Origin of the sequence: Aeromonas sp. 1805 (assembly GCF_013085525.1) — a bacterium.
In the GTDB taxonomy this organism is placed as follows: Bacteria; Pseudomonadota; Gammaproteobacteria; order Enterobacterales; family Aeromonadaceae; genus Aeromonas; species Aeromonas hydrophila.
In genome coordinates this window covers 1,127,501-1,185,171 of record NZ_CP038515.1, presented here as the reverse complement: position 1 = coordinate 1,185,171, position 57,671 = coordinate 1,127,501, and the positions used below count along the sequence as shown (strand labels likewise).

At 56.3% G+C, this 57,671-nt stretch carries 47 protein-coding genes and 1 pseudogene (1 of these 48 cut by a window edge); 25 read left to right on the top strand and 23 right to left on the bottom strand.

Features of this window, described 5'->3' with window-relative positions; genetic code table 11:
* Positions 1-443 precede the first annotated feature (443 nt).
* Positions 444-1,358: a LysR family transcriptional regulator gene (locus E5E96_RS05655; RefSeq protein WP_011707662.1), complete on the bottom strand. Its 915-nt coding sequence runs from the start codon at positions 1,356-1,358 to the stop codon at positions 444-446.
* Between the two features lie 257 nt (positions 1,359-1,615).
* Here E5E96_RS05655 and E5E96_RS05650 point away from each other — a divergent pair, with 257 nt between their 5' ends.
* The 8 genes from E5E96_RS05650 (at position 1,616) to E5E96_RS05615 (ending at position 14,198) form a co-directional block, all read left to right on the top strand.
* Positions 1,616-1,948: a hypothetical protein gene (locus E5E96_RS05650; RefSeq protein ID WP_171281709.1), complete on the top strand. Its 333-nt coding sequence runs from the start codon at positions 1,616-1,618 to the stop codon at positions 1,946-1,948.
* Positions 1,949-1,978: 30 nt separating this feature from the next.
* Entirely contained in the window at positions 1,979-2,665 is a 687-nt protein-coding gene (locus E5E96_RS05645) for a pirin family protein (protein WP_016352232.1), read from the top strand.
* A 40-nt stretch (positions 2,666-2,705) separates the two neighbouring features.
* Positions 2,706-3,098, top strand: a complete 393-nt coding sequence (locus tag E5E96_RS05640) for a DoxX family protein (protein ID WP_016352231.1) — start codon at positions 2,706-2,708, stop codon at positions 3,096-3,098.
* Between the two features lie 226 nt (positions 3,099-3,324).
* On the top strand, positions 3,325-6,675 hold the full coding sequence (recC, locus tag E5E96_RS05635) for an exodeoxyribonuclease V subunit gamma (RefSeq protein ID WP_171281708.1): 3,351 nt from the start codon (positions 3,325-3,327) through the stop codon (positions 6,673-6,675).
* The gene (gene recB / locus E5E96_RS05630; protein ID WP_171281707.1) at positions 6,675-10,292 is read left to right on the top strand and encodes an exodeoxyribonuclease V subunit beta; all 3,618 of its coding nucleotides are present in this window, start codon (positions 6,675-6,677) and stop codon (positions 10,290-10,292) included. The genes recC and recB overlap by 1 nt, the downstream gene beginning before the upstream one ends.
* Positions 10,289-12,343, top strand: coding sequence for an exodeoxyribonuclease V subunit alpha (gene recD / locus E5E96_RS05625; protein ID WP_171281706.1), 2,055 nt, complete (start codon positions 10,289-10,291; stop codon positions 12,341-12,343). Before recB ends, recD begins: the two co-directional genes overlap by 4 nt.
* Positions 12,344-12,450: 107 nt before the next feature.
* Positions 12,451-13,125 (top strand): hypothetical protein, encoded by a 675-nt coding sequence (locus E5E96_RS05620; protein ID WP_171281705.1) that lies wholly within the window; start codon positions 12,451-12,453, stop codon positions 13,123-13,125.
* Between the two features lie 422 nt (positions 13,126-13,547).
* Entirely contained in the window at positions 13,548-14,198 is a 651-nt protein-coding gene (locus tag E5E96_RS05615; protein ID WP_171281704.1) for a hypothetical protein, read from the top strand.
* Between the two features lie 95 nt (positions 14,199-14,293).
* Here the strand turns inward: E5E96_RS05615 and E5E96_RS05610 are convergent, their stop codons facing one another.
* Complete coding sequence (locus E5E96_RS05610; RefSeq protein ID WP_158196525.1) at positions 14,294-14,692, bottom strand: VOC family protein; 399 nt, start codon at positions 14,690-14,692, stop codon at positions 14,294-14,296.
* Between the two features lie 75 nt (positions 14,693-14,767).
* Between E5E96_RS05610 and E5E96_RS05605 the strand changes: the two genes are divergently transcribed.
* The 3 genes from E5E96_RS05605 (at position 14,768) to E5E96_RS05595 (ending at position 17,456) form a co-directional block, all read left to right on the top strand.
* Positions 14,768-15,688 carry an AraC family transcriptional regulator gene (locus E5E96_RS05605; protein WP_171281703.1) on the top strand — a complete coding sequence of 307 codons (921 nt, stop codon included), beginning with the start codon at positions 14,768-14,770 and terminating at the stop codon, positions 15,686-15,688.
* Between the two features lie 188 nt (positions 15,689-15,876).
* Positions 15,877-16,878, top strand: coding sequence for a sensor domain-containing diguanylate cyclase (locus E5E96_RS05600; RefSeq protein WP_171281702.1), 1,002 nt, complete (start codon positions 15,877-15,879; stop codon positions 16,876-16,878).
* Positions 16,879-17,036: 158 nt separating this feature from the next.
* On the top strand, positions 17,037-17,456 hold the full coding sequence (locus E5E96_RS05595) for a hypothetical protein (RefSeq protein WP_011707651.1): 420 nt from the start codon (positions 17,037-17,039) through the stop codon (positions 17,454-17,456).
* Between the two features lie 58 nt (positions 17,457-17,514).
* Here E5E96_RS05595 and E5E96_RS05590 read toward each other — a convergent pair whose 3' ends face one another.
* The 3 genes from E5E96_RS05590 to E5E96_RS05580 form a co-directional block, all read right to left on the bottom strand.
* On the bottom strand, positions 17,515-17,865 hold the full coding sequence (locus E5E96_RS05590; RefSeq protein WP_130631524.1) for a hypothetical protein: 351 nt from the start codon (positions 17,863-17,865) through the stop codon (positions 17,515-17,517).
* A 219-nt stretch (positions 17,866-18,084) separates the two neighbouring features.
* Positions 18,085-18,411: a hypothetical protein gene (locus E5E96_RS05585; protein ID WP_011707649.1), complete on the bottom strand. Its 327-nt coding sequence runs from the start codon at positions 18,409-18,411 to the stop codon at positions 18,085-18,087.
* Positions 18,412-18,493: 82 nt separating this feature from the next.
* Entirely contained in the window at positions 18,494-18,673 is a 180-nt protein-coding gene (locus E5E96_RS05580) for a hypothetical protein (protein WP_171281266.1), read from the bottom strand.
* Between the two features lie 180 nt (positions 18,674-18,853).
* Between E5E96_RS05580 and E5E96_RS05575 the strand changes: the two genes are divergently transcribed.
* From E5E96_RS05575 to E5E96_RS05565, 3 genes are all read left to right on the top strand, one after another.
* Positions 18,854-19,576: a response regulator gene (locus E5E96_RS05575; RefSeq protein WP_011707648.1), complete on the top strand. Its 723-nt coding sequence runs from the start codon at positions 18,854-18,856 to the stop codon at positions 19,574-19,576.
* Positions 19,577-19,580: 4 nt separating this feature from the next.
* Positions 19,581-20,972 carry an ATP-binding protein gene (locus tag E5E96_RS05570; RefSeq protein WP_024946365.1) on the top strand — a complete coding sequence of 464 codons (1,392 nt, stop codon included), beginning with the start codon at positions 19,581-19,583 and terminating at the stop codon, positions 20,970-20,972.
* Between the two features lie 103 nt (positions 20,973-21,075).
* Positions 21,076-22,563, top strand: coding sequence for a transporter substrate-binding domain-containing protein (locus tag E5E96_RS05565; RefSeq protein ID WP_103828009.1), 1,488 nt, complete (start codon positions 21,076-21,078; stop codon positions 22,561-22,563).
* A gap of 34 nt (positions 22,564-22,597) precedes the next feature.
* On the opposite strand, the gene E5E96_RS05560 is transcribed toward E5E96_RS05565, so the two are convergent.
* The 4 genes and pseudogenes from E5E96_RS05560 to E5E96_RS05545 all read right to left on the bottom strand — a co-directional run bounded on the left by E5E96_RS05560 (position 22,598) and on the right by E5E96_RS05545 (position 26,874).
* Entirely contained in the window at positions 22,598-24,544 is a 1,947-nt protein-coding gene (locus E5E96_RS05560; protein ID WP_171283208.1) for a ligand-gated channel protein, read from the bottom strand.
* A gap of 406 nt (positions 24,545-24,950) precedes the next feature.
* Complete coding sequence (gene cspA, locus E5E96_RS05555; protein WP_011707644.1) at positions 24,951-25,163, bottom strand: RNA chaperone/antiterminator CspA; 213 nt, start codon at positions 25,161-25,163, stop codon at positions 24,951-24,953.
* 399 nt (positions 25,164-25,562) lie between these two features.
* Entirely contained in the window at positions 25,563-25,847 is a 285-nt protein-coding gene (locus E5E96_RS05550; protein ID WP_024946369.1) for a DUF3811 domain-containing protein, read from the bottom strand.
* Positions 25,848-25,996: 149 nt separating this feature from the next.
* Positions 25,997-26,874 (bottom strand): annotated as a pseudogene (locus E5E96_RS05545) (cation diffusion facilitator family transporter).
* Between the two features lie 453 nt (positions 26,875-27,327).
* On the opposite strand from E5E96_RS05545, the gene E5E96_RS22735 reads away from it, so the two are divergent.
* The gene (locus E5E96_RS22735; protein ID WP_011707641.1) at positions 27,328-27,450 is read left to right on the top strand and encodes a hypothetical protein; all 123 of its coding nucleotides are present in this window, start codon (positions 27,328-27,330) and stop codon (positions 27,448-27,450) included.
* Positions 27,451-27,530: 80 nt separating this feature from the next.
* Here the strand turns inward: E5E96_RS22735 and E5E96_RS05540 are convergent, their stop codons facing one another.
* A complete protein-coding gene (locus E5E96_RS05540; protein WP_024944985.1) occupies positions 27,531-28,289 on the bottom strand; it encodes an ABC transporter substrate-binding protein in 759 nt (252 codons plus the stop codon).
* A 650-nt stretch (positions 28,290-28,939) separates the two neighbouring features.
* Between E5E96_RS05540 and E5E96_RS05535 the strand changes: the two genes are divergently transcribed.
* Positions 28,940-29,191, top strand: coding sequence for a plasmid stabilization protein (locus tag E5E96_RS05535; RefSeq protein ID WP_171281701.1), 252 nt, complete (start codon positions 28,940-28,942; stop codon positions 29,189-29,191).
* Positions 29,192-29,480: 289 nt separating this feature from the next.
* Here E5E96_RS05535 and E5E96_RS05530 read toward each other — a convergent pair whose 3' ends face one another.
* Positions 29,481-29,897, bottom strand: coding sequence for a type II toxin-antitoxin system HigA family antitoxin (locus tag E5E96_RS05530; protein WP_171281700.1), 417 nt, complete (start codon positions 29,895-29,897; stop codon positions 29,481-29,483).
* Positions 29,898-30,901: 1,004 nt separating this feature from the next.
* Between E5E96_RS05530 and E5E96_RS05525 the strand changes: the two genes are divergently transcribed.
* Positions 30,902-31,354 carry an antitoxin Xre/MbcA/ParS toxin-binding domain-containing protein gene (locus tag E5E96_RS05525; RefSeq protein WP_171281699.1) on the top strand — a complete coding sequence of 151 codons (453 nt, stop codon included), beginning with the start codon at positions 30,902-30,904 and terminating at the stop codon, positions 31,352-31,354.
* A gap of 123 nt (positions 31,355-31,477) precedes the next feature.
* Here the strand turns inward: E5E96_RS05525 and E5E96_RS05520 are convergent, their stop codons facing one another.
* The 8 genes from E5E96_RS05520 to E5E96_RS05485 all read right to left on the bottom strand — a co-directional run bounded on the left by E5E96_RS05520 (position 31,478) and on the right by E5E96_RS05485 (position 41,616).
* A complete protein-coding gene (locus E5E96_RS05520; protein ID WP_171281698.1) occupies positions 31,478-34,279 on the bottom strand; it encodes a hypothetical protein in 2,802 nt (933 codons plus the stop codon).
* Positions 34,269-35,198 carry an SIR2 family protein gene (locus tag E5E96_RS05515; protein WP_171281697.1) on the bottom strand — a complete coding sequence of 310 codons (930 nt, stop codon included), beginning with the start codon at positions 35,196-35,198 and terminating at the stop codon, positions 34,269-34,271. The genes E5E96_RS05520 and E5E96_RS05515 overlap by 11 nt, the downstream gene beginning before the upstream one ends.
* A gap of 189 nt (positions 35,199-35,387) precedes the next feature.
* Complete coding sequence (locus E5E96_RS05510; protein ID WP_171281696.1) at positions 35,388-35,807, bottom strand: hypothetical protein; 420 nt, start codon at positions 35,805-35,807, stop codon at positions 35,388-35,390.
* The gene (locus E5E96_RS05505) at positions 35,800-36,384 is read right to left on the bottom strand and encodes a hypothetical protein (RefSeq protein WP_171281695.1); all 585 of its coding nucleotides are present in this window, start codon (positions 36,382-36,384) and stop codon (positions 35,800-35,802) included. The genes E5E96_RS05510 and E5E96_RS05505 overlap by 8 nt, the downstream gene beginning before the upstream one ends.
* A gap of 71 nt (positions 36,385-36,455) precedes the next feature.
* Positions 36,456-37,997, bottom strand: coding sequence for a hypothetical protein (locus E5E96_RS05500; protein ID WP_171281694.1), 1,542 nt, complete (start codon positions 37,995-37,997; stop codon positions 36,456-36,458).
* Entirely contained in the window at positions 37,997-39,592 is a 1,596-nt protein-coding gene (locus tag E5E96_RS05495) for a tyrosine-type recombinase/integrase (protein WP_216368104.1), read from the bottom strand. The genes E5E96_RS05500 and E5E96_RS05495 overlap by 1 nt, the downstream gene beginning before the upstream one ends.
* Before the next feature lie 38 nt (positions 39,593-39,630).
* Positions 39,631-40,710 carry a site-specific integrase gene (locus tag E5E96_RS05490; RefSeq protein WP_216368103.1) on the bottom strand — a complete coding sequence of 360 codons (1,080 nt, stop codon included), beginning with the start codon at positions 40,708-40,710 and terminating at the stop codon, positions 39,631-39,633.
* Positions 40,711-41,037: 327 nt separating this feature from the next.
* Positions 41,038-41,616: a single-stranded DNA-binding protein gene (locus E5E96_RS05485; RefSeq protein WP_011707639.1), complete on the bottom strand. Its 579-nt coding sequence runs from the start codon at positions 41,614-41,616 to the stop codon at positions 41,038-41,040.
* A gap of 523 nt (positions 41,617-42,139) precedes the next feature.
* Here E5E96_RS05485 and E5E96_RS05480 point away from each other — a divergent pair.
* From E5E96_RS05480 to E5E96_RS05455, 6 genes are all read left to right on the top strand, one after another.
* Positions 42,140-42,799 carry a LuxR C-terminal-related transcriptional regulator gene (locus E5E96_RS05480; protein ID WP_011707638.1) on the top strand — a complete coding sequence of 220 codons (660 nt, stop codon included), beginning with the start codon at positions 42,140-42,142 and terminating at the stop codon, positions 42,797-42,799.
* A gap of 95 nt (positions 42,800-42,894) precedes the next feature.
* Positions 42,895-45,723 carry an excinuclease ABC subunit UvrA gene (gene uvrA / locus E5E96_RS05475; protein ID WP_171281693.1) on the top strand — a complete coding sequence of 943 codons (2,829 nt, stop codon included), beginning with the start codon at positions 42,895-42,897 and terminating at the stop codon, positions 45,721-45,723.
* 140 nt (positions 45,724-45,863) lie between these two features.
* Complete coding sequence (locus E5E96_RS05470) at positions 45,864-47,549, top strand: diguanylate cyclase (protein ID WP_171281692.1); 1,686 nt, start codon at positions 45,864-45,866, stop codon at positions 47,547-47,549.
* A gap of 446 nt (positions 47,550-47,995) precedes the next feature.
* Positions 47,996-48,589, top strand: a complete 594-nt coding sequence (locus E5E96_RS05465) for an OmpW family outer membrane protein (RefSeq protein ID WP_139388009.1) — start codon at positions 47,996-47,998, stop codon at positions 48,587-48,589.
* Positions 48,590-48,808: 219 nt separating this feature from the next.
* Positions 48,809-50,788, top strand: coding sequence for a methyl-accepting chemotaxis protein (locus tag E5E96_RS05460; RefSeq protein ID WP_171281691.1), 1,980 nt, complete (start codon positions 48,809-48,811; stop codon positions 50,786-50,788).
* Positions 50,789-50,796: 8 nt separating this feature from the next.
* Positions 50,797-52,260: an ABC transporter substrate-binding protein gene (locus E5E96_RS05455; protein WP_171281690.1), complete on the top strand. Its 1,464-nt coding sequence runs from the start codon at positions 50,797-50,799 to the stop codon at positions 52,258-52,260.
* A 63-nt stretch (positions 52,261-52,323) separates the two neighbouring features.
* Here E5E96_RS05455 and E5E96_RS05450 read toward each other — a convergent pair whose 3' ends face one another.
* Positions 52,324-53,115 (bottom strand): GNAT family N-acetyltransferase, encoded by a 792-nt coding sequence (locus tag E5E96_RS05450; protein ID WP_171281689.1) that lies wholly within the window; start codon positions 53,113-53,115, stop codon positions 52,324-52,326.
* 328 nt (positions 53,116-53,443) lie between these two features.
* On the opposite strand from E5E96_RS05450, the gene metF reads away from it, so the two are divergent.
* Complete coding sequence (gene metF / locus E5E96_RS05445; RefSeq protein WP_065475304.1) at positions 53,444-54,340, top strand: methylenetetrahydrofolate reductase; 897 nt, start codon at positions 53,444-53,446, stop codon at positions 54,338-54,340.
* Positions 54,341-54,402: 62 nt separating this feature from the next.
* Here the strand turns inward: metF and E5E96_RS05440 are convergent, their stop codons facing one another.
* Together E5E96_RS05440 and E5E96_RS05435 are read right to left on the bottom strand one after the other, a co-directional pair.
* The gene (locus E5E96_RS05440; protein WP_158196534.1) at positions 54,403-55,467 is read right to left on the bottom strand and encodes a DUF3103 family protein; all 1,065 of its coding nucleotides are present in this window, start codon (positions 55,465-55,467) and stop codon (positions 54,403-54,405) included.
* Positions 55,468-55,616: 149 nt separating this feature from the next.
* Complete coding sequence (locus tag E5E96_RS05435; RefSeq protein WP_024944992.1) at positions 55,617-56,768, bottom strand: benzoate/H(+) symporter BenE family transporter; 1,152 nt, start codon at positions 56,766-56,768, stop codon at positions 55,617-55,619.
* A gap of 122 nt (positions 56,769-56,890) precedes the next feature.
* On the opposite strand from E5E96_RS05435, the gene E5E96_RS05430 reads away from it, so the two are divergent.
* Positions 56,891-57,460 (top strand): helix-turn-helix domain-containing protein, encoded by a 570-nt coding sequence (locus E5E96_RS05430; RefSeq protein WP_041217095.1) that lies wholly within the window; start codon positions 56,891-56,893, stop codon positions 57,458-57,460.
* 8 nt (positions 57,461-57,468) lie between these two features.
* Here E5E96_RS05430 and E5E96_RS05425 read toward each other — a convergent pair whose 3' ends face one another.
* On the bottom strand, positions 57,469-57,671 hold the end of the coding sequence (locus E5E96_RS05425) for an NnrS family protein (protein WP_171281688.1). Its footprint extends 994 nt past the window's final position; 203 of the gene's 1,197 nt are visible here — the last part of the coding sequence; the start codon falls outside the window, past its right edge — the gene reads right to left on this strand; the stop codon is at positions 57,469-57,471.

Here is a 57,671-nt window from a genome sequence, read left to right as displayed (position 1 = left end):
TCCTTTATCTGCATCTTTATGTTGTGTCAGAAACTGAGTTCTTTTGTCGTTATGGGCTCAGATACTGACACTTAAAAAAACCAGAGGAAACAAACCCGGCGTAATCGATGGAAATGGCCAGACCAGTCTGAGTGGAAGGTTGCAGATAGTGATACTCTGCGGTGCATATCCTTCAACCATTCAACATTTTGCTGGTGGCGCATAAAACATCGCGCATAATTCAACACGAATCGGATTCAAGACCTTCCTGGTTGAGAAATCGATTGTTTGCTTCCAATTTAAGGGTTTTTTAAACCGCAAGGTTTTTATTCTTTCCTGGCATTGAGCGGAACTCGCAAGAGGGCCGCTTTTTTCTTTTCTCCGAATTTGCGCCCGCCGTCAAGCGGTTGGGCACCGGCAGTTCGCTGTCGCTGCTTGCGCCCCCTCTTATGTTGCCGCCCGCTTTATTCCCCCTTGCAGGGGAACAGCTTGGGGATCTCCCGAATAAGCCAGCTCTTGGCCTTGCCCATGGTGTCGCGCCGCCAGGCCAGCACGACCTGGATCTGGTGGCGATACTCGGGGCTGATCACCTTGAGCCGTCCGGCCCTGATGTCCTCTTCAATCCAGCTCAGCGGCATGGTGCCGACCCCGATCCCCGCCAGCAGGGCGTCGCGCTTCTCGCCCATGGTGCTGACGGTCAGGCGCGGTTGCTTGTCGAGCAGGCGATAGGTGAGCACCGGCTTGCGCAGCGCCGTGTCGGCCACCGCGATGGCCCGGTAGCGGCGCAGGGTATCGTCCGCCAGGGGCTCGGGCTCCTGATGCAGGGGGTGATCCGGGTGGGCGACGTAGAGCATCACCTCCTCCTGCAGCGGCTGGTGCTTGATGCCGGTCATCATGATGTCGGGATTGAGGGAGGAGATGAGCAGGTCGGCCCGGCCATCCTCCAGACACTCCCAGCTGCCCGCCAGCACTTCGGCCCGCAGCCTGAGCCGGGTATCGGTCAGCTCGGCCAGCCGCTCCACTAGGGGATAGAGCGCCTGCAGCGGCACCAGGGCATCGACGGCGATGGTGATGTCGGTCTCCCAGCCACGGGCCAGTGCCCGGGTCTCGCCCACCAAGTGCTCGGCCGCTTCCAGCAGAACCCGACCCCGCTCCAGCAGCATGCGACCCGCCGGGGTGAACTTGGTTCTGTGGCCGCTGCGGTCGAACAGCATGGCGTCCAGCTCGTCCTCCAGCTTCTGCACCGTGTAGCTCAGCGCCGAGGGCACCTTGCCCAGTTCGTCGGCCGCCGCCGCGAAGCTGCCACGGCGGTCGATGGCATCCAGCACCCGGATGGCTTCCAGGGTCAGCGCCCGTTCCTTGTTCAGTTCCTTGGCCATAAATTGCCTTCAATTTTTTTGAACATGTTTGCCAGTTTATCTCGCTAACAAGTTAGGCCAAGTGTCTTTAATATTCAATCAACGCTTAGGCAGGAACGCCAAGCAGCCAAATAAACGGGTAGTTCCAGACTGTGACTCCATCAATCAGGGAGTCTGACTTCGGTGAAAGAACAACACACTATTTGAATGACCTCTTGCATGGATGCATTGATTCTGGCCACAGCGGCCTTGGCAATGACATAAAACCAAGAGAGTGAATGAACATGAAAAACGTAATCAAGATGCTGGCCGTTGCAGGCCTGATGACCGCAGGTTTCGCCCAGGCTTCCGTCCCGGCTGACCTCAACGCCGCCCCGGGCGTGCTGTTTGTGAACTGGCACGCCACCGCTGCGGTGGAAGGCAAGGGCAACCCCATGCTGGAAGTGCGTGACGAGTCTGGCGACCTGGTTGCCTCCGTCCATGCCAACCTGATGGGCAGCCAGCAGGTACAGATCCCGAGCCGCACCCAGGGCAACCTGACCGTGAGCCTGGGTGAGCAGAGCAGCAACTACCGCATTCCGTTCGGCATCGGTAGCGGCAAGCAGCGTTAATCAACCGTATCGGTACGTGAGGAGCACACCATGATGAAATTGAGAGCCGCAGAAGCGCGCGGCAAGGCCAACTTCGGCTGGCTGGATGCGCGCCACAGCTTTTCCTTCGGGCACTACTACGACCCGGACTGGATGGGGCATTCAGTGCTGCGGGTCATCAATCAGGATCTGGTGGCGCCGGGTGGCGGTTTCGCGACCCACCCTCACGCCAACATGGAAATCCTGACCTGCGTGCTGCAAGGCACCATAGAGCACAAGGACAGCCTCGGCCATGCCGAGCAGATCCCGGCGGGGGATTTCCAGCTGATGAGCGCGGGGTCCGGCATCCGGCACAGCGAGTACAACCCCTCGCAGACCGAGCCGCTCTCCCTGCTGCAAATCTGGATCGAGCCGAACGAACACGGCACGACACCCGGCTATCAGCAGAAGAAGATTGAAGCCAATCCGGGCATGACGCTGGTGGCGTCACCGGACGGCGAAGCAGGATCCTTCAGGATCCGCCAGCAGGCCCGCGTCTGGCGGTTGCAGCTTGAACCGGGTGAGAGCCTCACCTGGGAGCTGGCCGGCCGACACGGCTACCTGCAGATGATTTCAGGGGAGCTGACCGCCAACGGTCTGGCTGCCCGACCCGGCGACGGGGTTCTCAGTCGTGATGAGCCCAAATGGGATCTGGTGGCCGCGAGTGCCAGCCAAGCCCTGTTATTTGACCTACCCTGAAGCAGTCAGCGGTGATGTGACGCAAAACGAGGATATTGAAATGGACAAGATGAAAGATTTGGCACTGCTGGTGGGTCGCGTTCTGCTGGCTCTGATGTTTGTGATTGCGGGCTGGGGCAAGATCGGCGGTTACGCCGGTACCCAGGGGTATATGGAAGCCATGGGCGTGCCCGGTTTCATCCTGCCGCTGGTGATCCTGCTGGAGCTGGGCGGTGGCCTCGCCATCATGCTGGGCCTGTTTACCCGCAGCCTCTCCGTGCTGATGGCCGGTTTCACCCTGATGGCCGCTTTTATTTTCCACTATCAGCCTGCCGACCAGATGCAGATGCTGATGTTCATGAAGAACGTCTCCGTGGCCGGTGGTTTCCTGGCCCTGGCGGCGGCCGGTGCAGGGGCCTTCAGCCTGGATGCCCGCTTCGGCAAGAACTGGTAAACCCCGCAGGTTCGAGTTTTCCAACGCCTTTTGGCCGGTGCAATCGCACCGGCTTTTTTATGCCCGTCACATTTGCCTGCGGCAGATGACGGCGACGTGATCGGCGACAACAAGCGCCTTTTGCATCTTCCCCCCCGATCCCCGACAATCCCGATACCTGTGAAGTGACGGGGATCCTTGAGGTTTTCCCGCGCTGACTCCTCTTTTGCTCTGGCGGGAATTGCCCATGTTTACCCTCTACCACTCCAATCAGCTGGATCTGCTCAAAGAGCTGCTGGTGAGCCGCATCCGGCAGGCCCCTCTCTCTCACCCTTTCGAGCGCGAGCAAATTCTGGTGCAGAGCCCGGGCATGGCCCAGTGGCTCAAGCTGGAGCTGGCCAAGGCCTTCGGCATTGCCGCCAATATCGACTTTCCGCTGCCCGCCAGCTTTATCTGGGAGATGTTCACCCAGGTGCTGGCGGACGTGCCGCGCCAGAGCCCCTACAACAAGGGCGCCATGAGCTGGCAGCTGATGACCATTCTGCCCGCCCTGCTCGATCGTCCCGCTTTTGCGCCACTGGCCGCCTATCTGGGCGGGGAGGACGCGGATCCTGCCAAGGATCCCGAGCAGGTGCGGCTGTGGCAGCTCTGCCAGAAGGTGGCGGATCTGTTCGACCAGTATCTGGTCTACCGGCCGGACTGGATCGCCCGCTGGGAACAGGGGGAAGGGTTGAGCCAGGAGCTGGCCGGGGTGAGCGGTCAGGATTGGCAGCCCGAGCTGTGGCGCGAGCTGGTGGCCCGCACGTTGGCGCTTTCTCCAAGCGGCTACCACCGTGCCAACCTCTACGAGGAGTTCATCCACGAGCTGCAGCGTACCGCCACGCTGCCGGGCAAGCTGCCGCAGCGGGTCTTCGTGTTCGGCATCTCGGCGCTGCCGCCGCGCTATGTGGAGGCGCTGCTGGCCCTCGGCAGCCGGCCGGAGGTGGAGGTGCACCTGTTCGTCACCAACCCTTGCCGCTACTACTGGGGTGACCTGCTCGATCGCAAGACCCTGGCACGGTTGGAGAACAAGCTCAAGCCCGGCACCGATATCGAGACCCTGCAGGGACCCGCCAACCCGCTGCTTGCCTCCATGGGCAAGCTGGGGCGCGACTACCTGCATCAGCTGATGGAATTGGAGGTGCCGCAAATCGAGGCCTTCGTCGATATCGACGAGCTGGATGGCAAGGGCAATATCAAGCTGCTGCACGCCATCCAGAAGGATGTGCTGGAGCTGGCCGAACGGGGCGCCGGCCAGTTCGATCTCGACGCCAGCCACCACAAGAGCCCACTCGATCCGGCGGATGGATCCCTGCAGATCCACGCCTGCCACGGCCCGATGCGCGAGCTCGAGGTGCTGCACGACCGGCTGCTGGCGCTGTTCGAGCAGGACACCTCCCTCACCCCGAAAGACGTGGTGGTGATGATGCCGGACGTGAACAGCTACGGCCCCTACATTCAGGCGGTGTTTGGCGCACGCGGCCAGATCCCCTTCGCGGTATCGGATCGGGCGGCCAGTCAGGAGAGCCCGCTGCTGCAGAGCTTCCTCGCCCTGCTCAGGCTGCCCAACGCCCGCTTTGGGGCGGGGGAGCTGCTCGCCATTCTCGAGGTGCCTGCCGTGCTGCGCCGCTTCGAGCTGGATGACGAGGAGTTCAACCAGCTGCGGGTCTGGGTGCAGGAGACCGGCATCCGCTGGGGGCTGGATGACGGCTACCCCGAGCGCTTCGATCTGCCGCGCCTCTCTGGCAACAGCTGGCTGTTCGGCCTGCGCCGCATGCTGCTCGGCTTTGCCATGGGTGATGGCGAACCGGTGGCCGGCATTCTGCCCTATGCAGACATTGAAGGTCAGCAGGGGTTGGCGCTCGGCAAGCTCGCCTGGTTCGTCGATTCGCTGGCCGAATTTTTACCCCGCCTGCAACAGGCGCAGCCGCTGGGGGAGTGGGTCGCCTGCCTCAACGCGCTGCTGGAGCGCTTCTATCTGGCCGACGAGGATGAAGAGCGCCAGCTGCAACTGATCCGCAGCCAGCTGGCCGACTGGCTCGCCCAGCTCGGCGAGACCCGCTTCGAGCAGCCCATCAGTGCGGACTTGTTGCAGGACTACCTCGGCAGCGTGCTGGGGGAGTCCCGCTCCAGCCAGCGCTTCCTCGCCGGTCAGGTCAACTTCTGCACCCTGATGCCGATGCGCTCCATCCCCTTCAAGCAGGTCTGCCTGCTCGGCATGAACGACGGCGTTTACCCGCGCACCCTGCCGCCCATGGGGTTTGACCTGATGGCGGTGGCGGGCCGGCGGGGGGATCGCTCCCGTCGCGATGACGACCGCTACCTGTTTCTCGAGGCGCTGCTCAGCGCCCAGCAGGGGCTCTACATCAGCTATCAGGGTTTCAGCGCCCAGGACAACAGCGACAAGGTGCCCTCGGTGCTGCTGGCCGAACTCATCGACTATGTGCGACAGGGCTTCGTGCTGGCGGGGGATGAGCACCTCGATGACGAGAGCTCCGGCAAGCGGCTGCTGGCGCACCTGATCACCCAGCATCCGCTCACCCCCTACAGCCACGCCTACTTCTATCCGGCCGCAGGCTCCGGCCTGTTTACCTATGCTGCCGACTGGCTGCCGGCCCTCCATCCGCAGCGCGGGGCGGCCAACTTCCAGAGCGGCGAGCTGCCGCTCCCCCCCGAATGGGGCAAGGAGCAGGGGCTGGAGCTGGCGGAGCTGCTGCGCTTCTATCGCCAGCCAGCCCGCTACTTCCTCAACCGCCGTCTCAAGGTGTGGTTTGAACTGAACGAAGCCAACATCGAGGAGAGCGAACCGTTCGAGCTGGACGGTCTGCAAAATTACCAGCTGAAAGACCTGCTGCTCGCTGCTCACCTAGCACAGGGGGACAGTGCCATGCGCCGCGAGCGGCTGCAGCTTACCGGCTTGCTGCCGCAAGGGTGGTTCGGCAGCCTGCTGCTGGAGGATCTGGACGATCAGATGGGCAAGCTGGCGGATCGGCTGCGGCCCTGGGTGGCGGCCAATGAGGCGGAGAAACAGGCGGTGGAGGTCGATATCGCGCTGGCTCAGGGTCAGCTGCAAGGGTGGATCGACACCCAGAAGGGGCGCTTGCTGGTGATCAAGCCCGGCAGCTTCAACGGCAAGGATCTGCTGCTGGGCTGGATCCAGCACCTCTGCCTCGCCCTGAGCGATGCCCCCGGCGACACCCTGCTGTTCGACGCCAAGCAGAGTCTGCGGCTGGCCAGGCTCCCGGCTGACGAGGCGCGGCCCAAGCTGGCGGCGCTGGTGGCGCTCTGGATGCAGGGGATGAAGCGGCCGCTGCCCTTCTTCCCGAGCACCGCCTGGGACTGGCTCAAGGCGATCGAGAAGGATCCGGAGAAACCGGAGGTGGCCGACAAGGCGGCCCTCACCCGCTTCAACGGCGGCTACATGGCCAAGGGGGAGGGGGAAGACGCTTATGTCGCCCGCTGTTTCCCGGAACTCGACGAGGCCGTGCTGGCCCAGTTGCAGGCGCTGGCCCGTGAACACCTGACCCCGCTGCTCAAGAGCCTGGAGGAGTTGCAATAATGGCCAACCCGCTCAATACCCTGCGTTTTCCCCTCTATGGCGAGCGGCTGATCGAGGCCTCCGCCGGTACCGGCAAGACCTACACCATCGCCGGTCTCTACCTGCGCCTGCTGCTGGGCCACGGCCCGCTCATTGAAGAAGGCGCCGATGCCGGTCAACCCAGCGCCCACGAGCGGCCGCTCTCGGTGACCGAGATCCTGGTGGTGACCTTTACCGAGGCGGCTACCGCCGAGCTGCGTGGCCGGATCCGCGCCCGCATCCACGAGGCACGCCTCGCCTTCATGCGCGGTGAGAGCAAGGACGCCCTGCTGAGCCAGCTGCTGGCGGAGGTGGAGGATCACGAGCTGGCGGCCCGCCGCCTGCTGGCTGCCGAGCGGCAGATGGACGAGGCGGCGGTCTTCACCATCCACGGCTTCTGCCAGCGGATGCTGAAACAGAACGCCTTCGAGTCGGGCGCTCTCTTTGAAACCGAATTTCTCACCGACGACAGCCAGCTCAGGCTGCAGGCGGTGAGCGACTACTGGCGATCCGAGTTCTATCCGGTGGACAAGCCGCTCGCCAGCGCCGTGCGTGCGCTCTGGCCGAGCCCCGCCGCCCTGCTGCGGGAGATGGGCAGCTGGCTCGACAACAGCGAGTTGGAGATGCGCCCGCCGGCGGGGGACGAGACCCTCGCCGCCCGCCATCAGGCGGCCATGGCCCGCATTGAGGCGGTGAAGCGTGAATGGCTGGCGCAAGGGGACGAGATCCGCCGCCAGACGGATGGGCAAGTAAGCCGCTACACCGGCAAGAACTACGAAGGCTGGCTCGCCAAGATAGCCGACTGGGCGCAGGACGAGCACAGCGGCTACGCCATTCCCAAGGAGCTGGAGCGCTTCGGCCAGACGGTGCTGGAGGAGAACCTCAAGAAGGGGGGCGCAGTGCCGACTCTGCCGCTGTTCAGCCAGATCGATGCGTTGCTGGCGAGTCGCCCCGGCATTCGGGATCTCATCCTGCAACGGGCGGCCAAGGTGGTGCGCAGCCGGATGCAGGCCAGCAAGCGGCAGGCCCATCAGCTCTCGTTCGATGACCTGCTCAAAGACCTCGACGGCGCGCTCGGCTCCGGCCTTGGCGAGCGGCTGTGCGAGCGCATTCGCGCCACCTACCGGGTGGCGATGATCGACGAATTTCAGGATACCGACCCCCAGCAGTACCGCATCTTCCACCGTCTTTACGGCGGCCACACAGACACGGCGCTGCTGATGATCGGTGACCCCAAGCAGGCCATCTACGGCTTTCGCGGCGCCGACATTTTTACCTACATTCAGGCGCGGCGAAATGTGAGCGCCCACTACACCCTCGGGCGCAACTGGCGCTCCAGCCGCGCGCTGGTGGCGGCGGTCAACGGCCTGTTCGAGCGGGCCAAGGATCCCTTTATCTACGAGGCGGATATCCCCTTCCTGCCGGTGGAGGCGCAGGGCAAGAGCAAGGCGCTGCAGCTGGATGGTGACGCCGCTCCCGTGCTCCACTGCTGGCAGCTGAGCGGCCAGCCCACCTTCAACAAGGGGGATTACCAGAGCAAGATGGCCCGCGCCACGGCGGTGGAGATCCACCGCCTGCTGACCCAGGCCAGCGCGGGCAAGGCGCAGATCGGCGATCAGCCGGTGAAAGCGGGCGATATCGCCGTGCTGGTGCGCACCGGCGCCGAGGGCAAGCTGGTGCAGCAGGAGCTGGCGCGGCTCGCCATCGCCTCCGTCTACCTGTCGAATCGCGAGAGCGTGCTGGCGCAGGTGGAGGCGCGGGAAATTTTGCTCATTCTGCACGCCTGTCAGAACCCGGGTGAGGAGCGCAGCCTTAGGGCGGCGCTCGCCACCGGGCTGTTCGATCTGGACGCCAAGGCGCTCGACGAGCTCGCCAGTGACGAGCGGGCGTGGGAGAGCGCGGTGCAGGAGTTTATGGAGTACCGCAAGATCTGGCACAAGCGCGGCGTGCTGGCCATGCTGCGCGCCCTGCTGCACCGGCGCAATCTCGCCTCCTCCCTGCTGGCGAGCCCGAACGGCGAGCGGCGGCTGACCAACTTCCTCCACCTCGGCGAGCTGCTGCAACAGGTGAGCTGCGAGCTGGACGGCGAATATGCCCTGCTGCGCTGGCTGGGGGAGGCGGCGAGTCGCCCCGATGGCCAGGATGCGGAGCAGGTACTGCGCCTCGAATCCGAGCGCAAGCTGGTGCAGATCGTCACCATCCACAAATCCAAGGGGCTGGAGTACCCGCTGGTGTTCCTGCCCTTTATCTGCAGCCACCGCGCTGCCGATACCCCGCTGTTCCACGAAGCGGACGGGGCGGGCAATCGCACCGTGCTCGATCTCACCGGCGCCGAGGCGTCCCTGGCCGAGGCCGACCGCGAGCGGCTTGCCGAAGATTTGCGGCTGCTCTACGTGGCGCTGACCCGGGGCGTCTACGCCACCTGGCTGGGGCTGGCGCCGGTGCGCTCCGGCAATGGCAAGTCGGAGCAGACCGACCTGCACCAGACCGCCATCGGCTACCTGCTGCAAAAGGGCGAGGAGGGGGATGCGCAGACGCTGGCGACTGCCCTGACCGAGCTGGCGCAGGCGCTGCCCGGGGTGGCCGTCGGTGAGCCCTCGCTCACTCGCCCGGCCCCCATGACGGCGGAGGAGGAGCAACTGGGCGAGCCGCAGGTGCGCCACTTTACCGGCACCCTTGAGCGGGACTGGTGGATCAGTTCCTACTCCGGGCTGGCGGCGCAGGGGCACGGTCACAGCAAGGGCGTGCTGGCCAACCCCGGCTTCGATGACGAGGTCGTCACCGAGGCGGCCGCATTGGCTGCCGACCTGTCTACAGCACAACAGGAAGAGGCACCCCAGCCTTCCATCTTTACCTTCCCGAAAGGGGCGCGCCCCGGCACCCTGCTGCACAGCCTGTTCGAGACCATCGATTTTCAAAGCGCCGGCGGCGAGCCGCTGGCGCAGCACATTGCCACCCTGTTGGCGCAGGATGGCTTCGACGAGAGCTGGGCCCAAGTGCTGCAACAGCAGGTGGAGACGGTGCTCGATACTCCGTTGGAGACAGGCTTTGGCGAGCCGGTGCGGCTGCGGGATCTGGCCCCCGAGCGCAAACAGGTGGAGCTGGAGTTCTTCCTGCCCATGGGGCGGGTGACGGCACCGGCGTTGACCGCGCTCTGTCAGCAGCACGACCCGTTGTCGCGGGGCAACAAGCCACTCAGCTTTGCCACCGTGCAGGGGATGCTCAAGGGCTTTATCGATCTGGTGTTCGAGTGGCAGGGGCGCTGGTATCTGCTCGACTACAAATCCAACCACCTCGGCATGAGCCCCGCCGATTACAGCCGTCCGGCGCTGGAGCGGGCGATGGCGGAGCACCGCTACGACCTGCAATACCAGCTCTACTCGCTGGCGCTGCACCGGCTGCTCACCTTGCGCCTGCCGGGTTACGACTTCGAGCAGCACTTTGGCGGCGTTTTCTATCTGTTCCTGCGCGGCATGCCGCAGGGGGGCATTTTCCATACCCGCCCCAGTCGTGAACTGGTGCTGGGGCTGGATCGGTTGTTTGGCGAGGGGGCGGCGCCCGCCCTCGCCGGGGTATCGGATAACGGGGTAGAAGTATGAACGGCACCATGATGATTGAACGGCTCAAGGCCCTGGCGCTGGCCGGCCGCATTCGCCAGCTGGATCTGCAATTTGCCAGGCTGGTGGCCGATCTGGGCGGCAGCCCTGAGCTGGTGCTGGGGGCGGCGCTCGCCTGCTTCGAGCTGGGGCGCGGCCATGTCTGTCTGCCGCTGGAAATGCTGGCACATTCCGGTAACGAAAAGGGATCCTTGCGCCCGTTCGGGCTGGATCCGGATCAGAGTCGGGATCTGCTGGCCGATCTGGCGGATCCTGCCCGCTGGCCCGCCCTGTTTGCAGAGAGTCCACTGGTTGGCACCGAGCAGGATGACGGGGTCGCCCCGCGCTGGCCGCTGCGGCTGTGGCACGGGCGCCTCTACCTCACCCGCTACCACGACTTTGAGCTGGGGGTGGCCAGCCATCTGCGCGCTTTGAGTGAACGCGCCGAATGGCCGGAGATCGCCGCGGCCCTGTCGCGGCTGTTTGCCCGCGACTACGGCCTGGTGTTCGCGGCGCTGCTCAAGGCCCGCCTCGCCCCTGACTTCTCGGCCCGCCACTTTACCCTGAAGTATCTGGATCTGGTGTTCCCGAGCGAGGTGGATTGGCCCGCTATCGAAGGGCTGCTGGCCAGCGCCCAGGCGGCGAGCGACCTTGGCAAGCTGGATGCGCTGGTGCCCGAGGCGCTCTGCTGCAACGGCCAGAAGCTGGCGGCGGCCACCGCGGCGGCGCGCCCCTTTGCGGTCATCTCCGGCGGCCCCGGCACCGGCAAGACCACCACGGTGGCCAAGCTCTTGGCCATTCTGGTGGAGACCGGCCTGCAGGCAGGCAAGGCCCCGGCGATCCGGCTGGTGGCTCCCACTGGCAAGGCGGCGGCGCGCCTCACCGAGAGTATCGGCTCTGCCCTGCAGGCCCTGGATCTGCCCCCCGAGTGGGTCGAGGCAATTCCCACCGAGGCGGGTACCCTGCACCGGCTGCTCGGGGTCATTCCGGGGCGCAGCCAGTTCCGCCACCACGCGGGTAACCCGCTGCACCTCGACTTGCTGGTGGTGGATGAGGCCTCCATGGTCGACCTGCCGATGATGGCGCGGCTGCTCGATGCGCTGCCGAGCCACGCCCGCCTGATCCTGCTCGGCGACAAGGATCAGCTCGCCTCGGTGGAGGCGGGGGCCGTGCTCGGCGATATCTGCAGCTTTATCGAACAGGGCATCAGCCCGGCGCAGGCGGATTGGCTCTCCCGCCAGACCGGTTACCGCTTGCAGGGCACGCCCGCGGGGGCGCCGGTGCGCGACAGCCTCTGTTTGCTGGCCAAGAGCTGGCGCTTTGATCAGCACTCGGGCATCGGCCAGTTGGCGCGCGCCTGCAACAGCGGCGATGCCACGGCGGTGGAATCAGTCTGGGGAATGGGCTTTGCCGATATCAGCCTGCACCCCTGGGCCGGGGAGGCCTATGACGCCCTGATTGCCCAGGGGGTCGCCGGTTACGGCAATTACCTGAAGGCGGCCCGCGCCGGGGAAGCGCCCGCCGCCGTGTTCAAGGCATTCAACAGCTTCCAGATCCTCTGCGCCCTGCGCGATGGCCCGTTTGGCGTCGAGGGGCTTAACGAGCGGCTCGAACTGGCCCTGTCACGGGCTGGCCTGATTGCCCGCGACGGCGACTGGTATGCCGGTCGCCCGGTGATGGTGGTGCGCAACGATCACGGGGTCGGCCTCTACAACGGCGATATGGGGCTCTGCCTGCCCGATGAAAGCGGGCGGCTCAAGGTTTGGTTCGAGCAGCCGGATGGCACCCTGCGGGCGCTGTTGCCCAGCCGTCTGCCGCCCCACGAGACGGTCTACGCCATGACCATCCACAAATCCCAGGGCTCGGAGTTTGCCCATACCGTGCTGGTGCTGCCCGACAGCGCCAGCCCGCTGCTGACCCGCGAGCTGGTCTATACCGGCATCACCCGCGCCAAGGCCCGCCTCGATCTCTACGGCGATCGCGCCCTGCTGGCCCAAGCGGTACGGAAAAAGACCGAGCGTTATTCCGGATTGGCGGAGAGGTTGGGGGAGTGATTGATTGGATGGCGGTAAAGTGATTTATCGCCATTGGCTTACGATTAGCCAATCAAATGCAAACATGCGGTACTTTTAGGAACGTATCACTTCTGGAAATGTTTAAAATGAGAAATTTTTGGGAAAATAAATTACCACGGCTTCGCTCTTATAATCGTCATTTATTTACATTGTTGTTAGCGAGCTTTTTGGTTATTGGGGCATATTTGAAGTTTGGTAGCACAGATGAACTCCCCGCTTGGATTCAGGCTGGTGGTTCGGTGTTAGCGATCATTGCATCCTCTTGGATTGCTAGTCATGACAAGGTGTCAAGACAAAAGGATAGAAGGAAAGATGTTTTAGCAGTCGCAGAAGCAGCACACCATTTCTCTAAAAAAATTAGAGACATTATAGACTCTTCCTGTTCTAAAGAGGGGATGGTGAATGTTGAGATATATAACGTTTATCACGATAGCGTGGTAAATTCCTATGCTAAAGCATTAGGAAATATACCATTTCATGAAGTTGGGTCATCTACTGCAGTGCAAGCCTTATTAGCTATGCAGGTTCAGTTTTCAGAGCTTCTTGGTTCATCTATAGAGAAGTTATTACAAGGTGTTAATAGTAATGTTGACTTTCAAAAGGGAGCATCTGCATATGATCACTATCCTGAGCCTCAACGTACTGAAATGATAGCAAAGCTTAAGGAAGTGCACTTCAAGGTACTATCTCGCAATGTTAAGGTTCACCTTGATGTCATAGAAAAGAGTTTCTTAACTTTGAAAAATGAAATGATAATATAATTTTACTGGGGTGCTTTTAAATATAGCGGATATATTTGCGCACTCAAGTTAAATATATTCGTTGGATTGGTTATGACTTATCTCGTATGTTGGGCTTCGCAGGCTCAGCATCAACCTGCCGATTCTGTAGGTTGTGGCTGAGCGTAGCGAAGCCCAACTTTTACCGCGTAATCTGTTTTTTCCTCCCCTCATCCCCAGCCCTTCTCCTCCTTTTTAAATAAACGGGAGAAGGGAGATTTGGTTCCATGGGTATAGGCGCGATTGCCAACGCCATATCCCCGATGCTGCTTTATCCTCTTCCTCTGGGAGAGAGTAGGGTGAGGGCGAGTAGGGTGCAATGAACGAAGTGAATTGCACCGCCTATATTTATATTGCAAAATGGTGTAATGCTTTTCGTTTTTAATGATAAATCAGGTAATAGAATGACAATTAATAGTTTCAAAAGCGAACAGCGAAAGAATATGCTGCTTGGGGGAGGGGGTATATTTCTGGTTGTTCTATGGTTGGCAAGTTTACTGTTCCAGTCAAGATTGTCAGATAAAACAGTTATTGCTGACGCGGTTCCAGAATTGCTCACCTACATTACTATCAGTGCGCTATTTGGATTGGTTGGTGCGATTGTTACTGCTTTTCGATGTCCCGGACGTAATGCTTTAAAATATATTGCAAAAGCGTTTGGTAATTGTTTCCTTATGATGTTTGTAACGTCATGGAATGGTTATGATACGTACGTTTATTTTTATCCAGAAAAAATAACTGGCTATGAGACAGAATATAAAGTGGTTCGCCCTGGACCACCTCAAGGTAAACGCAGGCGTTGTGAGGCTGGCTTAAAAATAAAAGATAAGCATACAGGGTATTGGTTTAATCTTTGTTACAGTGATAATGACATTGGAAAGGAACGGATTGGGGATTATGGTGTGGTGTGGGTGAAAACACGGGTCAATGAGGCTGGGTCATACCTAGAGAGCTACAAGGTATATCCAGAAAAATCTTATTTTTCTATCCCCTCACTTCCAGCGTCTCTCCTGCAAGAAAATAAGAGATCAATCTCGTTACCGCTCCCCAATTAAGCTTCGCTAATCGAACCTACATGGCTGGCGATCATATCCCCTATGCAGTTTTATCCCCTCTCCCTTGGGAAGAGGGTGAGGGGAGCATTCAGGTATTAGATGGTCAGCTCCAGCCGGTTGCCTTCCGGGTCGAGGAAGGTGCTCTCATAATAGCCGTCGCCGGTCCAGCGGGGGCCGTCCAGGTGTTTCACCTCGGCGCCCTTGAGCAGTTTGAGGCGGGCGGTCATCTTGTCCACCTCCTCCACGCTGCCGAGGGAGAAGGCGAGATGGGCCAGCCCCTGCAACGGGTGCGGTAGACTGAGATCTGCCGGAAACAATATGGGAGTGTGCATCAGCTCCAGGCTGGCACCCCCTTCGAAGCGCACGAAGTAGGAGCTGAACTGTTTGCTTGGATTGTGATAGCGCTCATTGGCCTGCCCGCCAAACAGGGTGCAGTAGAATGCCTTGAGTGCCTCCAGATCCTGTGCCCAGATGGCGACGTGATGGATATGCATGGCTTGTCTCCTGTGACTTGATGCCCTTAATGCTATGCTGGGGCCTGTTCCTTCGACATGGCTGAGCCCGTCCTGATGATGTCTGAAACTGCCAACACCGATCTTGTCGATGTCTCCCCCGACTGCCGCGAGCAGATCTGCTGTGACAGCCTGTTGCCGGCCCTCGCACAGGAGCAGGTGTGGCTGGCGGGCTATTCCCGTCTCAAGACCCGTTACCGCATCGCGCGCCGCTTTGCCGATGTGCACTGTTTTCTGCTGACCCTGGGCGGCGAGGGGGAGGTGCAGGTGGGCGATCGCCGCGAGCGGTTGCAGGTCGGTGAGTGGGCGCTGATCCCGGCCGGGGAGCCGCTCTGCTACCAGCTTGGTGAGCAGCCTAGTGAGCAGGTGAACGAGCCGTTGAATCAGCAGGTGAATAAGGGTAGTGAGTGGGAGCTGGTGTGGCTGCTGCTGCACAAGGATTCCCCCTGGGATGCCTTCGCCAGCCACCCCCGGCTCGGTTGCACCTCCCAGCAGGCCACCGTGCTGCGCACGCTCGAGAACCTCTATGCGGAGCAGGAGCGCCATCAGGACCCGCTGCTCAGCGCCCTGCTGGTAGAGCAGCTCGGCTTTTACCTGCGCCGGCTGTTGCAGAAGGGGGAGGGGCAGCGGCGTGGCGAGCGGCTGGCGCTGCGCCTCGAATTGCTGCTCAAAGAGGCGCTGACCGAGCCGTGGGACATAGCGCGCATGGCTGGTGCCCTGCATCTCTCCGAACGCCAGCTCTACCGGCTCTGCCAGCAGCACTTTGCGCTGGCGCCCATGGCGCTGCTGCAACGGCTGCGGCTACAACGGGCGGCGCTCTTGCTGGCCAGCCGGGCCGACTCGGTGAAGCGGCTGGCCGAGCAGTGCGGCTTCAAGAACGAGTACCACTTCTCCACCGCCTTCAAACGGCAGCACGGGCTGGCGCCCAGCCACTATCGCAGCCTGCATCATCCCGCCTTTAAAACCGGACAAGGGTGAAATATTGAGCCACACTGGTTGCTACTGTTATTCAGACGAACCCGATGGCGGCCGATAACCGGAATAAGCGGTGGCGGTTTTCATCGATCAACGGATAGCGGGCTGTGCAGCCGTCTGCCGCTGTCATTTCTCAACATCAGGCTGGAATGCCCCGCACCCTGCGGGGCGGCAAGACAAGGATGGTCTTCATGCTGCAGGACAGCGACACGATCAGGATCTCGGACGTCAGCGAGGCCGTGATACACGGCATTCTGGCGGTGGTGAGCGACGGGATCTGGGACTGGAATGCCAACACCGGCTTCGTCTATCGCAACCCGGGCTGGTATCAGATGCTGGGCTACGAAGCCCACTCCCTTGGCAACAACGTCTTCACCTGGGAGAGCGTGATCCACCCCGACGACATGGATCGGGTGATGGCCAGCTTCGATGCCTACCTGAGCGGCGCCGCCCCCGACTACCGGGTCGAGTATCGTTGCCGCAGCCGCGCCGGCGACTATATCTGGATCGAGGATTGCGGCCGCGTCATCGCCCGCAACCCGGATGGGTCGGTGGCCCGGATGATCGGTGCCCATCGCAACATCCACGCCCAAAAGCTGCTGCTGGAGCAGCTGGAGCGGCGCAATCACACCCTGGAGCAGCAGATTGCCGAGCGCACCGCCGAGCTGGTGCGGCTCAACGAGGCGTTGCAGCAGAAGGCGGAGGAGAACCGCCAACTGGCGGAGACCGATGCCCTGACCGGTGCCGCCAGCCGCTACCGGCTGGAGCGGGCCATCCGCCAGGAGTGCGAGCGGGCAAAGCGCTTTCACCAGCCCTTCTCCGTCATCGCCATGGACGTGGATGACTTCAAGCAGATCAACGACAACCACGGCCACCACGCCGGGGATCAGACCCTGATCAACATAGTGGCGCTGGTACGCAGCCATATCCGCGAAATCGACCTGATTGCCCGCTGGGGCGGCGACGAGTTCATGGTGGTGCTGCCCAATACCGGCCGGCTCGATGGCCGGCTGGTGGCCGACAAGCTGCGGGAGCTGCTGGTGCAGTCGCGGGTCTGCCAGCACTTCGATATCACCATGAGCTTCGGGCTGGCCGAGTACCAGCCGGACGATCCCATGAGCCAGCTGATGGTGCGGGTGGATCGGGCCCTCTACCAGGCCAAGCTGACAGGCAAGAACCAGATCTGCGAGTAGTCCGCCCATGCCGGCGTCGGCGGTCCGGCGAGCTCGCCGCCATGTCGGATTATTCTGGTTATCCCCCCCGAATGCGTCTTGACCGCACCCTCATCTTGACTCCGTACGAGTACGCTGGTCTGATGCGCGCTCTTTAATCCCCCGCGAGACATGAAACGATGAAAAAGAGCATCCTGGTTGCCCTGACTGCACTGCCCCTGATGGCGAACGCCGGTCTGATGGATTCCCTGACCGACACAGTGACCAGCAGCGTGACCAGCACTGCCAAAGAGATGGCCGGCTCCGCCATGGACAGCGCTTCCAATGAAGCGATCAAGAAGGCGCTGGACATCAAGGAAGGCGGCTCCAACAAGCAGGCCATCAAGGACAAGCTGGGCGCACCGGCCAGCACCAAGACCGAAGCCGGTCTGGAAGTGTGGACCTATGACCTGGGCGCCCTGAACAAGGTTTCTCCCATGCTGGCAGAGACCTCCAAGACCCTGTTCAAGGATGCCGAAGCCGCTCAGAAGAACGTGCTCATCAAGTTCGAAGGCGAGACCGTCAAGACCCTGAACCTGGTCGACAAGACCAAGGCTTGAGTCTGAACGACGTGCATGAAAAAAGGGGCCCGAGGGCCCCTTTTTGCTGCTTGTCGACTTACTGATGCGCTTCGGCGAACTGCTTCATCGCTTCGGCGTGCTTGGTCATGCCATCGGCACGCAGGTTCAGGTTTTTCACGAATTCAGCCTTCTTGGCCGGGTCTTCGATCTTGTCGTAACGCTGCTGCAGGTGAGTCTGGATCTGCTCCGGCGTCATGTTCTGCATGCGGGCCATCTTGTCGTGGCGGCCGCCATGGTGCTTGCCGCCCATCATGCCGCTGCCATCCATCGGGCAGTCGGTCATCATGCCGGGCTGGGCGGTGGTGACGGCTTCGCTGGCGGCATAGGCGCCGAGCGGCAGGCCAAGGATCAGGGTGGCGGTCAGCAGGGTCTTGGTCAGTTTTTTCATGGTCTATCTCCTTGCGGATTGAGTTCGGGGTCGGCTTGCTCGCCTTGACCCTAAGTAAACACCAGACTGGTGTCTGAACTTTGCCAGTTGAAGCCTATTTTGTAGCAGAGTGTGACACGGTGACCCTGTACAGGGCTTGACCGGGCGCATGCCGGACGGGAAATAAAAATACCCCGTCAGCGTTGCCCGCTGGCGGGGTATTTTTAGGCTGGGGCCGGCTTAGCGCTGGCGACCACTGCCGACGCTGTAGGGCATACGGTAGCTGCTGCTCTCGCCGTCCAGGCTGAGGGTCAGGTCACCCTGGGCCCGCATCGGCAGACGCACCTGCTGCATCCCCTGCAACTCGGCAGGCACCCGCTTGAGCACGTCGCCGGTGGCGTTGCGGATCACCAGGGTGGGGTGTGCCTCATTGCTGCTGACGGCATCGTGCCAGTTGACGAACAACAGGCCGGGAGCGGCACTGACGTCGGCGGGCAGGGCGGCCTGGGCCAGGCCGGTGTGGGCCAGGCCGGCCAGCATTAACAGAGTCAGGCTCTTGTTGATCATGATATTGGTCTCCTTGGTATGACTCGCCGCAAGATGGCGGCAGAAAAGTCAGGGTGCGCAGCCGCCGCCTGGCGGCCACACATCATGACGAAGGGGGTTCGGTCGCTCCCTTGGCATCGCCGCGGCCGGGGGCCCTGTCGGCGGAGGATGTCTGCTTATGGTTCGGGGCGCTCGCCGGTTGGGGTGAGCTGCCGTTCGCCTTTCTGGCAAGGGCTTCGCTGGCGGCAAAGGCCAGCAGCAAGGGGGTGGTGAGGGCCAGCATGGCCTGTCTACTCCTGCAACCGATGGGATGGCCACAGTAAACAGCCGGCTTGTGTCTCAACTTTGCCGAACGGGCGCTTTTTTGTAGCAGAGTGTGGCATCTTGCTGATCTGGCACACTTTGACACAAACCGCCCGGCAGATTTTCGTATACTCGTGCCAGCTCTAACAGGAGAGGCCTCATGAACCAAAGCAGCACCCACATTCTGGTGGTCGACGATCACAGCGAGATCCGCGATCTGCTGAAGCGTTTTCTGGAACAGCACGGCCTGCGGGTCAGTTGTGCCCGGGATGGCAAGGAGATGAAGCGGCTGCTGGAGGAGCGGGAGTTCGATCTGCTGGTACTGGATCTGATGATGCCGGGAGAGGACGGCCTGACCCTCTGCCGCGAGCTGCGGGCCAAGTCCAGCCTGCCCATCATCATGCTCACCGCGATGGGGGAGGAGACCGACCGCATCATAGGGCTGGAGATGGGGGCCGACGACTACCTCGCCAAGCCGTTCAATCCGCGCGAGCTGCTGGCCCGCATCAAGGCGGTGATGCGTCGCACCCAGGTCGAGCCGCAGCCGGCGGCCGAAACCTTGACCCGGGATCTGCGCTTCGATCGCTGGCTGCTCGACATCAACCGGCGCGAGCTGGTGGATGAGGAAGGGGTGGGCCTGAGCCTCTCCACCGCCGAATTCGACCTGCTGCGGGTCTTTCTGGAGCGGCCGCAGCGGGTGCTGAGCCGGGATCAGCTGCTGGATCTGGCCCGTGGCCGCGAGGCGGTGGCGTTCGACCGGGCCATCGACACCCTGGTGAGCCGGCTGCGGCGCAAGCTGGAGCGGGACCCCAAGAATCCGGAGCTGATCAAGACCATCTGGGGCGGCGGTTACCTGTTCGCCGCCGATGTGACCCAGGTATAAGGCCGTGGGGATCCTCAAGCGTGGCTGGTCGAAACTGTGGCCCAAGGGGCTGACCGGCCAGATCATCCTGGTGGCGCTGGCCGGGCTGGTGTTGATCCAGCTGCTCAGCATCCAGATCTACCGTACGGATCGGGAGGAAGCGCTCGGCTACATCAACAGCCGCAACGCCATGCAGCGGATTGTTTCCGTGGTACGGCTGCTGGCCCTCTCGCCCCCCTCCCTCTATGACGAGATCATCAAGGCGAGCCGCAGCGAGACCCTGCTGCTGCGCATCGCCGACGAGCCGCTGCAACCGGACAACCGCAGCCCCCGTTTCGAGCAGCTGGTGCGCTCCCGGCTGGGCTACCCCTCGACCCTGATGGTGGAGATCAGCGCCGAGCTCAAGCAGGATGCCCAGCGCAGCCGCGCCTGGCAGCACCACAGCCGGATGATGAAGGATCGCAAGGGGATGCCGCCACCGCAGGACATGCGGCTGTACGGCTCCATCCAGCTGCCGCGCGGTGGCTGGCTGCAGTTCAGCTCGCTGGTGGACAAGGAGTCGGCCAGCTGGTCCTGGCAGACCACCCTCAACCTGATGCTGGTGGCGAGCCTGGTGATCGGCCTGATGATCTGGCTGTTCCGCCGCGCCACCCTGCCGCTCAAGCAACTGGCCGCCAACGCGGATCGGCTCGGCCGTGGCGAGGACATAGAGCCGCTGCGGGAAGAGGGGCCGACCGAGGTGCGCGAATCCATCCAGGCGTTCAACCGCATGCACACCCGGCTCGATCGCTTCGTGCAGGACCGCACCCGGATGCTGGCGGCCATCTCCCACGATCTGCGTACCCCCATCACCAGCTTGCGGCTGCGCACCGAGTTTCTGGACGAGGGGGAGGACAAGGAGCGGATCCAGCAGACCCTGCAGCAGATGGAGCAGATGCTGGCGGCGACCCTCAGCTTTGCCCGGGAGGAGGGGCAGCAGGAGGCGACCCGGGAGCTGGATCTGGTCAGCCTGCTGGAGAGCCTGTGCGACGACTATGCCGACACCGGCCAGCCGGTTACCTGCCTGGCTGAGGGCAAGCAGGTCTACGCTTGTCGCGCCAATACCCTGCGCCGGGTGCTGCAAAACCTCATCGGCAACGCCATCAAGTACGCCGGCAGCGCCGAGGTGTCGCTGGAGCGTACCGACAGCGAGCTGGTCATCCGGGTCTGCGATCAAGGGCCCGGCATCGATCCGGCCAGGCTGGAGGACGTGTTCAAGCCGTTCGTGCGACTCGACGAGGCCCGCAACACCGAATCCGGCAGCGTGGGGCTGGGGCTCTCCATCGCCCGCACCCTGGTGCACCAGCACGGCGGCGAGCTGACCCTGCACAACCGCGAGCAGGGCGGGCTGGAAGCGCGCATCAGCCTGCCGCTGTAAGAGCGGCGGGAGCAGGGCGGGGAGGATGGCGACGAGCCGCCTCCCCGTTTTTTATCTTGCACTTATCTGACTGAAATCACGCCTATTTCATACTCGCTCATGCTTGTTCTTCTATGCTGAAGGTGGCGATAATCGATGGCCGCACAGACGGCCAAACAGCAAGGTTGGTGCAGGGATGGCGGGCGATTCTGGTTTTCGGTGGCGAGTCTGGTGCGGGGTGTGGTTGTTGCTCTTGGCACAGGCGTGGCCCGTGTTGGCGAATACGCCCCTCAAGCCGCTCATCGTGACCAACTCCAAGGCCTGGCAGCCCTTCTCCTACCTCAATGAAGAGGGGGAGCCCGATGGCCTGCTGATCGATCTGTGGCGCGAATATGGCAGGGTCACCGGTCGTCCGATCCAGTTCAAGCTGGTGGACTGGCAGGCCTCGCTGGACCTGGTTCGCAACGGCCAGGCCGATGTCCATGGCGGCCTGCTCTGGTCGCCGGAGCGCAATCTGGTCTACGACTACGGTCAGGCCCTCTCCCATGTCGACTCCCAGCTCTTCTTCGCCAACTCCCTGCGCGGTTCGGACGTGAACTACTACCTGCTGCACGAGAGCGTGGGGGTGGTGACGGGGGGCTACGAGGAGTACTACGCCCGCAAGCACTTCCCCACCACGCGCCTGCGCACCTTCGATGACAACGACGCCATGCTGCGGGCGGCCTTCAGCGGCGAGCTGGATGCCTTCATCGCCGATCTGCAGGTGGCCAACTTCTACATCTACACCTCGGCGGATCCCACCCGCTTCATCCCGGTGCGCCACCTCTACAGCGACGAGATCCGCTTCGCCGTCGCCAAGGGCAACCAGGCGTTGCAGCAGGAGCTGGAGCAGGGCTTCTCCCGCATCGGCGAGGCGGATCGGGAACGGATCGTCCGCAAGTGGATGCACATCGAGACCGTCTACCCGGTCCATCTCTGGCCCTGGCTGCTGGCCATCGGCGGCCTGGTGCTGATGGCCTACATCATCCAGTTGCGGCGGGCGGTGGCGAGCCGCACCGCGGAGCTTATCCAGGCCAACGCCAGGCTGGAGCGCCTTGCCGGCACCGACTCCATGACCGGCATCCTCAACCGGCGCGCCTTTTTGCCACTGCTGGAGCAGCGGCTGGCCAGCGGTCAGGCCTCGGCCCTGCTGCTGTTCGATCTCGATCGCTTCAAGGGGATCAACGATCACTTCGGTCACGGGGTCGGGGACGAGGTGTTGTCGGCCATGGTGGCGCAGGTACAGCGGGTGCTGCCCGCCAGCGCCCTGTTTGCCCGCATCGGCGGGGAGGAGTTTTGCATCAGCCTGCTGGTGGCGGACATGGCGACGCTGCAGCAGTGGGCCGCCAGGATCGGGCGGGAGGTCAATAGCCACAAGTTGCCAACCAGTGCCGGAGCGCTCGGCATCTCCATCAGCACGGGGGCTGTGTGGGTGCCGGCAGGGGGCGGGGCGGAAGGTCGACGGGTGTTGTTGCAGGCGGATCAGCTGATGTATGGCGCTAAATCGCAGGGGCGCAACACCTGGCAGGCGGCAAGCTACGTGAAAGAGGCGGCTGGCGAGGGGGGGAAATAAAAAACCGCCGCCCAGAGCGGGCGGCGGCGGGTCATCAGAAGTTGTAGGTCATGCCCAGGGTGTAGCGGCGACCATCCAGCACGGTACCGAAGCTGGAGTAATCCACTGTCTTGTCGAACAGGTTGTAGACACCGGCGGTGACATCCAAGTGTTCGTTGGCCTTGTAGACCAGACCTGTGTCGAAGAAGGTGTAGGAGGGGGTACCCTCGGCCATCTTGACCCGGCTCAGGTAATCGGAGGTCTTGCTGCGGAAGTTGACCCGTGACCAGAGGCTGACGGTCTCGGTGGTCTGCCAGTCGACCGTGGTGTTGAACATGTGGCGCGGCATCTGGTTCAGCGGCTTGCCTTCCATTGCACCACTCTTCTGTTCGGACTGGGTGAAGGTGTAGCTGGAGGCCAGCGACCAGGCGTCATTGATGGTCCAGTTGGCCGTGCCCTCCACCCCGCGCATGTTCGCCTTGTCGACGTTGATGCGGTCGCTGATGAAGTCATAGGTGTGACCGTTCAGGGTGCAGGAGGGGTCGTTCTTGCTGGTGCAGCGGCGGATCTCGGAGATCTTGTCCTCGAAGTCGGTATTGAACAGGGTCAGCCCGGTGTTCAAGCCTTGCTGACCATCCCACAGCAGGGCGATCTCCTGGCTCACGCTGGTTTCCGGTTTCAGTTCCGGGCTGCCGACCAACATGCCGTCCTGAGTGCCGCCACCGGTGGCCTGACCCCAGTTGGCGGCCGACATGCGCAGATCCGGTGAACGATAGCCGGTGGAGACGCCCCCTTTCAGCGTCCAGGAGTCGGCCAGGTGCCAGACCCCGTACAGACGCGGGCTCCAATGGGTGCCGTAGTTCTGGTCCTGATCCATCCGCACGCCGCCGGTCAGGGCGAAGGTGTCGGTCAGCGACCACTCATCTTCCACGAACATGGCCCAGCTCCAGCGGGTCAGCTGATTGGCGCGGTTGGCCACGTTGAGCTGGTTGCCCTGATCCTGGAGATCCTCGTAGCGGTACTGGCCACCCACGCTCAGATAGTGCTCCCCCAGTTCAAACTGGGTGTGAGTATCGGCGATGGTGTTGATGAGCTTCATCTGGCGGCCGGGGTTGGTGTTCTCTTCCCGCTGCAGGTAGCTGGTGGAGGAGCCGAAGTCATAGCGGCCGTCGTGGGTGATGGCGAAGTTGGTGCGCTCGTAGGTGCTCAGGCTGGGTTTTGACTTGGCCGAGAGAGATTCGCCCGGCGTGCGGTTGCGATCCTGCAGGCCGCGACTGGCCTCGAAATCGAAGCGGTTGTGCTCGTCCGGGGTCAGGCTGAAGACGGCCGTACCGCTGCGCATCTCCTGCTCGGCGAAACCGTTCTGGAACTGATCCTCGCCACGGTGGGAGAGCTGGCCGTTCACTCGCATCCCCAGCAGTCCATCCACCAGGGCGCCGGCGGTATAGGCGTTGGTCTGGAAGATGTCGCCGGACTCCTTGTTCTCCTGGAAGGTCGAATCGGCATGCAGCGAGCCCTGCCAGGCCGTCATGCTGGCGGTCTTGCGGGTGATGACGTTGATGACGCCGCCCATGGCGTCAGAGCCGTAGCGGGAGGACATGGGGCCGCGCACCACTTCGATCCGCTCGATCGCCTGCAGCGGCGGGAGCCAGCCCTGCTCGATGCCGGGGCCGTCGCTGTTGGGACGGGTGCCACGGCTGTCGACCCGTTTGCCGTCGACCAGCATCAGCGTGTACTTGGAGCCCATGCCACGAATGCTGATATCGCTGCTGCTGCCACCGCCGGTGATCACCACCCCGGGCACATCCTTCAGGGCGTCGGTCACGTCGCGATAGGCGCGTTTCTCCAATTGCTCGCGGGTCACCACCGAGATGGAGGCGGCGGTATCCTCGATCTTCTGCTGGAAGCCGGAGGCGGTCACGACCATGACCTCCTGCTCGGCGGCATAAGCGTGTGATGCGAGGGCGGCGAGAATGAGCGTGGTCAGCTTGTTGCGGTGCATTGTTATCATGTTGGCCTGAACTCTTTTAGTAAGAAGATGCATTCATCCTTTGGGTGAATCGATGGGGGTCTCATCGCATCCCGCGTGAAACCAGGACCAGAAAAGGTTCAATTGGATAATCACCAAGTCGGTCGGCAGGCATTGTAGTGATCGCTGGATGATGTGTAAATGATAATTAATCTCATTAATATTGTGCGGTTATCCTCTCACCAGCAGATACGGGATGAGGAGCATGTGTGGCGCGGTGACGGGAAGCGGGGGCGGGACAGAGAGAAGGTTGAGAGGGTCGGCAGAGGGGGAATGGCAAATGGCAGACAACAAAAAACCCGCCGAAGCGGGTTTTTTCAATTCTTGCAGCGGATCGTTCCAGCCGGCATGAGCAGGCGGACCGGATCCCCGGCTTGAATTACAGAGCTACTACGTTAGCAGCAGCCGGGCCTTTCTGGCCTTGCTCGATGGTGAACTCAACGCGCTGACCTTCGTCCAGGGTCTTGAAGCCCGGGGTCTGGATGGCGGAGAAGTGAACGAACACGTCTTTGCTGCCGTCGGTCGGGGAGATGAAGCCAAAACCTTTCTCGGCGTTGAAGAACTTGACGGTACCAGTCATTTTGTTGGACATGATAATTTCCTTAAATAGCGTTTAAAGTGCCAAATGGCAATCTATGATTTTTCGTCAGCAATACGTATGGGGAGCACTAAAGAAGGAGAATTATTTGATAAGAAGAATCATGGATAATTCTTATACTAATCGCTGCTTTACTAAAATGACTGCCTAACATAACCAGGTCTGAACTACCGAACCATCGCAAAAGATTAAAACATGCCCATTTTCTTAAAGCAAATTTTATCTCGCTGCGAGTGGTCGGATATCGACGCAGCCACTCCCGGTGTGGGTGTCTGCAGCGCAGGATCCTGCGGCGTTGCAGGTCGCTGGACACACCATGGCAGAGGGTTGTTCTCTGCCATGGTGTGAGTTGGCTGATTGAGGTAGGGGGCGCTTGAGCGGGAGGATTGGCCGTCAGCGTTTGCTGCGAAACTTGTTGCTGACGGAGTCCACCCAGCTGAATGTCTCTGGCAACACCTGCTTGCTGGCTCGCTCCTTGGCCTTTTCCCGTGCCAGTTTGGCGGCCACTTTGGCGGCGGCAGCACGGTCTGCGACTATCTTGAGTCTACCTTCCTCGCGGATGCGGTTACGCTCGGCATTGCTCAGTTGGTGATCTGCATTGGCCTGTGCTTTTTGGAGCAGCAGGGTGATCTCGGCCTTTTCGGCGTCGGTGAGGTCCTTCATTTCCAACTTTTTCACGGCGTGCTCCTGATGGCGGGAATAGTCCACCCTACCACACCTGCCGGCCGTTTATTGCACAATCGACGCCGTTTTCGAATACCGTTCCACCGGATGGCCGTTGTCGAAGGGAATGGCCTGCAGCATTCCCCTCGCACGGCTCAGCGCCGTTAACCATGCCCGCTTGGTTCAACATGGATCAGCACGACGGCGTGGGGGAGGTGCCGCATGATGCCCTGCTCTATCCGATCGCAGATGGCGTGGGAGTGCTCGATGCTCATCTCTTTTGGCAAGGTCAGGTGGAAGTCGATGTGACGACGGCGCCCGGCCTGGCGGCTGCGCAGATCGTGAAAGCCGCCATGCTCCGGGCAGCACTCCTCGATCACTCTGGTGGTGATGGCCAGCTCTTCCTCGTCCATGCTGTGGTCCAGCAGGGGTTGGAAGGCTTGCTTCAGCATGGCGATCGCCTCCTTGAGGATGAACAGGGCGACACAGATGGCAACAATGGGATCCAGCAGATAGAGGTTGTAGCCCAGTCTGGCGGCGATCCAGATACCGAGCAGGCCGACGGCGACCCCGAGCGAGGTCAGTACGTCCGCCTTCAGATGCAGCGCATCGGCGGCCAGGGCCACGGACTCTTCCTCCTTGGCCACCCGGTAGAGGTAGGCGGAGACGCCGCTGTTGACCAGCGCCGAAAACAGCATGACCAGCACACCGAGACCCACCCCTCGATCGGGGTAGGCGTGATCAATTTGCCGACGGCCTCGAATATTATCCAGCCGGCTGCCAGCAGGATCAGCAGCGCTTCGATCACGCCGGAGACGTTTTCAATTTTGTCATGACCGTAGGGGTGGCGTTGGTCGGGGGGAATATCCGATTTACGTACGGCCACCAGCGCGATCAATGCCGCCACCAGGTCCATGGCCGAGTGAATGGCCTCGGAAATAATACTGACGGAACCGCTCAGTATGCCGGCAAATATCTTCATGATAATCAAGGTGATATTGGAGCAAACTGAGACCAAGGCCGCTCTGGTTTTTCTGGTCATGGGACGTCCTTATTCTCGCTGGAATATTTTCACAAATAGGGCTGGATAATATCAGCTTGTCCAGGGAGGCGCTGCTTTGGGTTGTAACTTTTTGTTTCTGGTGATAGTGAGAATGCTTATCTAAATTATCTCTCATTATTTAAAGAGAATTCATTTTGGCATTCAGTGGTTTATTTCACATCATCATGAAATAAATCTGTTTGGCGTTATTTTATAAGGAATAAATCGCTTCTCCGGCCGTTCATTCCCCGCCCGGATCGGGTCAGCGGAAGCCGGTGAACATCTGCGGCCACTGGGTGATGGGATGAGGGTGGATTCTTGCGCAAGATTAGGGGTATGCTGGACTGAGTGCGATCGCAGGATCGTCACTGAAAGCGTACTGTAGTCTACGATTCGGATGGCATGCTGGAACCTGGGTTCCAACTGTCTGGGTAACATTTTTGGAGTTTGATGATGAGTAACAAAGAACATCACAACGGCAAAGATGCCAAGAAAAAACCGCAGATGTCACTGAAAGAGAAGCGCGAAGCCAAACGTCAGAAAGCAGATCTGAAAAATGGCGGCGCGATGAAGTAACGCTCCCCATGCTGTAGTTCCTTTGGAGCCAGTAACAAAAAGCCAGCCTTTTCGGGCTGGCTTTTATGTTTTCAGGAGGCTCAGGGCGTGGCCCCGTAGCGGGCAAATATGCGCTGATAACGGCCATCGGCCCGCATGGCATCGAGCCGGCGATCGAACCAGCGCTGCTGCGCCGCCTGGCGAAAGGCAAAATGGTAGTGAGTCGGAGCAAACAGATCGTATTGGCGGACCCGGCCGGGAGCATAGAGCTCGGCCCCATATTTGCTATTGGCCAGCTGTGCCAGATAGTAATAGAAAACCCGCTGCTCCAGGATCACCGCATCCACCCGCCCCAGCATCAACCTGTGCACCTGCCCCTGCTGTTTGGCGACCTCTTCGTAACGGGGATTCTGGTCAGCCATGCTGGCAAAGGCACCTCCCAACACCTGACGGGCACGCTGGAAGGCGCTCACCCTCAGTGTCTTCATGTCGTCCAGAGTGCTGATGTGGGTTTTGCCGAGGGTGAACACCCGATTGTGGAAGGCGATCACCGGCTGCGACAGGAAGACGTCGTGCAACATGCCGGGTTTGACGTTGATGATGGCATCGAGCTTGCCGGACTCCAGCATGCGGAAGGTGCGCTCCAGCGGCAGATATTCGAATTGAGGCTCATAGCCGCTGTCCCGAAAGGCCTCTCTCATCAGGTCGAGCTCGATCCCGCGACCCTCTTCCTCGATCACATAGGGCGGGATGGCGAAGCTGACCCCCACTCGCAATGGCTCGCCGGCCAGCAGCAAGGATGGCAGCAATAGGGTGGCGCAAGCCGCCACGCACAACAAGATTCGATACCAAGACCCCATGCGTTCTCTCTGGCAACTGGATTGCCCCGATCATAATCCCAAGGCGAATGATATGGGGACGTATGGCTGGCAAGACTGGCCAGGAGGCTGGATTGCGCGCCACGTCTGCGTCAATAACAGGCAAAAAAAGGCCCTGCATGAACAGGGCCTCCGGGATCTGACGTTGCTTAGAAGGGAAGGCTGCTGTTTCAGAATGTGTAAAGTGCCTTTTCGTGATATTTTTCATTATAAAACATACGATTAGATAGTTAAACTTTGTTTTTTACATAAAAAACATCTGTAAAATATAAAAAAATGTCAAGACGGTGAACATGTGTAACAAGTGTCTTTACATTTTGGGATTCGGAAGCTTAAGAACAGTAAAAGCTGTACAGAGCTAGCTATTCACCTGACACCGACATCAATCCGTAATAGGTTTCTTTGGACATATGCACGTCAAGGAAAGCGCTAACGTTGGCCGGAATTGCCGTTCTGTCCCCGTCTACAAATACACCTGTACGATATGCATGAAAAATTAGAATAAGATCAATATATTTCGGATTTTCACACATTGGTAGGAGCGACCAATACCTCCACAACAGTTCAGGCTTAACCTATAAAAATGCTATTTTAAGGTACAATTATTGGCACCAAAACTATCAGGTCCAACTATGAGTTACCAGAACCTCTCAGCGGCAGCGGCCAGTATCACCGAACTAAAACGCAATCCGATGGGCACACTCAAGAAGGGGCAAGGTGCTGCTGTTACCATCTTAAAACGCAACGTACCGGTCTTCTACTGTGTCCCCCCCGAACTCTTTGCCTACTATGTCGAGTTGGCTGAAGACGCTGAGCTTAATCGTATAGCTGATGAACGCATGACCTCACTCAACAGGATCAGCATTTCGCTGGATGATCTATGACTTCTTCTGGGTAATGCGATCGCTGCCGGGTACAGAAGGCGTGGTTAAGTTATGAGAATCGGTGCTCTATGAAGCTCCTTAACTTTGCCGCTTTGTCGGGGGCCTTCATTACTCTGATATGGGAGACACCCCAACTTAACGGGCTAGCCTAGGTAGCTGCCATGGGAACCAGGACAAGATCTCGACGCAGCAATACAAAAATGAACATGGTTCCCAATGAGCTCTGTTGGTTGGTTATTTCGTTTGGTTATACCTAGCCTCCAAGTGAGGCGGGTAACTCCACTGGCAATCAAAAGAACAGTGCTGGTGACACTGCAAAGCGCTTGCTTAGAGCTTCAATATGTTGGCGAGTAAGTTTTTTACCGTTGGCTGCATTGAGCAGTTTGCTAACATTGGATCTGGATCCCAGTTCAGGCAGGTCAGCCACTCCCAGTCTGTGCTGGCTCATCAAAGTCTTCAAGACAGCGATGCCCGGCTCCACGCACGCCAAAGCCTTGTTGAAGTCGGCGAATTCGTCAGCTCCGTCTTCCCAGCGCTCGATACTGGTTGCAAGCAACTCAATCAATTGCTTATTGGTGTCATAGTCATCGACCAACTCGTCCATCAGCTCAAGAGCTCGCTCATAATCACCTTGATTATTGATGTGGGCGATGTGAGGCACTTGAGCCAATGCTTCTCTAATCTGAACCAGCGCAGGGTTTAACATGATGGCTACTCCTTGTCTCAACGGTACTCGCCATGAATAGCGACTATCTGGAGAAGGTGATTCTGTCAGGAATGAGAGTGGTGCACAAATAATGCTCATTCATGAGCTCACACTTCTATTGATACTCCCAACACTCGGTTTACTGTTGAGGGTCATGAGATGCCAAGTGGGACTGATACCCTTACGCCAGAGACTTGTTCGCACCATCCCTAGCATATAAAACTAGTCGAAGACGCTGAGCTTAGTCGTATAGCCGATGAACGCATAGCCCTACTCGATAAGGTCAGCGTATAACTAGATGATCTATGACGTATGCCATGTAATTTGATCGCCGAGTACTGAGTGAGGTAGTTGCTGAATTATGAGTCTTAGCATTATGAAAAACGCCTGAACTTCAGGGCTGATTCAAGTCATCCCTGTGGGAAACACCTGAACTTCAGGGCTTATTCAAGTCGTCACTGTGGGAAACACCTGAACTTCAGGGCTGATTCAAGTCGTCACTGTGGGAAACACCTGAACTTCAGGGCTGATTCAAGTCGCCACTGTGGGAAACACCTGAGCTTCAGGGCTGATTCAGTTGTCATTGTGGGAAACACCTAAACTTCATGGCTGATTCAAGTCTCCACTATGGGAAACACCTGAACTTCATGGCTGATTCAAGTCGCCACTATGGGAAACACCTGAACTTCATGGCTGATTCAAGTCGCCACTGTGGGAAACATCTGAACTTCATGGCTGATTCAAGTCGTCAGTGTGGGAAACACCTGAACTTCATGGCTATTTCAAGTCGCCAGTGTGGGAAATACCTGAACTCTGTGGTGAGATTGGGATTCAATAGGCCACCTTAAGGTGGGGCGATTTCATGGTCTGGATTTGGTAGCAGCTATGAGAAGACCGACCACTAGATTGTCTACGAAGGCTCATCGAGCGCACCGATGAGCTTTCCACAGCAGATTTTTATCGCTACCTTTAAGACTATATTTTGCAATGAGGACATAAAAATCATGACTGACGTAGCATATAAAAATGATCAAATTAAGCCCTTTAATGCTCGACTTATCATGTCTCTAGGTATTCCTTCCGATCCATTGAATATACATTTATGGATTGTTGCAGGAATTGCCCCTGAGATTATTATTCGGCTCGTTGAGTCAGTCGGGTCTGATGTTAAGACTATCTGTCATCTGGCTGGAATTAGCAAGAGTACTATAAACCGCAAACTCAAGAATGGAATCCCTCTAACCCCTGAGCAAGGAACCAGGATATATGGTGTAATAAAAGTGCTTGATGCGACGCTCTCGCTACATAATGGTGATTTTGCTATAGCAATGTCTTGGTTACATTGTCCAGCAAAAGGACTGGGAGGTGAGAAACCTGCTAATATATTGACTACAGTAATTGGTGTCCAAGCTGTAGTCGATCTCATTGGTCGAATCGAATATGGGGTTATTATTTAGATATCCTTTTGATATCAGTCACAGAACTCCTTGATGAACAGAAGAAGGGTACTGGAATGGCCGGTGCAACTAAGACCGGCCCCCAACCCATAAGGAAAGGTTATGGTAGATCATGATATCCATTTAGGCATCATTTTGTGATTGCGTGTAAATGCTAACGATATTTTGTGCTCCATGAATCAAGTAACAATCCGCTATTTCTTTAGCAATTAACTGACCATCATGGCCTAATTTTAAAATGTTGTTAAACAATGTCTTGATAGATTTATCATCATAAAAATGCCTAGATTCTATTAGCGTTAGCTTCCAAATATGAGAAACCTCTAATGGATAGCTTGAGCTTAGTCGCGCTAATCCTTCCAGAAAGTAATTTGTATTATGGGCCTTATCTACATAAGGAGCTATTGTAGAGAGCCAGGATATCGTGTTGATATCAAGTACATCGATATATGCGATCCACAAGCATAGATCGGAGGCTAACAGTTGTGCATCTCTACCATTATCTACAGCTCTTTCTACTAGCGTAGGGAAAAGTTTAAAGACAATGTCTCTACCTTTCTGGTGAGCGTCATCATGTATAGACCAAAACCACCAAACTATTTTACGTAACTCGTTATAATGTCCTCTATTGTTAATTAATGCTAGAGGGCTTTCATTAGAGCTTAGATCATCCCTTCCCCACAAATGAACAAGGCAAATCCTTTCAATAAATTGACCTTTTACTTCATCATTAAGATGTGGTGTATTTAAAAGTTCTTCGAAAAAATTCTTCCTTTTGAATAAGTCATATACATTGGTGTCAAATCCACTTGTATAGCAGAAACCTTGAATTGCGCATAGCCAGCGTTGACTTCTTGCCTCACCAAAAATTAATTCAAGATTCATTGATAACCAATCTTCAGATAGATATAGGAAATTTGATAAATACATAGAGACTAGTACTGAAAATTCGTATTCATTCATTTCAGGCTTTGTTAGCTCATCATTGAATACATCAGAATAATTTTTCCAAACGGCTTCATGATTCTGGCTAAAGTTGCGGCATTCATACAAAGCCAAGTTAATATATGCCTCTAAACAACGACCTCTTGAACTATTAATTGATATAAAAACAGCGTCATCATCAATTGAAAATTTTTCACCTTTTATATTTTGGAGCATAATCTCCAAAACTAATTTTGCTTGGTTGATATTATCAATGCCAAATGAATGGTCATCTTTTTTACATCCAGCCTCTATCAACTGACTTAATTTACTAACTACCCAGTTAGAATTTCCAATAAAGGCATCATTTGATGATATAGATGGTGGAGTCCAAAAGTCATTGTCCATTAGTAGGGTTTGAGTAAATTTAAGTAGTTCAGGCCAAATATAATTCCATTTTAAATTCTTCTTATCACGCCATGCATTATCAAAGGCCGAAAATAACTCATGATGGTAATGTGGCTTGAGCTTCAATAAATAACCACTATAATCTAATATGTGTTCTATTTCAGCTTCAACCAACTCTCCAAATACCTTAACCAGACCTTCTATTCCTGGCTCACCGAAATGACCAACATGTTCATATTCATTAAGAAAGGTAATTAGTTTCTCAGGTTTTTGAAGCATGATCCTTAGATCTATTAAACTGGCTGGAGACTCACCAGGACCAGCGCTAATAGTAGAATAAAATGAAAAGTCAGGGTGTTCTGGTTCCCTTTTTGTAATAGCTATGCACTTGTTGTACTCGCCTTGAGAAAATATATCATGTTCTTTTATGGCTGAATACCATATGGATTTTTTATATGCAGTAGCTTGCTCATCAATACTATTATCATCATTTTTTACGGAGAGATTATCGATTGTTTCTAATGTGATTCTTTTGATATTTAAATCAAACTTTGCGAAGCGCTTATTTAGAAACCTCCATAGTTCATGCCGATATTTATCATTAAAGAAAGTTGGGTCTATTATTTTTAATAAAATATTGTACTCTAGGACGTCGTATAATTCTGATGCAACGAAAATAGCTACCCGCTGTATTATTTGATATTTACTGTTAAGTGCATTCTCTAAATGAATGTTTGCTTTGTGCGTTTCGTGATTAAGGGAGATGAATATATCTCTGTAACACTGTAAAAGAATATCAATTGTGTCATTTTTGGCAACATCTTGCTTATGATCTTCAATTGCATTACGCCAAATATTAGACCATTTATCTTTGCCACTAATATCTAGTGCTTGAATAAGTTTTTTCTCGAAAAATATTAATGCTTGATAATTAAAAACATCTGAAATCTTTCTTGTTAATTTTTTAGATAAAAGGCTAAGTGAATACTCATCAATTCGAAACACTGGTGATTTATTTTTGGTGTCATATTTACTATCTATGGAGTTAATATGGAATATTTCATCAAGTAGGAGCATCGCAAGGGTATTGGTATGGGGATTAGGGGCATCCAATAGCGTTTCTAGCCATACTGCTAGCTCCATACCAACCAAGTGTCGATCAAATCGATCATTGAGCCAATACCTGACCAAGCATATATCATCAGGTGTTAGAATATCCACTGGCACAAACTTTAATATTTTTGCAAACTGCCACCAGGTTCGATAGTTACTTAAATTATTCTTTTCCGAATATAATGTAATATCTCTAATTAGGTTTATATATGCCTTTGCATACTCAATATTTTCATTTAAAATTAATGCTTCAGATGAACGAACAAGGTACTCTGTAACCGGCCAAGTAGGAATGCTCCAATAGTCACCCTCTGTGTTTATGGGCGGTGGGTTACATGATGGATCGAGTAGTCCCTTATTTTTTAGAGCCTCAAACCACTTGAGATTTTTAATCTTACTAAAAAAATGGGATTGCAACTCAGGCTTTACTAAGACGCGCTCTAGCACCATTATTTCATCTTGAGTTAGCTCATTCATCATTGAGTATCCTATCTATTTCGTATATATCATCTATTAATGCGGGTGGGCGTACCCTTAGAGTTAAAGCCCAGTGTGCAATCACATCTTCTAGTTGTCGATAGTCTTTCTCATCCCGGGCAAAGCCAATTAAATGAACACCAAATGATTTTTGATGATACACCTTTAACCGTTCATAGAGAGCCTGTTCATTTTTGAAAAAAGGGAGAAGTAAAAACCGTTGTTTCTCATTACTCTGTTCTGAATTTGAAACACCGGAGCGCCTCAAAATATGTTCGAGGATCTCTGCCTCTTCAAGCCCATAACCTATAAACACTACAACATAACTTTTAAATAGTTCTTTAAGAAAATGCTGTACTTTTGGATTGTCATAGTGAGATAAATAATCTTTGGTTGTTACAATCATAGAGCCGGGAGTACTAATATCACCATGCAAATGAATCACTGTACCTGGTACTTTTAGGTCGGCAGCTTGTAAATTCTCTGCACCTGACTTGCGTACCACAGCTGCTTTCGTTTCTTTAGATGAGATGTCTTCGAGAGGCTGAGGGTTTAACTCATGATCATAATTAGTCGTAACGCATGTTGCTTTAATGGAATTTATGCTGTTGTAGATCGAGCTCTCTATATGTGCCTTTAGATATTGGCTGAGGTTTAGACTTGTACTGTTTTCTTTTGAAATAAAATCAGCAATTGAAAGCTGTTTCTTGGGGTCGAGTTTTTTTAACTGCTCTAGCTCTGAATAATTAATAAAACCACTTTTAGCTAGGCTATTTAATGCCGAGCTTGCAAGGCCACTCCATGATGGCATTCCTACCAACATAGAGGCCCCAGCTCCAACAAATAAAACTAAACGTCCCTCCCTCGCTGCATAAGCTATTTCATCAGGGACAGAAGGACGTGTCTCAAGTGCATCGTTCAATTTCCAGTAACCTTATGAAACAAATTAACTATATAATAGTTTTGACTAATGGTAGAGTCAACAGAGTACCGATAAATAAATGGAATTATTATTTTGTGAAGGCTGTGTATATAGAAAATCAGAAAAAACCTTAATATTATCGCAATAAATATAATTTAAATCGCATCATCGTTATGCTGTGAAAGATGGTTATTCCTCTTGCTTATCCTGCATCTTGCGGCGCATATCTTCTTTTAGGGATATTTGAATGGGTTTGTTGAGTTGTTCGACACTTACTCCCCTAGACTGGGCGTTAACTTGCCAGCGAATATATCTCTGTTTGTAAAGTTCAATGATATGATTTGCATCGTATAACTCTTTGTTTAGTCTTTGAATTTCTTTTTTCATATCCTCAAAAGTTGCAGCCGTATTGTCAGCGTCTTTCAATTTTAGTTTTGCTCTGTCAAAGGCTGATTTTATATTTTTATTTCCGTTCAGGGCTTGCCTAGAGTATCCAAAAGCTGCCGATATCTTATCCCATGTTAATTTTTTTCCAAATTGTCCGGCCTCCCATTCTCTCAAAAATATTAGGATGTCATCCTCTACTTCAGTTGTTATGTATCTATTCATCGTTAGCCTCTTCACAGCAATCAACACCATTAGGAAAAACTTGTACAATTTCACCTCTAGAATATTGAGGGTTATCCTCAATAGCTAGAGCTTGATTGCAACCATTGACTAATTGCAGATGACTCAAGTACCAGTTATTAGCATTAGTAAAATTATCATCAGCATCTTCCTTTGCCAAATGCATCTGCATTATAGCTCTATCACGACGTTGAGTGATATTTTCCACCTCTTTCACATCTCCTTTTGTTCGTTTGTAATTGATGCACTCTCTAAGACACATGTAGTGCATACCGCATGGAGATTGTGTGTAATCATGTCTGCAACGACCGATATCCATAAAGTGATATGAACCTGATTCATCTAAATCTTTCTGTAATTCTTCATACGATAATAGAGGGAAGCGTTGGATTACATTTTTAGCTTCTCGTTCATCTATATTAATCTTTCTAAGCACAGTGCTTTGAAAGTCTCTTGTGCGCTCAGCAAATTTAGTAGGTGAAATCTGATGATTGTATGAGCTATTATCTTTGGCGTTTTTCCGAAGAAAATTCTTTGCAATATCCTCTTGAGAGAACATATCAGATTCTTGCATAATAGTGTTTAATAAATGCCTAAATTGATGTGTCCGTATGGTGTCCTTTATTTCCCCTAATTCAGGAAAATCATAACGTTCAAAGACACTAAGAGCTCTCTGTGCCTCTCCGCCTCTTCCTGATATTTGCTCCCTTGTCTTGTAGTCGCGTCCTCTAAAAAATCTTGGATATGTGTTCCTGTTAAGGGTTCTGGGAAGACATTGAGCCTTTCCTTTGGTGTGTATTGATCTAGATAACGTAATGTCAGGAAATTATAAATAGGGATGTTTAACGTAGTATCTCCAAGACCATTCTTGATAGGACCAATTCTATTTATATACTCATCAGAGAAAGCCTCATGAATATCACCTATACGGAAGCAAGCACCACTCGACTTGGAATCCGAGTACCTTTCGATACCTCTCCGCTCTAGAATACTGATTGTGTTAGAGGTTGAGCGGCCAGATATATTAAGATGTAATTGGATCTCCCTTGCACTTAGTATCTGGTCGTCATCAAAAATAGAAAATTTATCCCATCGTCTTTCATTAAGTAGCATTTTTGCGGTGCGTCTATGAGGAGCGCTTAATTCCTCAAGGCGACTTACTGCTTCATAAATAACATCAACGGAGATGCGAGGTATTATTTTTTCATCCCAGTGGTTTTTCTTTTTTGCCAATGCTCTAATTCTAAGTAACTTCGTGAAAGAGCCAGTTTGCGGGTCTAGCTCCTTGACTGACGAGTCATACTCAGCTCTGCTTGGTATACAATTTATATCAAGTGCGACAAACTCATCCATGCGAAAGCCTGCGATTAAGAGGATCACCGACATACATACTAGTGCTTTATCTTTTTCTTCTAAACTGTCAAAGTTAGCCCAAAGTGCTGATAGAAAAATAAGAACCTGAGTCTTTGGAAGCTTTTTGGCCCGCTCTTCTTGGGCTCTTTTTGTTCCTCTATTGTGGCTAGCGCCACCTCTCCTTTCATTACGTGGAATTGGATTCTTCCAATCTAATGGTGTTGGTGTGAGTTTGTGGCGGTCAAGTTCATCAGCAATATACGCTAGTCTTTCTCCTGTAACGCAGAGAGTGCTTTCTGCTTCCTGTTTACCCTGTAATGCATGTCGTATTGCTTCATCAAAGTGGGCTGGTTTGAGTAGAGAAAAACTAGGAGCGTTAATATTGCTCATCTGCAGATATAGATACCTAAACGCCCGGATTATAACCATATGGGAATCATGTTTACATGGCTTTTTATTATGCCGATGTGTAATAAATGCTTTCACTTCAGTAGCGAATGGCTCTGAGAACGGAATCTCATTTTCTCTAGATGATTTTATTTTTTTACCAAGATTATTGTCTTGAGTATAGAGTATATTACAAGCATGAGTTACGCTTCTTGTCGTGACTGTACTTTCGAAGCCTTTTATATCCCATATATAACTGCTCCAGTCGACGCTATTATCAAAAATGGGGCCGTGTATTTTTTTAGCGTGTGCTATATAGTTTTTTATATTGTCGAGACAGTTGCTTGATGGATTTATTGGGATGATAGTATTTTGTTTACGCCTGCCACTTGAACTATTGTGGCCCTGGTTTGTAGTCAGATTGCTTTGCATTAGCTGTTCTCCAGTTGTGCGATAAGGGAGCGACATGCACTAATGTGATTTATTTCAAATTTAGCAGGGGCAGGCTCTTGTTCAAACAATGTGGATACATCCTCTAGCATACATTCAAGCACTTCAATGTGAATCTGTTTGTTATTACACGCCTCAAACTTGATACACGTATAGCAAGAATATGGAGGCGCTTTTTTACAAAGACCTTCTTTGGAGCAAAAGCCGATACCAACTAATCTGCGTAAATTCTCAGGACCATAGACATGTTTAGATTTATTTACTGTAGATAGTTCCTCCAATATAATCACACCTGAAAAATAGTCAAATATTGTACCAAACTGATCTCGGTAAACTTGATCTACTTTGTTAGCAAAGTTTGCTCCCAATTTGTAATAAATCATGACATGCTGCATGTCTTCATGATCGAGTAACTCCATCAACATCATTGCTGGAGTACCAACTGCGGCTGCATGTGTTGCAAAGGTTTTACGCAAACGTCTTGCTGTTATTGGTTCATCGAATGTTGGCGCCCCTATATCACTTTGTAGTGAATTTATTAACTCCAATAATCGAGGAACGGCTTTACTTATTGAGAAAGTGCTCATCGTCCATCTGAACGCTTCAATTTTACCAGTTTCTTTTCTAAGTTCAGCTCTATCGTATGGTAATAAAAAAAACAATGGAATTTGGGTTTCGTTATATTGAATTCCATTGTTATTTAGCCATTTGATATTGAATTCTTTGAGTGATTCCAACATTTCACCAAGAAAGGCGGGAATAGGCCTAGATTTGAACCTAGTTCTGGGGAGTTGATGGCGCTTTTTAGCTGAGGGTACATTTAGTATGTATGATTTTTTTTCAGTAGTTTTTTCTATGTTTAATGCTAAATCACACATCATTAAAAGTCTGAGCTGAATAGGTCTAATTCCTAGTGTTATGAACACCCATGTTGCAGCCATTTTCCAAAATTCTGATTCGCCAACACTAAAATGGTCTTGGTACTTAGTTAATAGACTACGAAGATCAAACAGTTTATTTGATGATAGTGGACTTTTTCCAGGAATGTGAACAAGTACATCTAAACCCTTTACTCTACCTTTTAGACTAAGGCTTTTTATTGCTCGCCCGACATCTGGCTGAAATAATGGAAGTTTGAGCCTAACTCCCTTAAGATACCAAAGTCGGATCCTATGCAGGGGATCTTCATTATGAGAGTTTCGGTTACTTGAAAAATAGTAAAGTAACTCATCAGAAAATGCGTCAGTAAGTTCTTTACCAGATTCGTCATCTAGGTTATCGCATTCATTAAGGAATTTAAGTACAGCGTTATAGGTGGCATGTGCATGGCTTGGACTAACTTGCCGTACAAACCATGCCATAACGTATTTTACTTGATCAATTAACTCTAAGTTACTTGACTCAATAAGGTCAAAATTAATTAGATGCGTCTCACTTTCACCAATATCCCACTGATTAGAGGATGTTACAACAATACGAGATCTGGTCTTTATTGCTACCTCTGTAAAGTATGGCTGATAAGATAAAATATCTGTCTTATTTTCATAATGTAGTTTGTGGATAGAAAGCTCTTCCATTTATTCGCCATCCTTTACAGCAAAATCCACCAATATAATTAGTGCTCATTTATGTGGAGGTATTTATAGTCACCTTTCATAATGTTTTCTTGTAGGTGAATTAGCATGCGCTTCCCTTGTAGTTCCATTGCTAGGTGTGTATATGTATATCCTTGTTCGCTGTCATCCACCCACCCATTTAACCAGCGTTGCATTTTAAGAAATGCTTCTTTTCCCATTTTGTTGAAAAACATCATATGTAAATTATCATTGAATGTATGGCGTAAACGATGTGGGTGAAGATTTGCTAGCTTGTCTGGGAATCGCTCTCTCAATATCTTACACATATGCTGAACAGCAGATTGAGTCATCGGAGAAGGTGCTTTCCATGTATTCAAAAATAGATATGGAGCTGCACGTTTCGCTGCTCTTCCTCGTGCTTTTCGCTCATTGTTTATGTAACTATCTATATCGGAAGCTAGTTCAGAAGTTATATAAATTCTACGGCTAAGTGTCTTTGATTCAGGGGGTAGTTTTCTAGGGTCTAAATGTTTTGTCGTGTTCTGACTGATTATAATATAAGGTGAATCCCCGGCTAGTTTACATTGTTCAGGCTTCAGAGAGAGTAATTCACCTAAGCGTGCTCCACAAAGCAACAACATTTTGAAGATTAGGTGATTACGAACACGAGTCCTGTGTTCAAACGGATTGTTTTTATTATTGGGGGAGGTAATAGATATGAGAAACTGTTGTTCATCTTCCTTCAGCCCTACACGTGGCTGGCTACTCCCTCTGACCTTTAATGCATCAAGCCTATCCTTAAGGTCATCCATGGCTGGACCAATCGATGTATAAAATGGATCGTTAATGGAGCGGTTTTCAAGAGATAAGCTTCCTATCCATTTAAAATACCGAGTAACATCATCAATCTTTTGTTTCTGCATGTCGGCAGTAACATAACCTGCAAAAGGAATAATAGTATCCTTTGAAGAGGTTCCCTTTAAGATTCGCATTTGCCGTCTATTTAGAGATAAATACCTTACTAATGAGTCAATTTCTGTTATCCCAAAAATTTCTCCAGAATAGATCCGCTCTTCAATGTTGATTCCTAGTTCATCCCCCACTGGTATAGCTGACAAATATTGCGTGCCTGGTTGAGGATCGTTTTTGATGAACGACTAAATAATCCTCGAAGTAGATATCGTGAAATAAGATCGTGTGGCATTCCGCTTTCATCAAGTACCAAAACAACCCGCTCACCATTATCTTCAGACTTTATCACTTCAACTTTGTAAGTCATTCTGCTAAGACCATCCAGTTGACACATGCAATGCGTGTAAACCTAGACTAAATCTAGTTGTTACTGAGAACAAGCTAAATTTTGAGCAGCAATGAAAAACGCCCCTAAAATCGGGGCGTTATCTTATAAGTTAAGATTTGTCTTTACGTTTTTATATCACGCAGGCCTAGAACGGAATGTCGTCGTCGAAGTCCATCGGCGGCTCATTGTACACCGGCGGTGCAGACTGCGGCTGCTGGGCCGGACGAGCGTAGCCGCCCTGTTGCTGCATGTTCTGCTGCGGAGCCTGGGCAGGACGCGCCTGGTTCATCGGCTGCTGGGACTGCATGCCCTGCTGCTGACCCCAGTTGCCCTGAGACTGGCCACCCATGCCCTGGCCGGCGCCGCCTTGCGGACGGCCACCCAGCATCTGCATCACGCCGCTGAAGCCATCGACCAGCACTTCGGTGGTGTAACGCTCCTGGCCGCTTTGATCCTGCCACTTGCGGGTCTGCAGCTTGCCTTCAACATAGACTTGGGAGCCTTTCTTCAGGTACTCGCCAGCCACTTCGGCCAGCTTGCCCATGAAGACAACGCGGTGCCACTCGGTACGCTCTTTCTGCTCACCGGTCTGCTTGTCGCGCCAGGTGTCGGAGGTGGCCAGGGTGATATTGGTCACGGCACCGCCGCTCGGCATGTAGCGCACTTCCGGGTCTTGCCCCAGGTTACCGATCAGAATGACTTTATTGATGCCTCGACTGGCCATAATCTCTCTTCCACCCTTTATATACCGGCCGGACCATATGCCCGGGCCAATTCAACATATCGTTTGTTTTCTGTGAGATAGGCGATGCTGCAGGGCGGCCCCGCCACTCATGTGATGACTGTGTCTGGTTCAGCGCGCCAGTTGGCCGCCTCCCCGTTTTCAGATTTTGCCCGCAATAGTAACAGTTGGGGAGAAAGAGCGCACATCTTCCTGACGCTCCATCCCGTGTCCGCCGGACGAAGGATTAACTTACACGAGGCCGACCTTGGCCAGCAAGTGAACAGCAACGGGGAGTCATATCATCGAACGGTCGAGACGAGAAGGGGGGCCAAAGACCGGTGTGACAGCCCCTGTCCGGCCAGGGGCCAGTATTTCACCCAAATGGGGGGGCTCGGCTAGTTATTTGTATTGCTTGGAAAATTGGTGAGTTTCAAAGGAGGCGCATCGGCGTCTAATACTTTTTTAATGCTGCAGCCTGCGGGGGGCTTGGTACTCTCTGCTGCCGAAAAACACCATGGCCGGAATGTTCAAGGACCAGCGCTTCATGATCACCCCATATCCCATCGTATTGGTAACCGAAGACAATGCGCAGGCGACCAGCTTTCAGAGCTATTTGGCCGAACAGCTGGCTCTGCCCATCCTGCTGGTGAGTGCACTGGAAGCCCTGCCTCAAGCGGATGAACTCGAGCCGCATCCGTTGTTTCTGGTGGATCTGGATTACCTCAAGTCGAGCCAGCAAACGGGGTGGCCACGGGAGATCTCCAGCCGCTTCGGGGAAGCCAATACCGTGCTGCTCAATGCCCCCACCAGTACGGATCGGGAGTTGCTGCTGATGTGGCCCCATACCAGCGGGCTCTTCTTCTGTCAGGATCCGCTGGATCGGCTGGTGCTCGGCATTCGCAAGGTGCTGGAGGGGGAGTACTGGATCCCGCGTCATCTGCTGTGCGATCTGGTCAACTACTACCGCAAGGGCGGGGAACACCACCTGCGCAATCAAACGCTGCTGACCGTGCGCGAGCAGGAAATCATCCGCTACCTGATGACGGGGGCCTCCAATACCGAGATCGCCGATAGCCTGTTCGTGAGCGAGCACACCATCAAGTCCCACCTCTACAATGTCTTCAAGAAATTGAACGTGAAGAACCGCCTGCAGGCGGTGAGCTGGGCCAAGGAGTATCTCTGAAATCGATGGGGATGATGGATAAAACCTGTCTATTCATCCAGTAGTCTCTATGCCATACTGACTCGCTCAGGTTTCCGTATCGAGCGTGCAACAAGATGGAAAAGATCGTGGTCCGGGGTGCTCGCACCCACAACCTCAAGAACATCAATCTGACCCTGCCCCGCGACAAGCTGATCGTGGTCACCGGCCTCTCCGGTTCGGGCAAATCCTCTCTGGCGTTCGATACCCTCTATGCCGAGGGGCAGCGCCGTTATGTGGAGTCACTCTCCGCCTATGCCCGCCAGTTCCTCTCCCTGATGGAGAAGCCGGACGTCGACCATATCGAGGGGCTCTCGCCCGCTATTTCCATCGAGCAGAAGTCCACTTCCCACAACCCGCGCTCGACCGTCGGCACCATCACCGAAATCTACGACTACCTGCGTCTGCTGTTCGCCCGGGTCGGTGAGCCGCGCTGCCCGACTCACGCCATTCCGCTCGCCGCCCAGACCATCAGCCAGATGGTGGATCAGGTGCTGGCCCAGCCGGAGGGGAGCAAGCTGATGCTGCTGGCCCCGGTGGTGCGCGATCGCAAGGGGGAGCACACCAAGCTGCTGGAGAATCTGGCGGCCCAGGGCTACATCCGTGCCCGCATCGACGGCGAGGTGTGCGACCTCTCCGACCCGCCCGCGCTGGAGTTGCACAAGAAGCACACCATCGAGGTGGTGGTGGACCGCTTCAAGGTGCGCGATGACCTGGCGCTGCGTCTGGCCGAGTCGTTCGAGACGGCGCTGACCCTCTCTGGCGGCATCGTACTGGTGGTGCCGATGGACGGCGAGGAGGGGGTTGCCCCCATGACTTTCTCCGCCAACTTCGCCTGCCCGGAGTGCGGCTACTCCATGTCGGAGCTGGAGCCGCGCATCTTCTCCTTCAACAACCCGGCCGGTGCCTGCCCGACCTGCGACGGTCTTGGGGTGCAGCAATATTTCGATCCGGCCAAGGTTATCGGCGATCCGGCCATCAGTCTGGCCAATGGCGCCATCCGCGGCTGGGACAAGCGCAGCTTCTACTACTTCCAGATGCTCAAATCCCTCTCCGAGCACTACAAGTTCGATCTGGAGACGCCGTGGGAGGATCTGCCGGTCAAGACCCAGGAAGTGATCCTGCGCGGCTCCGGTCGCACCGAGATCGAGTTCCGTTACATGAACGATCGCGGCGATGTGGTGGTGCGCAAGCACCCGTTCGAGGGGATCCTGCACAACATGGAGCGGCGCTACCGGGAGACCGAATCCAACTCGGTGCGCGAAGAGCTCTCCAAATACATCGCCAACAAATCCTGTACCAGCTGCGGGGGCAGCCGGCTGCGGGAGGAGGCGCGCCACGTCTTCGTCGACAACCGCAACCTGCCGGCCATCGCTGAGCAGTCCATCGGCGATGCGCTGGCCTTCTTCGAAGGGTTGAACCTCACCGGCCAGCGCGCCCAGATTGCCGAGAAGATCTTGAAAGAGATCGTCGAGCGGCTCGGCTTCCTGGTGAATGTGGGCCTCAACTACCTGAGCCTGTCGCGCAGTGCCGAGACCCTCTCCGGCGGCGAGGCGCAGCGGATCCGGCTGGCCAGCCAGATCGGTGCCGGTCTGGTGGGGGTCATGTACGTGCTGGACGAGCCCTCCATCGGCCTGCACCAGCGCGACAACGAGCGGTTGCTCAAGACCCTCACTCACCTGCGTGATCTCGGCAACACGGTGATCGTGGTGGAGCACGACGAGGACGCCATCCGCCTCGCCGACCATGTGCTCGATATCGGCCCTGGCGCCGGGGTGCATGGCGGTGCCATCGTCGCCCAGGGCACGCCGGAAGAGATCATCAATAATCCCGAGTCACTGACCGGTGACTACCTCTCCGGTCGCAAGCAGATCGCCATTCCCGCCGAGCGTACTCCGCTCACCGGCAAGTGGCTGAAACTCAAGGGGGCGAGCGGCAACAACCTGCGCAACGTCAACCTGGATCTGCCGATCGGGGTGATGACCTGCGTCACCGGCGTCTCCGGCTCCGGCAAGTCGACCCTGATCAATGACACCCTGTTTCGCATCGCTCATCGCGAGCTGAACAAGGCCACCGAATCCACGCCGGCGCCCTATCGCAGCGTGGAGGGGCTGGAGCATCTGGACAAGGTGGTGGATATCGACCAGAGCCCCATCGGCCGCACCCCGCGCTCCAACCCGGCGACCTACACCGGCCTGTTCACCCCGATCCGCGAGCTGCTCTCTGGCACCCAGGAGGCGCGCTCGCGCGGCTACCAGCCGGGCCGCTTCTCCTTCAACGTGAAGGGAGGGCGCTGCGAGGCGTGCCAGGGGGATGGGGTCATCAAGGTGGAGATGCACTTCCTGCCGGATGTCTACGTGCCGTGCGACGTCTGCAAGGGCAAGCGCTACAACCGCGAGACGCTGGAGGTGAAGTACAAGGGCAAGAACATCCACGAAATCCTCGAGATGACGGTGGAAGATGCCCGCGAGTTCTTCGACCCGGTGCCGGCGGTGGCGCGCAAGCTGCAGACCCTGATGGATGTGGGCCTCTCCTATATCCGGCTCGGTCAGTCGGCCACTACTTTGTCTGGCGGTGAGGCGCAGCGGGTCAAGCTGGCGCGCGAGCTCTCCAAGCGGGATACCGGTCAGACCCTCTACATCCTGGATGAGCCGACCACCGGGCTGCACTTCCACGACATCCAGCAACTGCTCAAGGTACTGCACCAGTTGCGGGATCGTGGCAACACCATCGTCATCATCGAGCACAACCTGGACGTCATCAAAACTGCCGACTGGATCGTCGATCTGGGGCCGGAGGGGGGCGCCGGCGGCGGTCGCATCCTGGTGACGGGGACGCCGGAGCAGATCAGCCGTTGCGAGGATTCCCATACGGCCCGCTTCCTGGCGCCGCTGCTGGCGCGATAATCCGTTCAATAATGTGACAAGGGGCCCTGGGCCCCTTGTTTTTATTGTGGTAATTCAGTGACCTCCAGACGGGCCGATACTCCATACTTGGGGCAAGACCCTTCCCGTTTCGCATTGCCATTCAAAGGATATTGGCGCCCATGGCTCAACCGTCCCGCTCCATCGATCATTTGCTGGCCTACTCGATGTTCCCCGTCTGGGCTGGCGCCATCCTGATGTTGCTCATCGTGATCGCGCTGGCCCAGGTGCCTGCGGCGCAGCGGGTCGAGGAGCGGCGGATGCAGGATCATCTGCAGCGGGTGGTCAGGGCCGTGCAGGGTGATATCAATGCCATCAATGCCTTCACCCGGGATTGGGGGATCTGGGACGAGAGCTACCACTTCCTGGACAGGCCCAATCAGGGCTATATCCACTCCAATCTGCTGGTCGACACCCCGATGCGGGACTTTGAGCTCAACGTGCTGAGTTATATGGATTTGCAGGGTTCTGAAATCTGGACTCGCACTCTGCTGCCGGAGGCACCTGATACGGACACCACCCTGCTCCCTTTCTTTCTGGATGACCTCAAGCTGCAACTGCTGCGTGAATCGCGGCAGGGGGGGATCCACAGTCTGAGCGGGGTGAGAGGATCGTTATGGGGGCCGCTCATCTTCTCGCTGCAGCCGGTGACCAATACCCTCGGCGATGCCAAACCCAATGGCTATCTGCTGGCAACCCGTTGGCTGGATGAACGCTATCTGGACGATCTGGCGGCGCGGACCGCGCTCGCCTTGACCATTGCCCAGCCCAGAACTGGCGAGCATCTGGGTTCTTTCAAGCCATTCAAGCCATACATGAGCTACCGGTTGGTGGATCTGGGGTTGCAGCGTGTCAGGGGGGAGGGGCTGCTGCTGGACAATGACGGTACCCCCGTCTTGACCCTGATTGTGGAAGAGGAGCGTGACGTGTTGCGGGGGGCGATGGAGGGGGCGATCTGGACCTTCATCGGCATGCTGCTGATAAGCTTCGCCTGCATTCTGATGGCGCTGGCCCGCTTGCGTGCCATCGTGCTGGGGCCGATTGGCGAGCTGGTGGGGGCGCTGCACAAGTTTGCCGAAAAGCAGGACGTAAGCGTGTTGCCGATCATCGACAGCAGTCAGGAGATGGCGCTGCTCAGTCGCAAGTTCCGGGAGATGGCGGCCAGGATCAGCTTGCACCACAGCGCTTTGCAGGCTTATTCAACCCGGATGGAGACGGCCGCCTATACGGATCCGCTGACCCACGCCTTCAACCGGCGCTACCTCGATGAATGGTTGCTCAATCGCGATGCGCTGGCGGCAGGCAGGGTGTTGCTGATCCTGGATCTGGATCACTTCAAGCAGGTCAACGATCGCTTCGGCCACGACATCGGCGATCTGCTGTTATGCCAGCTGGCGGAGTTGCTGCGGGGGGCCCTCGCTGAGGAGGAGCCGCTGATCAGGCTGGGTGGCGAGGAGTTTTTGCTGCTGCTGATCGGCGATGAGCCGACACGGGTTGCCCAGCGGGTCGAGCGTCTGCGCCGCAAGATTGCCGACTGCCGCTTCGGGCGCGAAGAGTTGCCGCTCTGGATGACGGCTTCACTGGGATTCTGCGATTACCCCCTGCATCGGGAGCTGGAGGATTCGTTCTGGAACCTGAGCTTCAAACTGGCGGACATGGCGCTGTACCGGGCCAAACAGGAGGGCAGGAATCGCTGGCGCGGATATAGCGGGGAACTGGGGCCGGCGCAGTGGGATTTGAACCCGGAGCAGATTGTGGCGGGGGAGTGGCTGCGGTGTCAGGCGTCTCACACCAGCCAGTCGGCCTAGTGGGTCAGAATTAATAGCGCCATGCCGAGAACGAATCCCAATAAAATAAACAGGAAGGAGCCAATACCCCAGATGGCCGCCAGTATGGCTACTATTTTGTCCCTTCTGGTTTGTGGTTTCATAAAGAATTTCTTACAGCCCGGCTACATGGCTCGCAAAAATACTCTGGTTGAGCGAGTGAAACAACCGTTTTTAGCCGTTTAAAGCTCCAATAAGATGCATTTAAATTATTCCTTAATGTGGCTGGTTTGGTTTTTAATTGACGTATCAATATGTTTTTATTGTTTATTTCGCCAATTATTAGCCATATCTCGGGAGCTTTAAGCTGCTGTACACATCTATCTATTTCTTGGTAACGTTTGAGCTAAATCAATAACCCCACATTCACATCCCTTTATAGTTTTCAGGCTTGCAACATATAAAACGAAAACTAAAAGGAAAACGTGATGAAAAAGATCCTTCCTCTGATGATCGCGGCCGCGCTCGCTTCTCCCGTCGCCATGGCCCACCAGGCTGGTGATATTCTGGTGCGCGGTGGCCTGGCTTTTGTTTCTCCGCAAAGTAGCGGTAACGATTTCGAGATCAATGACAACGCTCAACTTGGGTTAACGTTGACCTACATGGCGACTGATAACTTCGGGGTTGAGTTACTGGCAGCAACACCGTTCTCTCATTCAGTGAAAATGGGAGATACGGAAGTCGCCAAGGTCAAGCACCTGCCGCCAACCCTGATGGCGCAGTACTACTTTGGTGATGCCCAGAGTAAGGTGCGTCCGTATGTTGGTGTCGGTGTCAACTACACCACCTTCTTCGATGAGCAGGGTCGTGGCCCTCTGAGCAACGCTGATGTGAGCTTGGATAATTCCTGGGGCATGGCCGGTCAGGTCGGCCTGGACATGGCGATCAATGATCGCTGGTTCGTTAACGGTTCTGCCTGGATCATGGATATCGATACCGATGTCCATGTAAACGGCGGTGATGGCATCAAGACCAAGATTGACCCAATGGTCTTTATGGTTGGTGTCGGCTATCGCTTTTGATAGGACACAGGGTTGGCCCCCCCACGGGCCGTTACAGCTAGCATGTCTCTTTGGCCCGGCACAGTCCGGGCCCTTTTACGCGCAAAGCGTCCCCCGTCAACTGTGATCCAACCCCATATAGATCAATAAAATACCCTCGGTCTCCCCTCTATAATTCGCCCCTTGTGCCGATAGTGTCTATGTTCACGTTACCTTTCCCCCACGAGTGAGGATGTCTCCATGGGTTTATCTATTGTGCAGCGGATCATCGCCGGATTTGTGTTGATGCTGCTGCTGTTGATCCTGCTGGGTGTGATCAGCACCCTGAAGATCAGGGGCATCAACGACGGCTTGTCACAGGTCTCTGACCGGGCAACCCCGTTGGTGATTGCGGTGGCCGGCCTGAAAGGCGCCCTGCAGGACAGCAACCGCTGGGTGCTGGTCTACCGGACCAACGAGGATGCAAGCCAGCTGCCGCAGCTGGCCAGCCAGTTCAAGGAGCAGCAGGCGCGTTTCAGTCAGCTGAGCCAGGAGATGGACAGGTTTAGTGGGGTGGCTGAGGCCGACTCTCGTTTTCAGCAGGTCGATACCGCCACCAAGCAGTTCTACGGCCTGGCTGAACAGGTGCTCTCCCAGCACAGCCAATGGGTCAATGCCCAGGATCAGCGCCACAAGCTGGAGATTGCCTTTATCCGGCTGGAAGACACCTACCAGTGGGCTGCCGATCTGCTGCTGCAGCAGACCGCCAGCAAACGCTCCATGCGTAACAAGGCTGAACTCATCACTTCGGGCATCGCGCGCGATCTGAAGAACATTCGCCGGGCCGATGCCAAGACCGATCTCAACGAGCTGGAGAAGGTGCTGAGCAAGGACATCGAGATGGCCCGCAAACGGCTCGATCGGGTGCTGGTGCCGGATGACGTGAAGCAGCGCTTCGTCTCCAACCTCGACCGGATGCAGGAGCTGGCACTTGGCCAGCAGGGGCTGCTGGCGACCATGCGCAATGCCCAGCAGCTGGCTGCCTCGCTGCAGACCCTCAATCAGCAACTCGACGCCAGCCTGATCAACAGCCTGGGCCTGCTCGACGAGATGGGACAGTCGGCCGGCTCGATTGCCAGCCAGAGCCGCACCACGGCGGATGATGCGGTCAGCAGCGCCAGCTTCTGGATCCTGGTGGTGGCCGCCATCTCGGCCGCCGCCGCCCTCATCATCGGCTATACCACGGCGCGCAGCATTCAGCGTCCGCTGCAGATGATCAACAAGGAGCTGGATTACATGGCGGCCGGGGACATGACCCGCCGCATCAACTATCGCAGTAGCTGCGAGTTCGGCGCACTCTCCCGATCCATCGATACCCTGGCCGGCAAAACCGGCGAGCTGCTCTCCCAGATCAATGCCGGTTCCCGCCATCTGGTGGAGGAGGCGAGCCGCGCCGCCGAGATAAGCGAAAGGGCCGTATCCCGGGTACAGGATCAGAAGAGCCAGACCGATCAGGTGGCTGCCGCCATCACCGAGCTGGAGGTGAGTGCCACCGAGGTGGCCCGTTCCACCGATGGCACCAAACGGGAAGTAGATCTGGCCGATGATGAAGCCCGCAGCGGTCGCCAGAAGGTGGCGACCACCCGTCGCATCACGGAGCAGCTGGCAGGCGCCATGGAGGAGGCCGTTGGCATCACCTACAAGCTGGGTGAGTTCAGCAACAACATCGGCAGCATCCTCGATGTGATCCGCAGCATCGCCGAGCAGACCAACCTGCTGGCGCTGAACGCCGCTATCGAGGCGGCGCGGGCCGGCGATGCCGGCCGAGGCTTTGCCGTGGTGGCAGACGAGGTGCGGGCACTGGCCAACCGGACCCAGACCTCGACCGAAGAGATCCAGGCGATGATCGAGAACCTGCAGAGCTCGAGCAAGCTGGTGGTGGAGGTGATGGGGCGCAGTCAGGAGCAGACCCACAACTGTGTCGAGCAGACCCGGGAGATGGATGCGGCCCTGCAATCCATCGCCGACCGGATGAGCGCCATCAAGGCGATGGCGGATCAGGTGGCGCACGCCGCCCAGGAGCAGATCTCGGTCAGCCAGGGGGTGGCCCGCCATATCTCCGGCATCGCCGAGGTGGCCTACGAGACCGAACGGGAAGCGCGGGAGTCGGCCGGCAGCAGTGAAGTGCTGGCGGAGCTGGTCGCCAAGCAGCAGCAATTGATCGCACATTTCAAGGTTTAGGAGGGCTTATGTCTAACAAGTGGATCGGGGCCCTGAGTCTCCTGTTGTGTGGCCAGCTGATGGCCAGCGAGCTGGTGATCGAGAGCTGGCGGATTGATGACAAGGCCTTGTGGGAGCAGAAGATCATTCCTGCCTTCGAGGCCTCCCACCCGGGCATCCAGGTGAAGTTCAACGGGGTGCAGAACGTCGACTACATGCCGACCCTGTGGGCCAGTCTGAAAGAGGGCAAGGCGGGGGATCTCATCACCTGTCGGCCGTTCGATGACTCGCTCGCCCTGTTCAAGGCGGGCCACCTGGCGGAGCTGACCGAGATGTCGGGGATGGAGAACTTCCCAAGTTTTGCCCAGTCACCCTGGCAGACCGACTCCGGCGCCCAGACCTTCTGCGTACCGATGGCCTCGGTGATTCACGGCTTCTTCTACAACAAGAAGATTTTCAGTGAGCTGGGGCTGAGTGTGCCGCAAACCCGGGATGCCTTCTTCGCGGCGCTGGACAAGGTGAAAGCCGATGGCCGCTATGTGCCGCTCGCCATGAGCGGCTCGGAAAGCTGGGTATCCTCCGAACTCGGCTTCCAGAACATAGGTCCCAACTACTGGAAGGGGGAGGATGGTCGACTGGCGTTGATCGGGGGGCAGGAGCGCTTTGACAACCCGCCCTACGTCAAGGTGTTCGAGGAGCTGGCGCGCTGGCGCCCCTACCTCGGCGAAGGCGGCGAGAGCCGTGACTATGCCGCGACCAATGAGCTGTTTACCTCGGGCAAGGCCGCCTTCTACGTGGCGGGTTCCTGGGAGATAGCCCCCTTCACCGGCAAGGTGGACTTTGGCGTGATGCGCCCGCCCGTGGCGAAGCAGGGTGATGGCTGCTTCTTTACCGATCACACCGACATCGGGATGGGGATGAACCCGGCCAGCAAGAACAAGGAGGCGGCCATGGCCTTCCTGCAGTGGCTGACCACGCCGCAGTTCGCCGAGCTCTATACCAACTCGCTGCCCGGCTTCTTCTCCCTCTCCAACCACTTCTTCGAGGTCACCAACCCGGCGGCGAAGGAGATGATGGAGTGGCGGGATCAGTGCGACTCCACCATCCGGGTAGCCACCCAGATCCTCTCCCGCGGTACGCCCAAGCTGGGGGACGAGCTGGCTGAAGTGAGTCAGGCCGTGCTGCTCGGCAAGATGGAACCCAAGGCGGCAGCCGATCGGTTGGAGCAGGGTCTGAAGGGCTGGTATCCGCCTCATCAGGGCAACAAGGTGAAGGGGGCCGATTGCCAGTGTGATGTCCCGGCCGCCGCTGCGACCACCGAGCCTGCTGCTGCTGCATCCACCGCGACGCCGGCGGTGACAGAAGTACCTGCCATCCCGGCGTCATCGGCAACGCCTGCCGCAGCGGCATCTGCGGCGGCCGCGCCGTTGCCGGCTCCGTCGGCCGAGGTGGAGCAGGCGCTCTCCAACGAGCTGGAAACACCGCAGCAATAGCTGCTGGCAGATAAACAACGGGAGGCATCAGCCTCCCGTTTTCTTTGCTGTCAGTCAGCGACGTCACTGCACCGAGTGGGGCCAGCGGCAGAGGCTGCCGATGCGGGCCACCGGAGCGAACCCGAGCGAGCGATAGACGCGCTGGGCGTGATAGTGCTCGTCGGCCACTATGATGAGCCGGTCGACCCGCGTCAGCCCGTGCCTGGCAACCTGGCTCAGCAGCTGCCGGCACAACCCCTGATTGCGCCATGCCTGCCTTGTGCGTACCAGCTGGAAGCGGCCCAGAGTATCGGTGAAGAAGAGGCCGCAACTGGCGACCAGCTGTTCCTGTTGCCAGATCCCCCACCACTGACCCAGTCCGTCCCTGATCATCGCCTCGTACAACTGGCGGCGTGACTGCAGATAGGGCAGGTAGCTCTGCTCCGAGTGACCGGGATCCCGCTCCTCCAGTTCAAAGGCCAGCCACTCGTCCCAGTCGGCCGGGGTAAAGGGGCGCGCAGCCACCGTCGCGACTGGCGGTTGCCAGTCTGCGGCCTCCAGTGCCAGCACCACGCACTCCATGTACTGGTATCCCGCCGCCACGAAGCCGGCGACCCGGCTGTTCTGACCTGCCGCGAGAGGCCACTGGAAGGTGCGGTGTCTGACCCGGGGATCCTGCCCGATCAGCTTGTCGAAACTGGCCTCGAGCCAGCCTTTGTCGTGATCGCTGGGGGGAAAGGGGAGCAGCAGATAGTTGCCGAAGTAGTAATCGGGAGCATCGGGAGTGCGCACGGCCCAGAACTGCTCATGGTCGACCACGTTGCCTTGATAGCGATCGAACAGCAAGTCGGTGGCAAAGCCGGGGTGGGTGTCCATGATGATGCTCCTGCAAATGGTTCAATTGGTTATCGGCAGGAAGGGGAAGAGGTTGAAAAGGGGCCGGAGAAACCTCCGGCCAAACAATCACACGCAGATTCAGAACGTCCAGGACGATCTGGGTTCATCATAACGCGACTCGCCGGATTTTGGGATGGGGTGCCAATCGTTACTTTGGCTTTATTGCCAAATAAAAATCGGCGGCCTTCCTCTCGCTGTAAAACAGTGTTGACTTTGTGCCATTTTCTCATAAAGATAGAAAGACGTTTGGACGTCCAAACATCCGTTTTGACGTAGAGAAATGGATTGCAGGGCAGGGAGAGAGCAGATGGGATTTCACAGCGCACGCCAGGTTGAGGCACTCAACCAGAGTCTGGCAGATTTGAGTGGCGACATATCGGTCAGTTTCGAGTTTTTTCCGCCCAACAGCGAAGGGATGGAAAATACCCTGTGGCAATCCATCGAGCGCCTGAAAGTACTGGAGCCCAAGTTTGTGTCGGTGACCTATGGCGCCAACTCGGGCACCCGGGATCGCACGCACAAAGTGATCAAGGACATCAAGGAGCGGACCGGTCTGATCGCCGCCCCGCACCTGACCTGTATCGACGCCAGCCGCGACGAGCTGCGCACCATTGCCCGCGATTACTGGAACAGCGGTATCCGCCATATCGTGGCGCTGCGCGGTGACCTGCCCCAGGGGCTGGAGAAGCCGGAGATGTATGCCACCGATCTGGTGGCCCTGCTCAAGGCCGAAGCGGACTTCGATATTTCGGTGGCCGCCTACCCGGAAGGGCATCCGGAAGCGCGCAGCGCGCAGTCGGATCTGCTCAACCTCAAACGCAAGATCGATGCCGGTGCCAACCGCGCCATTACCCAGTTCTTCTTTGACGTCGAGACCTACCTGCGCTTTCGGGATCGCTGCGCCGCCATCGGCATCGATGCCGAAATCGTGCCGGGGATCCTGCCGGTCTCCAACTACCAGACCCTGGCCAAGTTTGCCGGTTTCACCAACGTGAAGATCCCGCGCTGGATGCATCAGCGTTTCGAGGGGCTGGATGACGATCAGATGACCCGCAACATGGTGGGGGCCAGCATCGCCATCGATCAGGTACGGGTGCTGAGTCAGGAAGGGGTGAAGGATTTCCACTTCTATACCCTGAACCGCTCCGAGCTGACCTACGCCATCTGCCATACCCTGGGGGTGAGGCCGAAAGGCCAGCTGTAACAGAATGCGGGCACAAAAAAAGCCAATGAGTCGCTCATTGGCTTTTTTGTTATGGCGACCAATCAGGGTCTGGTGGGGGCGATCTCTTTGGGTTCGAGATCGATCACCGCATTGCCGGCTGCGCCGGGGTACTGGTGATAGCTCTGGTCCTGCTCCAAGGTGTAGAAGGTATCCAGATAGTCATCGTTGTTGGTCATCCAGGAGTCGGGCAGCGCCTTGACGATGCGACCGCCGAGATCGAGGAAGGGCAGTGCCTCGGGCACGCCGCCAGCCGTGAAGGCCAGCTTGAGGGCATCGATGAACAGGCCGCTCAGCTCCTTGTAGTTGACGTTGTCGTCCTGCTCCATCATGACGATGTCGACGGCACCCCAGCGATAGCGATCCCAGTAGACCAGGATCTGGTTGGGGGTGTAGTCGGTGTTGTCATAGTCGAGATAGGGCATGTCGACGATGTCGACCACGGGCTCATCCCGGCTGGGATTGACCCCTGCGACCACCGCATACACCTCGGCCGCACCCAGCAGCCAGGGCTCCTGATCATCCTTCAACCGAATTTTCTTCAGGATGCTGGTCTTGAGTGGTGCCGTGCTGGCGGCCGCACGGGGAGCCACCTGCATGTCGGCGGCAGCCAGCGCCTTGCGGATCACCTTGAGGCCGGCGTTCTTGGCCTTGACGGGATCAGCCTCCACGACCAGGACCGGACGGGCCGGTGCCTTGTCCACATCCAGATAGACGGGGTTGCCGGCGCTGTCGAAGGCTTCGATGGCGCTCCAGCTCTTCTCATCGCCGCTCGGCACATAGGCGACCAGCGGCTCGACACCCTGCTGCAGCGCGGCGGCCTGTTCCGGGTTGGCCAGTCGCAGCTGCATCAGCTCCTTGACCTCGCCGTCCAGCCCTTGTCGGCTGATGGCTGCCTGGTTGGCATCCCGAGCCTGGCGTTTCAGGCGCGGGCTGGCCTTTTGCAACAAGTTGGGCAGCGGGCTCTGGTACTCCTGATTGCTGAGCAGCGGCAGCAGGTTTTTCTGCTGCAGCGCGAGCTGGCGGGCCAGCTCCCGATCGGTGTCGGCAGCGTGGGCGGTGGTGGTGCCCAGCAGTGCCAGTAACAAAATGACAGCCTGATTCCTCATTATTATTCTCCAGTTTATGAGTCTGACATGAGGCACGCATCGGGGAAGAAGAAGTGCCTCGACACCACTTAATGGCAATTAGTTTCAGCTGTGAACAAATTTTTCTGAATTATGTGCGGTGTCTCACGGGGGATCCCCAGATGGTCAGGTCAGTTTCTCCGCTGGTTGACTTGATAGAGGATGATGCCGACGAGCAGTCCCCAGCAGGCGGCACCGATGCCGAGCAGGCTGATGCCGGAGGCGGTGATGATGAAGGTCAGCAGGGCGGCCTCGCGGGTATCGTCGTGTTGCAATGCGGTGTGCAGGCTGCTGCCGATGGTGCCGAGCAGCGCCAGCCCGGCGACGCAGGTCACCAGTGTCGCCGGGAAGGCCGTGAACAGCGCCGCCACCGTGGCCCCGAAACAGCCGGTCAGCAGGTAGAAGCCGCCGGCCCACACCGCCGCGGGCCAGCGCCGGTTGGCGTCCGGATCCACCTCTTTCCCCATGCAGATGGCCGCAGTGATGGCCGCCAGGTTGAAGGCATAGCCGCCGAAGGGCGCCAGCAGCAGACCGGTTAGGCCGGTCCAGGTGATGAGGGATGAGGTGGCGGGCTGATAGCCGTGGGCCCGCAAAATGGTAATGCCCGGCATGTTCTGGGAGGTCATGGTGACGATGAACAGTGGCAAGGCAATGCCGAACAGGGCACCAAGGGAAAACTCTGGCCAGGTCATGACCGGGCCGGCCAGTCGCCAGTGGATGGTGTCAAGCTGCAGCTGACCTCTCAGCAGGCAGATGAGGATGCCGGTCGCCAGTACCAGCACCATGGTATAGCGTGGCCAGAGATGGCGGCCGAGCAGGAACGCCAGCAGCAGGCTGCCGAGCAGCAAGGGATCTGCCGGAGCGACCTTGAACAGATCCAGCCCGAACTTGAGCAATACCCCGGCCAGCATGGCCGCCGCCAACTGGGCCGGGATATGACGCATCAGCCGATCGAACCAGCCGCTGATGCCACACAGGGTGATCAGCAGAGAAGAGATAACGAAGGCGCCGATGGCCTCTGCCAGGGTGAAGTCACCCAGGCTGGTGATGAGCAGGGCGGCACCCGGGGTCGACCAGGCGGTCAAGACGGGGATGCGGTAATAGAGGGAGAGGCCGATGCAGCTGATACCCATACCAATGCCCAGCGTCCATAGCCAGGAGGCGAGCTGGGCAGCATCGGCCCCCGCTGCCGTGGCTGCCTGAATGATCAGGATGACCGAGCTGGTATAGCCGACCATCACGGCGATGAAGCCGGCGACCAGATGAGGAAGGGCAAAGGGCATGGTGACGTCCTTGTGGGATTGTGACGGTTTGTGCGTTATTGCGTACAATATTGCTTCAGACTATATCGTTGTGCGCTATAGCGCACAAGGGCGATTCAAGCACGCACAACAAAGAGGCAGTCATGCAAGAGATGAATCAGCATCTGGCCCAACGTCTGAAGGGCTTGCGCAGCGAACTGGGCTGGAGCCTGGATGTAGCGGCGCGGGAGACGGGAGTGAGCAAGGCCATGCTGGGCCAGATTGAACGGGGGGAGTCGAGCCCGACGGTGGCCACCCTGTGGAAGATTGCCACCGGCTTTCGGGTCTCCTTCTCCAGCTTCATCGAGCCGACCCCGGCAGAGCAGGGGGAAGTGCTCTATCGCACCGCAGATGCGATTCGCCAGCAGCCGGCGGGAGAGGGCATGCAGGTCGCCCCTCTCTTCCCTTATGAGGGGCGCTTTGGATTCGAACTGTTTGAGCTGACTTTGTTGCCTGGTTATCAGCGAGAATCAGAACCCCATGAACCCGGGGTGACCGAGCATGTCATCGTCATCAGCGGCCTGATGGAAGTGCTGGTGGAAGGGGAGTGGCGCTCCTTGACGCAGGGGGAGGCGGTGCGTTTTGCGGCCGACCGCCCCCATGGCTATCGCAATCTGGGAGTGGCCCCTGCCATCTTCCACAATCTGATCCACTATCCGGCCAGCAGAGCTTGACCCCCGGATCAGCCTGGACGCCCATCAGCCCGAGGGCTGGTCAATATGGGAGCATAGACCCAGACAAACAGGCCATATGCCAGGCTCCAGGCCAGGCCGCTCAGGTTCCAGCCGTGCAGGGTATAGGCCGGCCAAAGCAGCGGGATCAGAACCCGGATCAGGGCCGCCATGATCACCAGCGCGAATGCGCACTGGATCCGGCGCCCTACCT

What these genes read in the sequence shown, in the direction of transcription:
- uvrA (WP_171281693.1), top strand. Translation starts at nt 42,895, where the DNA reads ATGGAAAAGATCGTGGTCCGGGGTGCTCGCACCCACAACCTCAAGAAC.
- E5E96_RS05500 (WP_171281694.1), bottom strand. Translation starts at nt 37,997, where the DNA reads ATGCAAAGCAATCTGACTACAAACCAGGGCCACAATAGTTCAAGTGGC.
- E5E96_RS05485 (WP_011707639.1), bottom strand. Translation starts at nt 41,616, where the DNA reads ATGGCCAGTCGAGGCATCAATAAAGTCATTCTGATCGGTAACCTGGGG.
- E5E96_RS05615 (WP_171281704.1), top strand. Translation starts at nt 13,548, where the DNA reads ATGACAATTAATAGTTTCAAAAGCGAACAGCGAAAGAATATGCTGCTT.
- E5E96_RS05430 (WP_041217095.1), top strand. Translation starts at nt 56,891, where the DNA reads ATGCAAGAGATGAATCAGCATCTGGCCCAACGTCTGAAGGGCTTGCGC.
- E5E96_RS05465 (WP_139388009.1), top strand. Translation starts at nt 47,996, where the DNA reads ATGAAAAAGATCCTTCCTCTGATGATCGCGGCCGCGCTCGCTTCTCCC.
- metF (WP_065475304.1), top strand. Translation starts at nt 53,444, where the DNA reads ATGGGATTTCACAGCGCACGCCAGGTTGAGGCACTCAACCAGAGTCTG.
- recD (WP_171281706.1), top strand. Translation starts at nt 10,289, where the DNA reads ATGAACGGCACCATGATGATTGAACGGCTCAAGGCCCTGGCGCTGGCC.
- E5E96_RS05600 (WP_171281702.1), top strand. Translation starts at nt 15,877, where the DNA reads ATGCTGCAGGACAGCGACACGATCAGGATCTCGGACGTCAGCGAGGCC.
- E5E96_RS05540 (WP_024944985.1), bottom strand. Translation starts at nt 28,289, where the DNA reads ATGGGGTCTTGGTATCGAATCTTGTTGTGCGTGGCGGCTTGCGCCACC.
- recB (WP_171281707.1), top strand. Translation starts at nt 6,675, where the DNA reads ATGGCCAACCCGCTCAATACCCTGCGTTTTCCCCTCTATGGCGAGCGG.
- E5E96_RS05605 (WP_171281703.1), top strand. Translation starts at nt 14,768, where the DNA reads ATGATGTCTGAAACTGCCAACACCGATCTTGTCGATGTCTCCCCCGAC.
- E5E96_RS05595 (WP_011707651.1), top strand. Translation starts at nt 17,037, where the DNA reads ATGAAAAAGAGCATCCTGGTTGCCCTGACTGCACTGCCCCTGATGGCG.
- E5E96_RS05640 (WP_016352231.1), top strand. Translation starts at nt 2,706, where the DNA reads ATGGACAAGATGAAAGATTTGGCACTGCTGGTGGGTCGCGTTCTGCTG.
- E5E96_RS05525 (WP_171281699.1), top strand. Translation starts at nt 30,902, where the DNA reads ATGACTGACGTAGCATATAAAAATGATCAAATTAAGCCCTTTAATGCT.
- E5E96_RS22735 (WP_011707641.1), top strand. Translation starts at nt 27,328, where the DNA reads ATGAGTAACAAAGAACATCACAACGGCAAAGATGCCAAGAAAAAACCG.
- E5E96_RS05645 (WP_016352232.1), top strand. Translation starts at nt 1,979, where the DNA reads ATGATGAAATTGAGAGCCGCAGAAGCGCGCGGCAAGGCCAACTTCGGC.
- E5E96_RS05530 (WP_171281700.1), bottom strand. Translation starts at nt 29,897, where the DNA reads ATGTTAAACCCTGCGCTGGTTCAGATTAGAGAAGCATTGGCTCAAGTG.
- E5E96_RS05560 (WP_171283208.1), bottom strand. Translation starts at nt 24,544, where the DNA reads ATGCACCGCAACAAGCTGACCACGCTCATTCTCGCCGCCCTCGCATCA.
- E5E96_RS05580 (WP_171281266.1), bottom strand. Translation starts at nt 18,673, where the DNA reads ATGCTGGCCCTCACCACCCCCTTGCTGCTGGCCTTTGCCGCCAGCGAA.
- E5E96_RS05655 (WP_011707662.1), bottom strand. Translation starts at nt 1,358, where the DNA reads ATGGCCAAGGAACTGAACAAGGAACGGGCGCTGACCCTGGAAGCCATC.
- E5E96_RS05460 (WP_171281691.1), top strand. Translation starts at nt 48,809, where the DNA reads ATGGGTTTATCTATTGTGCAGCGGATCATCGCCGGATTTGTGTTGATG.
- recC (WP_171281708.1), top strand. Translation starts at nt 3,325, where the DNA reads ATGTTTACCCTCTACCACTCCAATCAGCTGGATCTGCTCAAAGAGCTG.
- E5E96_RS05450 (WP_171281689.1), bottom strand. Translation starts at nt 53,115, where the DNA reads ATGGACACCCACCCCGGCTTTGCCACCGACTTGCTGTTCGATCGCTAT.
- E5E96_RS05535 (WP_171281701.1), top strand. Translation starts at nt 28,940, where the DNA reads ATGAGTTACCAGAACCTCTCAGCGGCAGCGGCCAGTATCACCGAACTA.
- E5E96_RS05585 (WP_011707649.1), bottom strand. Translation starts at nt 18,411, where the DNA reads ATGATCAACAAGAGCCTGACTCTGTTAATGCTGGCCGGCCTGGCCCAC.
- E5E96_RS05650 (WP_171281709.1), top strand. Translation starts at nt 1,616, where the DNA reads ATGAACATGAAAAACGTAATCAAGATGCTGGCCGTTGCAGGCCTGATG.
- cspA (WP_011707644.1), bottom strand. Translation starts at nt 25,163, where the DNA reads ATGTCCAACAAAATGACTGGTACCGTCAAGTTCTTCAACGCCGAGAAA.
- E5E96_RS05590 (WP_130631524.1), bottom strand. Translation starts at nt 17,865, where the DNA reads ATGAAAAAACTGACCAAGACCCTGCTGACCGCCACCCTGATCCTTGGC.
- E5E96_RS05610 (WP_158196525.1), bottom strand. Translation starts at nt 14,692, where the DNA reads ATGCATATCCATCACGTCGCCATCTGGGCACAGGATCTGGAGGCACTC.
- E5E96_RS05435 (WP_024944992.1), bottom strand. Translation starts at nt 56,768, where the DNA reads ATGCCCTTTGCCCTTCCTCATCTGGTCGCCGGCTTCATCGCCGTGATG.
- E5E96_RS05620 (WP_171281705.1), top strand. Translation starts at nt 12,451, where the DNA reads ATGAGAAATTTTTGGGAAAATAAATTACCACGGCTTCGCTCTTATAAT.
- E5E96_RS05520 (WP_171281698.1), bottom strand. Translation starts at nt 34,279, where the DNA reads ATGATGAATGAGCTAACTCAAGATGAAATAATGGTGCTAGAGCGCGTC.
- E5E96_RS05575 (WP_011707648.1), top strand. Translation starts at nt 18,854, where the DNA reads ATGAACCAAAGCAGCACCCACATTCTGGTGGTCGACGATCACAGCGAG.
- E5E96_RS05495 (WP_216368104.1), bottom strand. Translation starts at nt 39,592, where the DNA reads ATGGAAGAGCTTTCTATCCACAAACTACATTATGAAAATAAGACAGAT.
- E5E96_RS05480 (WP_011707638.1), top strand. Translation starts at nt 42,140, where the DNA reads ATGTTCAAGGACCAGCGCTTCATGATCACCCCATATCCCATCGTATTG.
- E5E96_RS05455 (WP_171281690.1), top strand. Translation starts at nt 50,797, where the DNA reads ATGTCTAACAAGTGGATCGGGGCCCTGAGTCTCCTGTTGTGTGGCCAG.
- E5E96_RS05470 (WP_171281692.1), top strand. Translation starts at nt 45,864, where the DNA reads ATGGCTCAACCGTCCCGCTCCATCGATCATTTGCTGGCCTACTCGATG.
- E5E96_RS05510 (WP_171281696.1), bottom strand. Translation starts at nt 35,807, where the DNA reads ATGAATAGATACATAACAACTGAAGTAGAGGATGACATCCTAATATTT.
- E5E96_RS05440 (WP_158196534.1), bottom strand. Translation starts at nt 55,467, where the DNA reads ATGAGGAATCAGGCTGTCATTTTGTTACTGGCACTGCTGGGCACCACC.
- E5E96_RS05505 (WP_171281695.1), bottom strand. Translation starts at nt 36,384, where the DNA reads ATGTTCTCTCAAGAGGATATTGCAAAGAATTTTCTTCGGAAAAACGCC.